The following is a 57671-nucleotide window of genomic DNA, read 5'->3' as shown; positions in this document are numbered from 1 at the left end:
GAGTGTGAACGAAACGTCGACGGACTCTTGGTGCGTGGGCATCGAGTGTCGTGCACGGTCTTTCGCATGACTGAGAGTCCCGACGCCCGCTGGCGTTGTTGGGATCAATCATCGTAGGCGTGCCGCGTCAGCAGCGTAAGTGACTCCTGACATAGGCCAGCGTGTGCACTTCCGGCGAGCGGTTGCCCGGCACCTCCTACTTCGCGACGAAGTGGAGGCGCTTGTTGACGAACTCGCCCATACCGATCGGGCCCATCTCGCGGCCGAAACCGGAGCGCTTGACTCCGCCGAAGGGGATCTCGGCGGCCTCGGCGGCGATGGTGTTGACGTGGGTCATGCCGACCTCGAGGCGGGCGGCGACTCTGTCTGCGCGGGCTTCGTCGGTCGAGAACACCGAGCCGCCGAGTCCGAGGGCGCAGTCATTGGCCAGCTCGAGGGCCTCCTCGTCACTGCTGACCTTGTAGACCGTGGCCACGGGCCCGAAGATCTCCTCGCCGTAGGATTCAGAGTCACGGGGCACGTCGACGAGCACGGTCGGCGAGTAGTAGGCGGCCGGGCCTTCGGAGAGTTCCCCGCCGATGAGCACTCGGGCGCCTTCGGAGACGGCCTTCTTCACCTGCGCGTCGACGGTCTCGGCTGCGGCACGTGAGGACAGTGGCACGTACTCGTTCTCGCCGAGCTTCGCCGGATCCCCCGGAGTGAGCCCGGTGCCGAGGCGGACCAGCTCAGCGACGAAGTCGTCGTAGATGTCGTCCATGACGATGAGCCGCTTGTTCGAGTTGCAGACCTGGCCGGCGTTGTAGACGCGGAACTCCCAGGATTCGCGGGCGACCGTGACGACGTCATCGGCATCGAGGACGACCATCGGGTCGATCCCACCGAGTTCGAGCACGGCCTTCTTGAGATTCTGTCCGGCCTGGGCGCCGATGATCGCACCGGCCCTCTCCGAGCCGGTCAGGGACACACCTTGGACGCGCGGGTCGGCGATGATCGTCGCGATCTGATCGTGATTGGAGAACAGGTGGGCATAGCCGCCTTCAGGGACCCCGGCGGCCAGGAAGATCTCCTCGATGAGCAGCGCCGAGCGCCCACAGATGTCGGCGTGCTTGAGCATGATGGTATTGCCGAGCACGAGGTTCGGGGCGGCGAACCTGGCGACCTGGTAGTAGGGGAAGTTCCAGGGCATGACGCCGAGCAGGGCGCCGATGGGCAGGGCCTCGATGCGGGCGGTGCCGGGGATGGTGCTCGGGATCTGATAGTCGGTGGCCAGGGTGGGGCCGTGGACGCCGTAGTACTCGATGATGTCAGCGGCGAACTCGACCTCGTCGACGGACTCCTCATAGGACTTGCCCATCTCGAGGGAGATCGCCTTGGCGAGTTCGTCCTTGCGCTCGTGGAAGATCTCAGCGGCCCGCCGGACGATCCCGGCGCGCTCCTGGATGTCAGTGTCCTTCCAGGTCAGATAGGCGTCATAGGCGGCAGTGACGGTGGTTTCGATCTCGGCGTCGGTGGCCTCGGTGAAGGTCTCGACGATCTCTCCGGTGGCGGGGTTCTGGACTCGGTAGTTCGACATAGGATGCAGCTCCTTTGATGTTCGGGTGGTGTTGTCTGTGATCGCATGAGGCATCGTCGGAGGCCGCCGATTCGATGCACGGCGGCGCCGTCGACCCTCACCGATGAGGTCGAGGAATCATCGCAGTCAGTTATCACCCATGCCATCGACGGTAACGCCCGAAACGGGCGCGGACAATCATTCCACTCATGATTGTATTACAATAATTCGCCGGTGGTGTGATTTGTCGACACCGGATGACGAGCGGACATGGAGCGCGGCGTCCTACCGCACCACTTCCCGATGGGTGGCGCCGATCCGCCGCGTCCACCCCCGCGCGTCGAGATGTTCGAGCAGGGGAATGACGATCCGCCTCGTCGTGTCCAGCGCCTGCCGCGCCTGACTCGTCGTGAACGGCTGATCGAGTCCCGCGAGCAGACGCATCGCCTGCGCCGGAGTACGCGGAGACACGATGACCCCATCGCCGAGGCGGAGGATCCTCCCTGCCTTCTCGGCGACGGCGAGCTCCCGCACTCCGAGGCCGAGTTCGCGCAGATCGTGGGCTTCGGGGGCGGCGAAGGGATCGGCCGCGAGCCGACGCTCCACCTCGGCGATGCCGGCTTCGGCAGCCCCGAGATCGGCTTGGTGACCGGGCGGGCGGACCATTCCGTCGACCGTCTCGAGTCCGGCGCGGGACAGTACGGTCGCGACGAGGCCGCGGGCGGGCCCGGCTCCGGGCTTCCCGGTCGCGGTTCCGTCGTCAGGCACGGGAGGTTCGGCACGACGGAGAGCCTCGACGACGGCTTTGACCGGCACTCCGGCCGCCAAAGGCTGCGCCTTGAGCAGTCTGCCCACCAGTGTCCGGGCGGTCTCGATCCAGACCTCCAGCGCGGGACTGTGGACGAGCCAGCCCCCGGCGAGCTCCTCGACCTCGGACGGCAGACTCTCCGGCACCTGCAGACCGAACCGGACGAGAACCCGACGCTGCACGGCCCCGCGGCGGGCCACCTCGGCGAGGATGTCCCCGGTCACCGGTCGAGTGGCCAGTTCCTGCCCGCGCCGACGACCCGCGCCGCGACGATTGAGCTCGGGCGGATCGACGTCGAGGACGAAGACTCCGGCGAAGACATTGCGGCTGCCCGGGCTGCGCAGCACGATCCGGTCACCCACCTGCAGCGGCAACGGGCGATCAAGGGTGAGCCGGGCGTGGTCGGCGTCGAAGGGACGGAGGTGGACGGGGATCGCCGCGGTGCCGATGTGGAGCATGAGCTCGTGCGCTCCGTCGTCGAGGGCCACGCCCATGGTTCGACGCACGTCGATGACCTCGACGAGGGGCCAGGCATCAGGGGTGATGAGCGCATCGCCGCGGTGGATGTCCTCGGCGGGGACATCTCGCAGGTTCACGGCCACGCGGGCGTGGGGCACGACCGCCTCGGCGGAGGAGTTTCGGCTCTGCAGTCCGCGCACCCCGGCCGTCTGCGCGATCGCCTCGCCGGAGATCTCCACGGTCTCACCCGCGCGCAGGGTGCCGGCGGCAAGCGTGCCGGTGACGACGGTGCCCGCGCCCCTGATCGTGAACGCACGGTCGACCCACAGCCGCAGTCGCGCATCGAGGTCCGGGGCGGGCGCAGACGCGGTCACCTCATCGAGGGTGTCAACGAGTCCTGCGATGCCCTCGCCGGTGGTCGCCGAAACCGTGACGACGGGAGCATCGGCGAGAAGAGTGTCCCGCAGCTGCGCTCTGACCTGGGCCTCGGTTCCGGCAACGGCGTCGGGAGCGATGTCAGCCCGGGTGATGACGACGAGTCCGTGGGTGATGCCGAGCGCCAAGATCGCATCCCGATGGTCGCTCGACTGGGCCTGCCAGCCCTTGTCCGCGGCGATGACCAGGCAGACGATGGGGGCGGGACCGACCCCGGCGAGCATGTTCGCGAGGAACCTCTCGTGCCCGGGGACGTCGACGAAGGCGAGTTCGCGACCCGAGGGCAGGGTGGTCCAGGCGAAGCCGAGGTCGATCGTCAGCCCGCGCTTCTTCTCCTCGGCCCAGCGGTCCGGTTCCATTCCCGTCAGGGCGGCCACCAGGGTCGATTTGCCGTGGTCGACGTGTCCGGCGGTGGCGACGACGTAGGTCTCGGTCATGATCGCCGAGGTGGGGTGCGGTGGCCGTCCTCCCCATCGGGTGAGCGACCGCGGATCCGGGCGATGGCCTCGGCGATCCGATCGTCATCGCCCTCAGGCACACAGCGCAGGTCGATGAGGCATCGTCCCTGGTGGACGCGGGCGACGATGGCCGGGTCGCCGAGGCGCAGCTGCTCGGCGAAGGCCTCCGGCAGCTCGACGGTCCACCCCGGAAGGGGCACTCCGGGGGCTCCCCCACCGCCGACGTGACCGTCGTGGGCGACGACGGTGCCCGATGTGGATTCCGCCAGTCGCACGGTTCGGGCCTGCAGCCGGTCGAGGTCGATGTGGAGGGCGTCGCGGACGGGATTCTGAGCATGTGCGACCGTGGCCTCGAGGGCGGCGAAGGTGAGCTTGTCGGTGCGCATCGCCCGGGCCAGCGGGTGCGTCGCGATGGCCTGCACGGCTTCGGTCCGGCCGAGGATGAGGCCGGCCTGAGGTCCGCCGAGGAGTTTGTCGCCGCTGACGATGACGACGTCGGCCCCGGCGCGCAGGGCCCCGGCGATATCGGGTTCATCGGGCAGGGCGTCGTCGGGGTCGAAGAGTCCGCTGCCGAGGTCGGCGATGAGCGGCAGTCCGTGTTCGTCCGCGAGGGTGCGCAGACCCGCGATTTCGACGTCAGCGGTGAAGCCTTCGACGCGGAAATTGCTCGTGTGGACCTTGAGCAGGCTCGCGGTGGCCTCACTGATCGCCTCGGCGTAGTCGGCGAGGTGGGTGCGGTTCGTGGTGCCGACCTCGCGGAGTCTCGCGCCGGTGGTCGTCATCAGGTCGGGCAGCCGGAAGCCCGCGCCGATCTCGATGAGTTCGCCGCGGCTGACGATGATCTCCTCCGCATCGGGCGAGCCCGCGGTCGGGCCATCGGCCCGAGGCCCCCGCGCGGTGGAAGGGTCCGCACGATGACCGCGGGGGCTCGAATGATCGGCGCGCAGCGCGGTGACCGCGAGCAGCAGAGCGGCCGCCCCGTTGTTGACGATGAGGGCGTCCTCGGCGGCGGGGCAGGCGCGCAGTAGCGCCTGCTTCGCGCCCATCCCGCGCTTGCTGCGCTTGCCCGTGGCGAGGTCCATCTCCACATCGACATAGCCGGCCGCGTCCGCGACGGCTCGCTGCGCGGCCTCGGACAACGGCGCCCGGCCGAGGTTGGTGTGGACGATGATGCCGGTCGCGTTGAGCACCGGGGTCAGTGAGGAGGCCGAACGGGAACCGAGCCGATCGATGACGGTGGGGGCCACCTCGGCGGGGGTGATCCGACCGTCCCGGGCGGCGGACTGAGCTTCTGCGATGACGGCCTTGATCGTCGACTGACCGAGTCTCTGAGCTGCGGCGACGACCTCGGGCAGAGCGAGGAGGTGATCGGTGCGCGGGATGCTGCGGCGCGGATCCGACTCGGTCAAGGCGTCCGCTCCTTTCACTGCCGTCGAGGTCCGCTCGGGAGAGCGTTCCTAGGGTGCGGTCCATCGACGTCGACGATGGTAGTGGCGGAGGCGGACGGGAATCGAACCCGCCAGACCGAGATGCTCGGTCTCACCGGTTTTGAAGACCGGGGAGCCCACCAGGACTCGGACGCCTCCGTGCAGAATCTTACCGTGTCGGGCGCAGGCCGCTGCCGCATCGGGAGCATCCAACTTTAGAGACGATGATGTTCGCCGAGGCGAAGGTGAGCGTGCAGCCCTCCGCAGTCAGCGTGTCAATGATCGACTAGAGATCTCGGGTGTCTCGGCCGAGTTGATCCAGCCAGGCAACACGGATATGGTCACCCTCGCGTGCGTAGTCGATGAGTTTGTGCAATCCGATGCGGTCGGCGCGGGATTCTCCGCTGAGCTTGTCCTCGAACGTCTGATCGCACAAGGCGATGGTCTCTTACTACCGGCCGGGATTGTCGCTTTCAGAAGGTAAGAGCACAGATTTCAAGAGTCGACTGCACGCTTCTCGGTACGCCGGGTCACCGTTGCGCATTCGATGGTGCCTATTCGCCGTTCTTGGCCAATCCGCCCAGACGTACGCGCATTCTCCGGCTGGCATTGTTGAGTCCGATGATGTCGACGTGCTTGCCATAGTGTTCGTATTTGTCGGTCACGGAATCCAGTGCAGCGATGGTTGAAGCGTCCCAAAGGTGGGATTGGTGCATATCGATGACAATGTGATCAGGGTCCTCGGCATAGTCGAACATGGTGTAGAGGTCATTCGACGAGGCGAAGAACAGTTCACCTTCGACGGTGTAGCGGGCGGTTGGCTGACCTGAGGTCTCTGTGATTTCTTTGTTGACACGAACGAAGTGAGCAACCCGGTTGGCGAAGGCGACCATGGCTACGATCACGCCGAGGATGACTCCTATGGCGAGGTTATGGGTCCACACTGTAGCGATGACGGTGACAAGCATGACTGTGGTCTCGGATTTCGGCATCCTGGCCAGAGTGCTGGGACGGATGGAGTGCCAGTCGAATGTTGCCCAGGAGACGAACATCATGATCGCCACCAACGCTGCCATCGGGATCAGGGCAACGACGTCGCCAAGGGTGACAACGAGGATGAGGAGGAAGACTCCGGCGCAGAATGTTGAGATGCGGGTGCGAGCTCCTGAGGCTTTGACGTTGATCATTGTTTGACCGACCATCGCGCAGCCGCCCATGCCCCCGAAGAAGCCGGTGACAATATTTGCCACGCCTTGTCCCCAGGATTCGCGGGTCTTGTTGGAATGGGTGTCGGTGACGTCGTCGACGAGTTTGGCTGTCATGAGAGATTCGAGAAGACCGACCACTGCCATGGCCAGGGCGTAGGGTGCGATCACCTGCAAGGTTTCGAGGCTCAGTGGCACGTTCGGAAAGAGAAGAGTCGGCAGTGATTCGGGGAGTTGTCCCTTATCGCCGACATTCGGTACATCAAGAGCCAGGACGACGACAAGGACCGTTAAGACGATGATGGCAACAAGCGGTGCAGGCACGATAGAGGTGAACTTGGGGAGGACGAAGACGACGAGCAACCCCAGCAGGCACAAGGGATAGACCAGCCACGGAACACCAATGAGTTCAGGGACCTGGGAGATGAAAATCAGGATTGCCAAAGCGTTGACGAAACCAACCATGACCTGACGCGGAATGAACCGCATCAACCTGGCAGCACCAACAAGGGCCAGGATCACCTGGGAAACCCCAGCCAGGATTACGGCAGCGATGAAGTAGTCGACCCCATGAGAAGCAACGAGTGGCGCGATCACGAGCGCAACGGCACCGGTGGCAGCGGAGATCATCGCGGGTCTGCCTCCAAGGATCGCGGTCGTGACTGCCATGGTGAATGAGGCGAAGAGGCCGACTCGTGGATCCACGCCGGCGATGATCGAGAAGGCAATGGCCTCAGGGATAAGGGCCAGGGCAACGACGAGCCCACCCAGAATCTCGGTTTTGAGCCAGCTAGGACGTTTCAGAGTCCGACGCACGCTTTGGCGTTCGTCGGGAGTCGGATGGTCTTTGTCATGAATGATTTGGGATGTGGACACAGCAGTCTCCTCAGGCGCGTTTTCGGGGGTCCGTGAACCTTCACGTGATGTCAGAGTTCACATTCAACATTAACGTTGCGTTAGAGTTGAGGCAAACCGTGCCGGAGGCAGGATTCATACGGCGTCAATCGAGGGGATCGTTGTGCACATTGGGGAGATGGCAGAGAAATCGGGAATGTCCTCGCGCACTTTGCGTCATTACGAAGAGATCGGCCTCATCCCTGCCACGGGGAGAACCGAAGGAGGGTTCCGCGTCTATACAGATGAGGATTTTCGCCGGTTGATGACGATTCGTCGCATGAAGGCACTGAACTACACCACCGGCGAGATGGGCGAACTCCTGACCCTGCTCGACATCCTCGAAAGCAGCGCACCTAATGCCGAACGCAGTAGTGCACGAGAGCAACTCGTGGCGCTGCTCGATGATGCCGTGGCCAAGCGGGAGAAGCTGGCAAGGCAGGTTGAGCGCGCTGACGAATTTCTTGGAATCTTACGTAACCGTCTCAACTGAGTTCACCGACCCTGGATTCGGCCTCGTGGACGCTGACGGTCAGGGGTGGGCTCCGCATCAAGCCACCCAGGCTGTCTAGTTGCCAATGATCAGTGAGCTGTCAACTGCCTGCTAAGTGTGGTGAGGCGAGTGCTGATGTCCCCAAAGGCCCTCTCGTAGTCTTGCTCGGTTCCGTTCGTGCTCGGATTGGGAACAGACCAATGGATGACGCTGACGTCGCGGAGAGTTTCATGGGCGCGGTCGCAGAGAGTCACGAGCAAGTCCTCCGGCCCGGCTGTGTTTTCGATAGAACGTGGGCGATGTGTGCTGATGTCAAGGCCGTGTCGCGCAGCAATCCTCTGCGCAAGTGGCGACACAGCACGTGCGGGATGTGTACCCGCCGATGTTGCCGGAATAGTGCTACGACGGGACCAGAGGGCTGCGGCCAAAGGCGAGCGTGCCGAGTTGCCCGTACAGATGAAGACGATCCGCTGGGCACAGGGGCCACGATAGTCGCCCAGACGGTCCAAGACCTCCCTGTGAAGGCGAATGTAACTGCGACGACGGTCGCCCTCTGACGGGGACCGAGAGATGAGCCCCTCCCGTTCCAGGACGCCGAGATGGTGAGTGAGCAAGTTCGACGACAGATCGAGCCGAGCAATGAGTTCACTCGGGGATCGGTCGCCAAGCACAAGGAGATCAATGACTTGCAGGCGTGCGGGATCTCCTAAGGCGGCATGGAGCGCAGAACGACGCACGACCGAAGTTCTCTCATCATTCATTGTCTCAATGTTGACTGAAACATCGCATCGAGGTCAAGGTGGTGGCGATGAATGATTCGACGATAGACACACAGTCGGGGCGAACGAACCCCGGGGCAATCACAGAGGTGTTCTGGGCGTTCCTCCGTCTGGGAGTGACATCCTTCGGAGGGCCCGTCGCGCATTTGGGGTATTTCCGTGATGCGTTCGTCGAGCGCCGCCAGTGGTTCAGTGACCGAGCATATGCGGACTTGGTGGCGTTGTGTCAGTTTCTTCCCGGCCCAGCTTCCAGCCAGATTGGCATGGCGATTGGTCTGCAACGGGCCGGTATCGGCGGGCTATTAGCGGCATGGTTCGCCTTCACCATGCCCTCGGCAATCTTTATGGTCGCCTTCGCCATTGGTCTTGCGAGTTTCGGTGATCTAGCCGGCTCGGGATGGCTGTACGGATTGAAAGCAGCAGCGGTGGCAGTCGTGGCGCAGGCAGTGTTCGGGATGGCGAAAAATCTCACGCCGGATGCCAAACGCGCCACGATTGCAGGAGCCGCGATGATCATCGTGCTCCTCGTACCGAACTCGGCCGTGCAAGGCCTCGCGATTGTCATCGGCGGACTCGTTGGCCTGGTGTGGCTCCGCGGTGACGGTGTCGACGACGAGGGCCCGCGCCACGATCTGGGCTTCCGGGTTTCTCGGACTATGGGTGTGGCCGCACTGACAGCGTTCATCGTGCTGTTGGCGTTGCTGCCGATCGTGGCTGCGATGACAGGCGATCCGAGCCTTCGATTGCTGGACGTGTTCTACCGCTCGGGGTCGCTTGTCTTCGGTGGTGGACACGTGGTGCTCCCGCTTTTGAATGCCGAGACGGTCCAAACCGGTCTCGTCGAGCACAACACCTTTCTGGCCGGATATGGTGCCGCGCAAGCAGTCCCGGGACCACTGTTTACCTTCGCTGCATTCCTGGGAGCCTCCACGACGACTGGGCCGACTGGACTGATCGGAGCGGCCATCGCGCTTGTCGCGATTTTTCTGCCTGCAGGCCTGTTGACAATCGGGGCTCTGCCGTTCTGGGAGCGTCTCCGCCACGCTCGTTGGGCTCGCCGGGCGTTGATGGGCATCAATGGTGCCGTCGTCGGCATTCTTGCCGCGGCTCTCTACGACCCGGTATTTGCTCAGGGCATCACTTCACCGACGACCTTGGCGCTGGCGGTCGTGGTGTTTATCGCTCAAACGAAGTGGAACTTACCGGCCTGGGCTGCGGTCATTGGCGCTGGCCTGGTCGGGCTGATCTTCTTGTGAGGAAGACGTCGAAGCTTCCGAGTTCCGGAGTCTGGGCATTCGGGTGGCACGAAGATTGGCGAGCATGCTGTGGCTGAAAGTGCGTTCGCTCCAGATAATATTCCGTTCCGGCCGTGCTCATACTGGGGAGAGAAAGGAGGCGATCCGTTCCAGGGTGTCGAATTTCAGTGAGTAGTATGACCAGACACCTCGCTTCTCCCGGTGGAGGACTCCGACTTCGACGAGGATCTTCAAATGATGGGAGACAGTCGGCTGCCCTAAGCCCACTGGCTCGATGAGGTCGCAGACGCATGCCTCCTTGTCTTCGTGCGCCGAGACCAGAGACACCAGTCGCAACCTGGTCGGATCAGCTATGGCCTTCAATATCCGGCCGAATTCCTGCGCGTCGGCTTGACTGATCGGCTCGGCGGTCAGCGACGTGCAGCAGGTGGCTAGGGCCGGTGTGGGCAGTGTCTGTTCAGTCATCACTCTTCCATTATGCCTATACATTGACACATGTCGATACGAAGCGTTTAGACTCATATCGACAACCATCGATGTTTGAGTGTGAATCACCGACAATCTGGCCTTAGAGGAGATCCATGAGCGCCTCCGCGACAGCCCGCACTACCGAACCGGGCCCCGCAAGACTATCGACTCTCGACCGCTTCTTACCGGTCTGGATCATCGCAGCCATGGGCCTCGGCCTGCTTCTCGGTCGCCTCGTACCGGGCATCGGAGCCGCGTTGGACTCGGTGAAGGTCGCCGATGTGTCGTTGCCAATCGCGGTGGGGTTGCTGGTGATGATGTATCCGGTGCTGGCCAAGGTCCGCTACAACGAAACCGGCCGGGTCCTGGGCGATAAGAAGTTGATGATCACCTCGCTGATCATCAACTGGCTGGCTGCGCCAGCATTCATGTTCGCTCTCGCCTGGATCTTCCTCCCCGATCTGCCCGAATACCGGACCGGACTGATCATCGTCGGCCTCGCCCGCTGCATAGCCATGGTCCTCATCTGGAACGACCTCGCCTGCGGTGACCGCGAAGCCGCCGCCGTCCTCGTCGCGATCAACTCGGTCTTCCAAGTCCTCGCCTTCGGACTCCTCGGCTGGTTCTACCTGCAGTGGCTGCCAAACCTCCTCGGACTGCCGACGACCAGCAGCGAGTTCTCCTTCTGGGCCATCACTCTCAGCGTTCTCGTCTTCCTCGGCATCCCACTGCTGGCAGGTTTCCTCACACGCACCATCGGCGAGAAGACCAAAGGCCGGACCTGGTACGAAGACCAGTTCCTACCCAAGATCGGGCCATTCGCGCTCTGCGGACTGCTGTTTACGATTGTCCTGCTTTTCGCCTTCCAGGGAGATGAGATCACCTCGAACCCTTTGAACGTGGCGCGTATCGCTTTGCCGTTACTGGTCTATTTCTTTGTCGTCTTCGCCCTCGGAATGGTCGTAGGTCGTGGCCTTAAACTCGGGTACGAGAAGACGACCACGCTGGCGTTCACTGCTGCGGGTAACAACTTCGAACTCGCCATTGCCGTGGCCGTTGGGACATACGGTGTGGCTTCCGGGCAGGCGTTGGCTGGTGTCGTCGGTCCACTCATCGAGGTCCCCATCCTCGTCGCACTTGTCTACGTCGCCCTGTGGGCGCGCCGCCGCTTCTTCCCCGAACACGCTAGAAGTCTGGAGCCGCAGAGATGACATCACCAACCCCAACACCTACTGTCCTCTTCGTCTGCGTCCACAACGCAGGCAGATCCCAAATGGCCGCGGGATACCTCCGCGAACTCGGAGTCGATCAGGTCGAGGTTCGCTCCGCTGGCAGCGAACCAGCGCACATGCTCAATCCTGTCGCCATCGAAGCCATGGCAGAAGTAGGCATCGACATCACCGACCAGCAGCCCACAATTCTCACACCGGACACAGTGAAAACCTCGGACGTGGTCATCACCATGGGATGTGGAGATGCCTGCCCGATCTTCCCAGGTAAGCGCTATGAAGACTGGGACCTCGATGACCCAGCCGGACAGGGAATCGAAGCAGTCCGCACCATCCGCGATGACATTCGCAACCGAATCACTACTCTCCTCACAACCCTGTCACTGCCCACCATTACTTCTACGGATGACCATCATGCATGAGAACACACCAGTCACAGACCTGCCCGTCGCCGTCATCGGTGCCGGACCCATCGGCCTGGCCGCCGCCGCTCACCTGAGCACACGCGGGATCGAACCGATAGTCTTCGAGGCCGGGTCAGCTCCGGCAGCCGCCGTTCGCGACTGGGGACACATCGGGCTCTTCTCCCCATGGAAATACAACATCGACGACGCCGCACGCACACTGCTGAAGTCAACAGATTGGCCAGAACCAGATGGTGACTACCTGCCTACCGGAGCAGAACTCGTCACCGACTACCTGGCACCTCTGGCTGAGACCCCTCAGTTGCGCGAGACGATCCATACTCAAGCCCGGGTCATCGCGGTCAGTCGAGTCGGCATGGACCGCACACGCACCCCTGGCCGCGAGAATGGGGCCTTCCTCGTCCGCGTACAAAAGGCCGACGGTCAGATCGAGGATCATCACGTGCGGGCCGTCATCGATGCCTCCGGCACGTGGGAGTCGCCGAACCCTCTCGGACAAGCCGGTCTTCCTGCCATCGGGGAGACAGCTACTAGAGAGGCAGGTCGTGTTACATCGCCGTTGCCGGATGTGCTCGGGCGCGACCGTGACCAGTTTGCTGGGCAGCACGCCCTCGTCGTCGGTTCCGGCCATTCGGCTGCCAACACACTGCTGGCACTGGGAGAGCTGAGCGAGACTGCACCGGGTACCCGCATCACCTGGGCTATTCGCGGCGCTGATCCCTCCACTGTCTACGGCGGCGGTGACCAGGATGGTCTACCGGCTCGCGGGGCCTTGGGTGCCCGCCTGCGCCATCTCGTGGAAACCGGCCGAATCGAGGTCCACACCTCGGTGACCATCACTAAGCTGAACTCCACCGACGGACTCGCCGTCACCGGGACCACACCTGATGGACCGGTCTCCTTCGACGTTGATCGAATAGTCCCGACGACAGGGTTCCGTCCCGATCTCGATTTCTTGAGAGAGATCCGCCTCGATCTCGATCCTGTTGTTGAAGCACCCACCAAGCTGGGCCCGCTCATCGATCCGGAGTATCACAGCTGCGGGACCGTCGCACCCCACGGAGCCAAGCTCTTGGCTCACCCGGAGAAGGACTTCTTCATCGCGGGCATGAAGTCCTATGGACGGGCTCCCACGTTCCTCATGTTCACCGGGTACAAACAAGTCCGGTCTATCGTCGCCGCACTCGCCGGCGATCAGACAGCAGCCGACAGGGTGGAACTCGTCCTACCCGAGACCGGCGTCTGCTCTGCCGATATCGGATCCTCCTGCGACGCACCTGCAACGACCGTTGAGGACGATGCAGGCTGTTGCGTACCAACAGAGCCGGTGACCATCGGCATCCCCACGGGACTGGCCCATGGTCGCTCCGCCGTTCGGGAGGCGGAATGACGACCCCACTGCGTGTGCTGTTCGTCTGTGTGAAGAACGGCGGCAAATCACTGATGGCCGCCGGCCTCATGGGCAGCATCGCCGGCGACACGGTCGACGTGCGTTCGGGAGGAACCAAGTCCGGCAGTGCTCTCATTGACTTGTCGGTGCAGGCGCTGGCCGAGCTGGGCATCGACATCAGTCAGGGCAGGCCGAAACCGGTGACTGAGGCTGATCTGAAAGCCGCCGATATCGTCATCGCCCTTGGCCGTGAAGCAACTGTGAACGTTCCCAAAGGCACGCAAATCGAGAACTGGGATACCGCCGAACCGTCTGAGCGGGGAATCGAGGGCATTGAGCGCATGCGCCTCGTTCGCGAAGACATCAAAAAGCGAGTCGAGAACCTTCACACACAACTAGCGCCATGAGCGACATCCATATTCGCGGGACTATCAGTTCGGACTGGCCCGCGGTCAAGGACATCTACACCATCGGCATCGAGACCGGCCACGCCACATTCGAAACAGCGCCCCCGACCACCCGAGAAGAATCTTCCGGGAAGAGGCGCCTTGATATGTGCCTAGTGGCCATCGATCCAGTTGTTCGCATCCAGGGGTGGGTCGGCAGTGTGAGCTTAATACCGGCGGGATCAGCCATCGCTGCCCAGGTGAATATACTCGTCGTCAGGGTCTTCCAGTCGACGTCGAAACCGAGGATGCGGGCGACCCTGCGGCGGATCTCGCGGCCGTCTGAGCGCATATCGAGATCGTTGATCCACTCGTCAACGGCGGACAGCCATGCTGCCTGTGAGGTCGCCAGCGTGGCCTGCATGTGCAGGAGTGCGCACCCGCGATGAAGCGCGGAGGTCCCTTGGGTGCGGGCGGGCTGACGGACTCCAATCGAGGAGTTCTTAGGCCAATCGGGCCGGCTCTGCGGGGCTGTTGCGCCTTGATGTTAGTCTCACCGTATGACTGCCACCCAGGAACGCCTGACCTCATTGGCTCACGGTGGAGGCTGCGCTTGCAAGATCCCGCCGGGCGAGCTCGAGGACGCGGTCAGGGGCCTGACCGGACAGAGTGCGCCAGAGGTCCTCGTCGGCCTCGATGACGGCGATGACGCTTCGGCGGTCCTCGTTCGCAACGATCTTGCGGTGCTCTCGACCGCAGACTTCTTCACCCCAGTCGTCGACGATGCCTACGACTGGGGCCGCATCGCCGCCGCCAACGCTCTCTCCGACATCTACGCGATGGGCGGGGCGCCGGTCACGGCGATCAACCTCGTCGGCTGGCCCCGGGAGAAGTTGCCGATGGAGCTGCTCACCGAGGTGCTGCGCGGCGGGCTCGACGTCGCCGGACAGGCGAACTGCCCAGTCGCCGGCGGGCACTCGATCGACGACCCCGAACCCAAGTACGGCATGGCCGTCACCGGCATCGCCCACCCCGGTGAGCTCATGCGCAACGACGCCGCCGAGGCGGGCCTGCCGTTGACCCTGACCAAACCCATCGGCGTGGGGATCCTCAACAACCGCCATAAGCAGACCGGCGAGTACTTCGACGAGGCCGTGGCGACAATGGCCGAGCTCAACGCCGAGGCATCGCGGGCCGCCGTGGCTGCGGGCATCAAGGCGGCGACCGATGTCACCGGCTTCGGATTGCTCGGTCACCTGTTCAAGATGGCTCGAGCCTCGGGGGTCGGGGCGGTCATCGACGCGGCCGCGGTGCCCCGCCTCAACGGAGTCGACGAGTCGATCGCCGATGGGTACGTCTCCGGCGGTACCCGGCGCAACCTCGATTGGGTGCGCCCTCACCTGAGCGCGGACGACTCGGTGGCCCAGGACGATCTGTTGTTGCTGGCAGACGCCCAGACCTCGGGCGGACTGCTCGTTGTCGGCGAGCTTCCGGGTTATCCGGTCATCGGCGAGATCGTCGCCGGCTCGGGCGTCCACGTGCGGTAGTTCGATTTCAGAGATCCGTGACCGGCAGCGCAAGGCGCGCGGTTCATCCTATTCGTGATTCGATTCCCGCGAAGATGATGTCGAGGCCGCGCTTGTAGAGCAGCTCGTTCCGCTCTCGGCCCGACGGATGCTGTCTGAGCAGTTCGGACATCGGCGATCCCGCATCCTTTGGCGCGAAGATCGTCGTCGGCGAGAGTGCGTCAAGTGCAGCTCCGAACGCGAATGCATCCAGCACTTCCAAAGTGGTGAGAACTTCACTGTCGGGCAATCCCGACTTCTGCAGACACTCGACGAGAGATTCGTAGAGTCGCATTGTGTCCGATTCGTGAATGGTGACCCCGAGCAGATGGATCATCACCCGCGGGTGGTCCGAATACAACCGCCAAAGAGCATTCACCCCCTCCCGCAGCGAATCTCTCCATGCCTCTCCGATAGAGGGGTTGAATTCGTATTGCCTGCTGAGGACTTCGCGCATCGCCTGGATGATGCCTTCGCGACCATCCACGTGGTGATAGAGCGAGGACAGACTGACTCCGAGCTTTTTGGCCAAGGGTTGAATCTTGAGCTCGTGCCCTGCATCGACCATCTCAATCGCGGCAGACGCGATCTTCTCCGGGCTGAGAAGCGGTGATACCGGTCGAGCCATGAAGCAGTCTCTCTCTCAGACGACGATGTGATCTGGTTGACATTCTCTCTCACTGCATGCACTATTCTAGTTAACCGAAAACTTTTCGTTTAATAGTCGTTCTTCCCCGGGCAGAGAGGCCCCCATGAGTTCTGCACCTGCGCGCCAGCTGTCACCCGTCGACGACCCACGCGTCCCGCTGCGTATGGGCAACGGCAGTGCCGTTTTCCTCGTTTCGCTGGCTGGCCTGATGATGGCCAATCTTGCGCCGCTGATCATGTCGGTCTTCGAGCAGGTCGGGTTCGATGTCGTCGCTTCGGGAAACATCCTCACGTGGGGACTCTTCGCATCGGCTGTGATCGGACTGGCGACATCACGCGCTGCAGCAGGATCACATCGTCGATCTTTGGCCGCGGTCGGACTCATCGTTGCGGTCGTCGGCTTCGGAGCGGCCGCGATTGTCACACACTCCGGCTGGGTCGTAGCGACCTTCATTCTCGGCGCCATCGGTGTCGGTACTGCGATTTCGACTTCGGGAGCCGCTATCGCAGCACTGCGCAACCCCAATCGGGTGAGTGCGACGAGCGGAGTGGTCAATCGTCTGTTGGTCATGGTGGTGCTTGCCGTCATCCCGATGCTCGGTCTTGCGCAGGCGAATGTGTTCGGGGCACTTGCGCTGTTGTCTCTAATAGCTCTCGCCGTCACGATCTGGCTACCCAACACTCCGGAGCTCGCGATCGTTGACGTTGCGGACGAGTCTCCGACGGTACCGACGAATGCACCGCGACGTGTGCTCTTCGCCGGGATTGGAGTGCTCATCGTGTTCCCTCTCTGGGGCACCAGCGAAGACGCAGTGTGGACACTTGCTCCCACCCTCGGCAACGCTGCCGGCCTGAGCGAACAAGGTCTCGGGTTCGCTCTCAGCGCGGCAGCGGGGGTCGGGGCCGGCGCCATGGTGATCGTGACACTGAGCGGTCGCCGGATCGGACGGGCAGTGCCGCTGGCAATCGCCCTCCTCCTCGGCGGGGCGACGAAGATCTGGATCGGTCTGACCGGTGATCCTCAGACGCTGGCTGTGCTCATCGTCGTCGTCAACACCATCTACGCCTTCGCGTTCGTCCTCTTCATCGCCACCGCGGCCGGACTCGACGCGCGGGGCAGATGGTCCGGTCCTCTCATCGGCGCCTACATCGTCGGTTCGAGCTTTGCTCCGATCATCGGCGCGTGGGTCATCGACGGTGCGGGAATTCCGGCCTTTGGAGTGAGCATGGGCATCGTCAGCTTCATTCTCATCATTCCCACGGTACTCATCGCACGGGTCTCCACCGGAGTGGAGGAAACGCTCACCCACCTCGGCGAAGTCGAACCCACGCGCTGATCGATTCGCCGCCGCCCCTCACCCACGCAAAGGACGCCATGACCACAATACTGTCGAATGCCACAGTCTTCACCGGCCACGAGCACGCGCCGATCAACGATGCGGTGGCCTTCGATTCGGGTCGCATCATCGCTGTCGGCGACCGTGCAACCGTGCTCGACATAGCCGAAACGACCACCGCGCCGGAGCACACGGTGGAGGAGATCAACCTCGACGGAGCCCTCGTCACCCCTGGCTTCGTCGAAGCGCACACTCACCTGCTGATGTTGGGCCAGACCATCGACAAGGTGGCACTGCGCGACTGCACCAATCTGGACGAGATTCGTGATCGCCTGAGGAGCAGGCGCGAGGAACAGCCGGAAGCCGACTACATTCTCGGTTCGGGTTGGATGTTCGAAGCCGTCCCCGGCGGCAGACCTACAGCAGCGATGATCGACGAGGCGATCGCCGATCTGCCGGTACTCCTCGATTCCAACGACGTCCATTCGTCGTGGGTGAACACGGCCGCATTGACTGCGATGGGCATCGACGCACAGACGCCCGACCCTCCTGGCGGCAAGATCGTTCGAGACAACAACGGCGAGGCCACCGGCTTCCTCCTCGAGAACGCTGCGGTCGAGTACGCGTGGTCGTATCTCGAGACCATCACGACCGATCACGACCGGGATCGATTTCTTGACAACGCCTTCGATGTCTACCTGCGGAACGGAGTCACCGCAGCAACCGATATGGCAGTGGGCGAGGCAGAAGCGGCCACGTTCGTTCGACGGCTCAACCGTGACAGTCGCCTGCCGTTTCCTGTCGTCGGCTATTGGCTGCTTCGCCCCACCGGCGATCCGCAGAGAGACCTCGAGTCAGTCGCCCGAGCGGCGCAGATACGCGATCAGATCGCCGCCATTCCTGGATCCGAATGGTTTCGCATCGTCGGCGTCAAGTTCATACTCGATGGTGTGATCGACGCCTGCACGGCGGCCATGCGGGAGCCATACTCTGATGGATCGCACGCCGATCCGATATGGTCGTTCGGTTCAGCTGCGCCCGTTGCAATTGCGGCGGATGCTCATGGTCTGGACCTCGCCATGCATGCGATCGGTGACCATGCCAGCGAGATCGCACTCGATCTCGTCGCCGCATGCATACGAGCCAACGGACCGAAAGTTCGCGCACCACGCATCGAACACCTCGAGTCGGTGACCGATGAGACTATCGGTCGGATGGCGGCACTCGGAGTTGTCGCCTCGATGCAGCCTGTGCACTGCGATCCGGCGATCATGGCCAACTGGATGACGATGCTCGGCGGTGAACGTGCGGAGTCCGGCTTTCCCTGGCACAAGTTCCGCGCGGCCGGCGTGCACATGGCCCTGGGGACCGATGCCCCGACCGCGCCTCATTTGGCCTCCCACAACCTGTTCATCGCCCTGACCACCCGATCAGCACTCAAGCCGGGGACCGAGGTCTATCATCTCGAACGAGCCTTCACGCCTGCCCGAGCCTTGAGTTCACTCACGCTCGCTGCTGCTCGTGCAGGAGGGTTCGACGATGGCATCGGCGAGATCATACCCGGCGGGAGAGCAAACTTGATGGTGCTGGACGCCGATCCGTTCTCCGACGGCAGCGACGCTCTGCTGAAAGCACACGTCAAGGCCGTGGCCATCGACGATTCGTTCCGATGGCTGGATGCGTCATCACACGACAAGTCATGAGCGTGTGAGGAGATCTCGGAAACCACGGTGAACGACTACACTCCGGTGGTGATCGAGTCGTCGGTGATGCCGGCCGCGCGCCTGGCCTCGAGGCGAGCGCGCTGCGGTTCGACGACGTGCCGGGGATCCTTCGTCGAGTCGATGCCGGCCTCGAGCATCCCGAGCCGGGTATACGCCGAGGCGGCTGCCAGTGCCGCACCGGAGACGACCGACACGGCTCGCAGCACAGCTCGGGTCTTCCAGCTGCGCCGGCCGGATCCGAGTCCCGAACCAGCACCGAGTCCCGAGCCGGACCCTGCACCACCGTCCAGCTTCTTCGCGAATACCCTGGCCCCCACCTCGACGGCGGCGGCACCGACGGCACCGGCGATGAGCAGCGTCTCGGCCCGTTGCAGCTTGTGCCCCGGTTCGCCCTCCTCCATCGGATCCACCTCGGCGGGGTGCATTCGCTTCTTCATCCGATCCATCGCAATGACATCACCGGCGGCCCCCATGAGCGCGAGCAGGCGGGCCGGCCCGGTCTCCCGCACGGGCGCCAGGGCCATGGCGGCACCGCCCGCGGCCAGGGACGCCGAGGACACGAACACGTACGGCAGGCCGTTGCGTCCGGCGGCATTCCAGGTCGGCACCGCCGTGTCGCCGAGCAGCACGGCTGTGTAGGCGGCCAGGGGTGTCGCGAACAGCGCGGATTCGAGGGCCGCGGGGGTCTCCATTGCATGGAGGAGTCGGCGCAGCGGTCCCAAGGGCAGCAGCTTCTCCCCGGTCACCCGGTCGAGTTCGATCGCGAAGGTCACCCCCGCTCCGACGCCGAAGCCCGAGAGGATCCAGGTGCCCAGGCTCATCGGCGAGGACACCTTGACCACGCGCATCATATTGATGAACCGCTCGGGTCGTCCGAGGTCGGCGACGAGCGCTGCTCCGCCGACTCCGGTCGCGGTGATCGCCGTCATCCGGCTGGCGATCCGCAGCCCCGGACGGTCGGTGAATTGAGCGCCGAATCCCAGCAGGGTCGACCCGCCGGCCAGTCCGCCGAGGAACAGGTAGAGCGCGATCTCGTGACCCCACGGCGGAGCCTTGACGATGGGCCGGCCGTAGTAGGACGTGAACTCGACGTCCTCGACCATCGGCATCTCACGATTGCCGTCGGAACCGCGGTTCTTCCAGCCCTGACCGCGTCTACCGCCGCCCGAGCCGCCCTGACCGCCGGGTCCACCCTGGCCGTCGCGACCGTCACCGGGCCCGCGACCGCCTCGGCGACGTTTCCGGCGTCCGCCTTCGGGCTCGGGTGGGCGGTAGGAATCGAATTCGGATGTGCTCAACGTCGGCTCCCGAGGAACGCCAGCCCCGCGGCCGCGACCATACCCAGTGCGGCGACACCTGCGGAAGCGAACATGCCGGGCAGGTCCTTCGTCGCCACCCGCGGATCCGGCGGCAGACCGTAGACCTCGGGCTCGTCGAGGAGGAGGAAGACCGATCCGGTCCCGCCGACCCCGTCGTTGGGGTTCGCTCCGTAGAGGCGGGCCTCGGTCAGGCCCTTGGCGTGGAGGTCGGCGACCCGGGCATGAGCCTGGGAGACCATGTCATCCCGGTCGCCGAACTTGATCGACTGGGTCGGGCAGGTCTGCGCGCAGGCCGGTTCCTGACCCTCGACGAGGCGGTCGTAGCAGAGCGTGCACTTGTTCGCCGTGTTCTTGTTCGGCACATCCATGTCCGCGGCCTTGCGATCGTCACGATCGGTCGGCGTGTTGATGGTGCCGTCGTCGCGGCGTTCGATGACGCCGAAGGGGCAGCCGGCCACGCAGGTGCCGCAGCCGTTGCAGACGTCGTTCTGCACCACGACCGTGTCGAACTCGGTGCGGAACAGGGCACCCGTGGGGCACACATCGAGGCAGCCCGCGTGCGTGCAGTGCTTGCACACGTCCGAGGACATCAGCCAGCGGAAGTCCGCGGTGTCCGGTGGGGTGGTGTCGAGCGCGGCGATGTTCTCCGGGTCGCTGGGCTCCAGGGCGCCGGGGGCCAGCAGGTCGATGCCCAGCGGCGGCGTCGAGGGCAGGCCGTTCGCGTCGCCGGCAGCCCCCGAGGATCCGGACGCGGCCGCCCCGAGGGCACCGTCGAGCGGTTGGGCACCGGCCGATTCATCGGTCCGGGGACGGATGCTCGGCATGCCGAGGTTGACGAGCTTGCGCCCGGATTCCCGGGCCTTCTCGATCCGCTCCGAATCCTGTTCGATGAAGGCGACGTGGCGCCAGGTGTTCGCGCCGAGGCTGCCCGTATTGTCGTAGGAGGAGCCGAGGAGTTCGAAGGTCCCGTCCTGCGGGTTGCGGTTCCATTCCTTGCACGCGACCTCGCAGGCCTTGCAGCCGATGCAGATCGAGGTATCGGTGAAGAATCCCTTGCGATGGTGCGTCGTGTCATGCCAGTGACCATCGGCGATGGCGCCCCCGTCAAGTGTCGGTGCCGACATCAGTCCTCCTCACCTTCGCTGCTGTTCCCATTGTCCACCAGAGGGCCGTCGCCCTCGCCGAGGCGGCCCGTCTCGGCCGCGTCCGCGTCCTCTCCGATGTAGCCTCCGTCCGGATCTCCGTCGGTGGGGTCCCCGTCGACGGCGCGGTTGGCATCGGCCGTCTCGGTCGGCTCATCGCGCGCCTCGGCGGGTTTCCGATTCGTCTCGGCGGGTCGCAGGTCGACGCGTCCCGAACGATCATCGGCGCTCGCGGTTCCGCCGGAACCATCTGCCGCACCGTCGGTGGAACCGGTCCCACCGGAACCGTCGGTGGTGCTGTCAGCTCCGTCGCCCGCCTCGGCGCCGAGAGTCTTACCCGGGCTGACACCCACGGCCGAATCCCCACCTCGGTGCGGGTGGCCGCCCTGGTGCGCCGGGGAATCGGCGGCCGCGGAGCGTTCCACGTTCTCTGCGCTGGCGGTGATGAGCTGGTTGCCTGACTCCGGGCTCAGCCCGGCCTCTCGCTGGTACTTCTCGACGAAGTCGACGAGCTCGGGACCGCGCGGACGCCTGCCAGGCATGATCGTGCCGGCCACGTACTTGCTGTTCTGGATGAACACGTTCGGATCCATCGTCACGCCGAGGAGGTCGTTGGCCGAATCCCCTTCGACCACGGCCGCAGTTCCCCCGACGCCCCAGTGGTAGGGCAGACCGATCTGGTGGACGGTCTTGCCGCCGATGGTCAGCGGATTCATCCGGCGGGTGACGAGCACGCGGGCCTCGATCGCGGCCCGCGGAGAGACCAAGGTGGCCCATCCGTAGGGCTCGAGTCCCACCTCGGCGGCGAGCTCCGGGGAGATCTCGCAGAACATCTCCGGCTGCAGCTCGGACAGATACGGCAGCCACCGGGACATGCCGCCGGCGGTGTGGTGTTCGGTCAGTCGATAGGTCGTGAACACATAGGGGTAGACCTCGGATCCGGGGAAGCCGGCACCGGGTGCCGAGAGATTGTCCTCACGGCGCATGACCCTGCGGGTGGGGCTGTTCTGCTGATCGTAGAGCGGGTTGGCCACGGTCGATTCCTGCGGCTCATAGTGCGTGGGCAGCGGCCCGTCGACCATGCCGCTGGGTGCGAAGAGCCAGCCCTTGCCATCGGCCTGCATGATGAACGGATCGTCTCCGTCGAGGTTCGCGGTCCCGCCGTAGGCCTTGTCCGAGCGCGCCTGGGGCGCCCGGTCCACGGGGAAGTCGGGCACGTCCTTGCCCGTCCACTTTCCGGCCTCGGCATCCCACCAGACGAACTTCTTCCTCTCCGACCAGGGTGTCCCGTCCGGGGCCGCCGAGGCGCGGTTGTAGAGGATGCGGCGGTTCGCCGGCCAGGCCCACGCCCATTCGGCGGCGGTCTCGTCCTGTTCGGAGCGCGGTTTGCGGCGGGCGGCCATGTTCTCACCGCCGGCGTAGATGCCGGCGTAGATCCAGCAGCCTCCGGCCGTGGTGCCGTCATCGGTCATCTGGTTGAAGTTATCGAGCGGCTGCCCGTCCTTCTCACCGCCGACGTAGTAGCCGTTGATCTCGGCGAGCACGGATTCGGGTTCGACCTCACCCTCCTCGTCGACCGGGTAGTCCCAGGTCAGGTCCAGCAGCGGACGATCACGGGGGTCCTCAGAGTCCTTGAGCTTCTCGCGCACCCGCTGGCCGAGTTCGAAGAAGAAGTCGAGTTCGCTCTGCGCATCGCCGGGCGGGTTGACGGCCTTGTGCCGCCACTGCACGAGGCGCTGCGTCTGCGTGAAGGTGCCGGCCTTCTCCGTGTGGTTGGCGGCGGGCATGAAGAACATCTCGGTCTCGATGTCCTCGGTCTTGAGCTCGCCGGTGGCGATCTCCGGGCCGTCCTTCCACCAGGTGGCGGATTCGATGAGGCTGAAGTCGCGGACGACCATCCACTTGAGGTGGCTCATCGCCATCCGCTGCATGCGGCCGTTCGCCGATCCCACGGCCGGGTTCTGCCCGAGCAGGAAATATCCGTCGACGCCGTCGTTGAGCATCCGCACCTGCGTCTGATACGTGCCGTGGGCGCCGTTGATGCGCGGCACGTAGTGATAAGCGAAGTCGTTCTCCGGCGTCGCAGCGTCACCCCACCAGGCCTTGAGCAGGTTGACCGCGTAGCTGCGCCCATTGGACCAGAAGCCCTTGTGCGTCTCAGGGGTGCCGACGGAGGCGACGTAGTCGTCGAAGCGGTCGTGGGCTCCGGCGCTGGGCATCGGCAGGTAGCCGGGCAGCAGGTTGAACAGGGTCGGAATGTCGGTCGAGCCCTGAATCGTGGCGTGTCCGCGCAGCGCCATGATGCCACCTCCGGGGCGTCCCATGTTGCCCAGCAGGAGCTGGAGGATCGAGGCGGTGCGGATGAATTGCGCGCCGAGGCTGTGCTGCGTCCACCCGACCGCGTAGGCGAAGCAGGTGGTGCGTTCGCGACCCGAGTTCTGCGTGATCGATTCGACGAGGTAGTCGAAGTCGGCGGGTTTGATGCCGCAGTTGTCGGCGACCATCTCCGGGGTGTAGCGGGCGTAGTGGCGCTTGAGGATCTGGAACACGGTCCGGGGGTCCTCGAGACTCGGGTCGGTGACCGGGGCGCCCGCTTCGTCGGTCTGGTAGGACCAGGTCGAATTGTCGTAGGAGTTCGTCTCCGGATCGTATCCGGAGAACAGTCCGCCCAGGTCCTCGGTGTCCTGGTAGTTGTCACTGATGAGGTTCGTCGCGTTCGTGTAGGCGCGGACGTACTCGTCGAAGTAGGTGCCATCATGCAGGACCCGGTTGATGAGCGCACCGAGCAGCACGATGTCGGAGCCCGCCCGAATCGGGACGTGCTTATCGGCGATCGCGGTGGTGCGCGTGAAACGAGGATCGACGTGGATGATGCGGGCACCTCGGGCCTTGGCCTCGCTCACCCATTGGAAGCCCACTGGGTGGCACTCGGCCATATTGGAGCCCTGGATGATGATGCAGTCCGCATTCGCCATATCCTGGACGGGTTGTGTGGCGCCGCCTCGCCCGAACGAGGTTCCCAAACTGGGAACCGTGGCGGAGTGTCAAATACGCGCCTGGTTCTCGATCTGAATCGCGCCCGCCGCCGTGTAGAGCTTCTTCGCGAGGTAGTTCTCCTCGTTGTCGATCGTCGCCCCGCCGAGGCTGGCGATCCCCATCGTGCGACGCAGCGGGTGACCTTTGTCGTCGAAGTCCTCCCAATGATTGCGGCGGGCTTCGATGAAGCGGTCAGCGATCATGTCGATCGCGGTATTCAGATCGAGCTTCTGCCAGTCCTTGGCTTTCGGAGCTCGATAGAGAACATCGGTGACGCGGCCTTTCGAGTTGACGAGCTGTTCACTCGCCGCCCCCTTGGGGCAGAGTCGTCCGCGCGAGATCGGGGAGTCCGGGTCGCCTTCGATCTGGACGACCTTGTCGTCCTTGACGAAGACCTTCTGTCCGCAGCCGACGGCGCAGTACGGGCAGACGGATTGGACGACCTTGTCGGCCGTGGAGGTGCGCGCAGTGGTGTCCCGGGTCTTTTGGGACGTGACCGATTCGCCGCGGCCCGAAGTGTCGGACGTGCGGAACTGCCGGAGTACCGGCCACTCGAGGAAGCTGAACCGAGCCATGGCACAACAATAGCCCTTATCGGGCCGGCCGGGACAGCAAGGACAGCCTCAATCGAGTGGTGTCTCCTCAGGTGAGGATCGGTGTCCCCATTCGCCGAGGCGGTACTCGCCGAGGCGGTCCCTGCGTGTCCCTGCGTGCCCTGGTTCAGCGGTCAGATGCGGTGGGCGAGCAGGATGCTGTCCTCGAGAGTTCGGCCGGTTCCCCGTCCGGTGAGGTGACCTCGCGGGTGCGCAGCTCGCCGAGCTCGATCTCCCAGCGATGCGGGCTGGCCCCGATGAGCAGCGCATAGTCGCCGTTCGGGGTGACCGGCTCGTGGTGGTGGTCGAGACCGTGGGCGAGCTGTTCGTTGTGCGCGGCAGCCCAGGGCGGCATGGCCGCATGGGAGATGAGCAGCAGTCGACCGCCGGGAGCCACATGCGCGGCGGCCTTGGTCAGCAGCTCCTCCCGAGTATCGGGCAACCGGGTGTGGAGGAAGCATCCGACGACGAGGTCGAAGCCGCCTCGGCGAGCGTCATCGACGGCCGGTTCCCAAGTGGAGACGTCGGCGACGGCGAAGTCTGCGGCGATCCCGCGATCCTCGGCCGCCTTCCGGGCGCGGTCGATGGCGGTGGTCGAGAGGTCGATGCCGGTGGCGTCCCAGCCGTGTTCGGCCATCCAGACGACGTCGGCGCCCTCACCGCAGCCGACGTCGAGGACTCGGCCCGGTTCGAGGCCGGTCACCGTGTCGACGAGGGCCGCGTTCGGATTGCCGGACCAGATGGAGTCCTCGGTTCCGGCATAGCGCTCCTCCCAGGCGGCGACGGAGTCGGGGACTCCGGTATCGGCCGCCTGCTGCTCTGCGCTCACCTCTCGGTTCCGGGTTCCTCGGAGGCAGGGATCCCGTCGGGGACGGTGTTGGCCGAGGCCGCCTCGGCGTCGACTCCTTCGTCCTGCTTGGCCAGTTCGGCACGGACCTCGTCCATGTCGAGGCCTTTCACGGCGGTGATGACCTGCTCGAGCTGGGGAGCGGCCAGGGCTCCGGGCTGAGCGAAGACGACGATGCCCTCGCGGAATGCGACGAGCGTGGGAATGGAGGAGATGGCGAAGAGACCGGCGAGCTGCTGCTGCGCCTCTGTGTCGATCTTGCCGAAGACGATGTCGGGATTGGCTTCGGAAGCCTGTTCGAAGACCGGAGCGAACTGCTTGCAGGGACCGCACCAATCGGCCCAGAAATCGAGGAGGATGATCGAGTTGTCGTTGATGGTCGACTCGAAGTTGTCTTGCGTGATTTCGATCGTAGACATGCGCCCCAGTCTAGGAGCCGATGATGAATGCTCTCTGGACGGGGGCGACTTCGCCGTCACAATCAGGTTCGTTCGGATTCGCTCGGGCCGCCTCAGGCCCGATCAGGCCGCACCGATTTCACCTGGGCTCATTCGGGCGCTGGCAGCCGGGTCGATCCGGCGGCGATGTGCGTGCCGAGCACGGCGGTGATGGCTCCGGCGAGGACGAGGGAGGCGAGGACGACGAGTTGGAATTCGGCGGCCTCCAGAGGTGAGGCACCGCCGAACAGCGCGCCCACGAAGGCGCCGGGAAGCGTGACGAGTCCGGTGTTCTTCGTCTGGTCGAGATTGGGCAGCAGGGCCTCCCGGATCGAGTCCTGTCGCAGCCGCTGCACGGACTGCCGAGGTCGGGCGCCCAGGGACAGCCAGGCTTCGACCTCCCCGGCACCGGTGCGCAGGTTCGCTGCGAACCGGCGCATCGACAGGGTCGAGACTGTCATGCAGGTGCCAATGACGATGCCGGCGACCGCGATGACTCGCTCGAATTCGCGGTCGACGAGTCCCATGGCCAAGACGATTCCCAGCGTGACGAGGGCGCCGACGATGACGCCTGCGACCGCGCCGACCGGACCGCGCGGCAGATCGCGGGCACGCCGCAGCGAGGTCACCGAGGCGGTGGTGAGCATGAGGGCGATGAACGCGGCCACACTCCACCAGGCGTTGAGCGCGCCCTGCAGGAGAAGCGCGACGAGGGCGAGCTGGACGATCGCACGGATGATCGCGACGACGGGCAGCCAGCCCAGCCCCACCTCGGCGAGGCGGAGGATGACGACCGCTGCGCCGACGAGCACGCCGATGCCCAGCAGCAGGGGTGCAAGCTCGGCGATCGTCACGGTGTCAGTCTAGAGCGGGCCCGCGTCGGTCCGGAGCTGGCCCACGTGAGTATGGAGCGGGCCCGCGCTCACCCAGATCTGGCCGACGATCCTTTCAGCCGAGCAGATCGGCGATCGGGCGATCCTCGTTCAGGGCCGTGAACACGGCGTCCGCCGCGGCGGATTTGACCACGCGGTTCGCATTCTCCGGAGCCGGGGCCCACGGCATGATTCCGAAGGTGATGTCCTCCTTCGGCACCGAGGACACGGTCGCGGCCAGCGAGGCCAAGGAGCCGACCGAATCGAGATCGTCGTCGACGCGCAGAGCCGAGGTCACAGCATCGAGGAACCCGTAGAGCCGATCGGGTCGCGAGAGCACCTGGGAGCTCTTCGCCCGGTCGATGATCGACTCCATCACCATCTGCTGATTGCCCATCCGGGAGATGTCGCTGCCGTCGCCGACGGCGTGCCGGGTTCTCGCCAAAGCCAGGGCATCGGTGCCGTCGAGCGTCTGCTCACCCGCCGGCAGATCGAGCTTCGCCTTCGTGTCGTGGAGCGGTTCGTCGAGGTCGACGGTGATGCCGTCGAGGGCGTCGACGATGGTGGCGAAGCCGTCGAAATTGACCTCGATGAAGTGGTCGACGCGCACGCCGGTGAGCGCCTCGGCCGCCGAGACGGAGCAGGCGGGGCCTGCATTGAGAGCCGAGTTGATCATTCCGTGCACCGCCGCCGAGGCGCCCGATCCGGTGTCCGCGCAGGCCGGGATGTCCAGCGTGGTGTCCCGGGGAATCTGCACAGCATCGATGCGGGAGGAGTCGGCGGAGACGTGGGCGAGGATCATCGCGTCGCTGCGGGCACCTTCGGCACTGCCGTAGCCGTTGGTGTCGAGTTCGCGGGTGTCCGAGCCGAGGATGAGCACGTTCGTCTCATCGGTGAGCTTCTCGGGAACCGAGTTGTCGTCGCCGGCCCGCAGCTGCGAGGAGGAGATGTTGCTCGACAGGTTGTGGACGACGGCGACGATGGTGACCGGAACCGCGATGACGAGGACCGCGAGGATGCCGACGACGGCGCGGCGGCGACGGTACTTGCGGGCGAGGCGTCGCCTGCGCCTGGGGCCGGGTTCAGGGCGCGGACCGGCCTCGAAGTGCGAGTCGCGGTGTGGTCCTGGGTCGTGGCGTGAGCCGGGGTCGGCGAACTCCAAATCTCTTCTCTCCAATGCCGGCAACAGATTGCATACAATCCTAAACATGATTTCTTCGAACTCGGTGGCATCAGGGCCCCGAAGTCTCTGTTAGGCTGGACACTGTTCGGCCACGAGATCGTGTCGAACGTGTGACACCGGCAGCGTAGGTAGATTCGCTTGGTGTCGTGCTGTTGCCGATTCGGCGCGTGTCTACCGTCCGCGCCTCTCATACTTTCTCTTGACCTTTCAATCCCCCTCTCTTGACGACTCTCATCCAGCACTTGCCAGTGCTATCGACACCGACCGATTCCCGAATCCGCCTGAGACAGCTGTCCGCCGAGTCAGCTTCTGTCGGCAACCAGGACACGATAGATCAGCGACAGATCAGATCAGCGCAAATGACGGAACAACGGTGACACCCACAGATTTCCGCCGGACCTGAGCAGAATGCTCGGACCATCCGACGGGGAAGCCGGATCCTCAACCGGATCCGACCACCAAGACCGCCCCGGCGGTCACCAGTTAAAAAATAAGGATACAAAGATTATGGCTACAGGTACCGTGAAATGGTTCAACTCGGAAAAGGGTTTCGGATTCATCCAGCCTGACGATGGTTCTGCTGATGTGTTCACGCACTTCTCCGCAATTGACGCCACCGGCTACCGCGAGCTCACCGAGGGTCAGAACGTCGAGTTCGACTCGGAGATGGGTTCCAAGGGCCTCCAGGCCACCAGCGTTCGCCCCCTCTGAGACTCAGGTGAGTCTCGTTCCTGAGACTTTTTGAGAATCACCGGCGGCTCCCCGCGTCCGACGCGGTCACGATCGAACTTTCGATCATGACCGATGATCGGGCCGGGGAGTCGTCGTTTTCTCGTTTCACCGCCGTCGACCGTTGACACGGCAAGGCGGCTTTCGTAATGTCAAAGGCATGCAGAGACGAGTGATGAGGTTGAGCGCGACGACGCGGTGGATCCTCGCCCTGCTGCTCCTCGCCGTCGCCTGCTTCGTCCTGGCCCCCTTGCCGCCGTTCCACGACTTCGCGGCCCTGCTCTGGGGCCTCGCTCTCGCGTCCCTCGTCGCGGCCCTGATCGTTGCCGTCCGCCGAGATCGCCGCAACAAGTAGGGTCACCGGCCCGACCGGTCACCCGCCCGGCTGATCGTCCGCGAGCAGGTCCGCGGCCAGCTTCCACGGAAAAGCGATGCACCGGCGTCGCAGCGGCACGACCTCCATCTCTGCCAGTCCCTTCAGATCCTTGGCCGAGGTTGCCTGGCCACCGGCAGCGCGGGCGTTGAGCAGCGCCGACGCCTCCTCGCTCACGGCCCTGCCCCGTAGACGCGCATCGGCGAGTTCCGCGAGCAGCGCCGCGGCATCGTGCCGCGACCACCCATCGATCACCTCGGCGAGGATGTCCCCGGCAGCGGTCGAGAGGGCACAGCCGGCGGTCGCCCCTCGCAGGAACACGCGACCGCCCTCACGGTCGACAGCCTCACGTGAGTCGCCACCGACGTCCCTGCCCACATCGCCACTCCTACCGCTATCGTCGACACCTCCGCCATCGCCGTCTTCGTCTCCAGGGTTGCCGGCCGAGGCGGAACCCTCGTCGACGAGGTGCAGCGCCAGCTCGACCCGGTCACCGCAGGTGAGATTCGTCCTCGTCTCGCCTCCGACCTCCCGCGCACCGTGCGGAATCGCTCCGGCGAGGGCCCATGGATTCCGAGCGCGGTCCTCGACGACGGCGAGCAGGTCATCGCGGTTCATGCTCTCCTCCGACTCCGCGTTCGAACTTCACAATGCACACTCGAACTTCACTATGCGGAAAGAATCTGTTGCCTGGCGAAAATGTGTGATTTAGAATACACGTATTGCCTATGGCGAGTTCAAGGTCGAACTTGGGCTATCTACCGGGCGCTACAGGAAGGACAGGTAGCCCCGTGTTGGATCGCCTCACAGATTATTCGTCATGCCTCGACGCCCCCGATCGGTGGGCCATCGCCACCGTCATCGCCGTCTCCGGCTCCGTACCCCGCCCCATCGGCACCTCCATGGCCGTCCGCGATGACGCCCTGACCATCGGCTCGATCTCCGGCGGCTGCGTCGAATCCGCGATCGTCGACGCCGCTCTCACCTGCATCGACGTGGCCGAGCCGGAGATCTGCGACTTCGGCTTCGGCGACGACTCGGGTTTGTCCGTCGGCCTCATGTGCGGCGGTGACATCCGCGTCCTCATCGAACCGCTCATCCACGTTGCCTCCGCTCTCGGCTCGCTCCTCGATGCGGGGTCGCAAGCCGTCGATTCGGGCACCCTCATCCGCGAGCTGCCTGCCGAAGCGGCGGACTCGACGATCGGCGAGCGCTCCCGGCTGACCCCTCTCGCCTTGGCCGAAGGCACCTGTCTGCCCGCCGACACTCGACTGTTCGGCGAGGGCTCAGTCGGTGAGTCGGATCGTCCGACCGAACTCGGACTGCCCGACGACTTCCGCGCCGAGGTGGGACGCGCCGCCTCTGTCGTCGAAGGGCTCATCCGCCGCGGCGGCTGCGGGATCGCCGAGGTGCGGGACGAGTCGAGCCCCGAGTGCCCGATCGTGCGCCGGCTCTTCGTCGAATCCCGCCGTCCCCAGGCGCGGATCGTCATCTACGGCGCCAACGACTTCTCGACCGCCATCGCCCAGGCCACTGCCCTTCTCGATCTGCGGGTCACGGTCTGCGATGCGCGACCGATCTTCGCGACCCGGGACCGCCACCCCGGTGCCGATGAGGTCATCGTCGACCTGCCGGGGGAGCACTTCGCCCGAGAATGTGCCGCCGGACGCGTCGACTCCCGGACCGCCGTCATCATGCTCACCCACGATCCGCGATTCGATCTGCCCGTCCTCGACCGGGCACTGCGGATGGACCTCGCCTATGTCGGTGCGATGGGCTCGAGGACCACTCACGAGAGGCGAGCGCAGGAGCTGCTCCACGGCGGACTGCCCTGGGAGGACTTCGCCGCCCTGCACTCGCCCATCGGCCTCGACATCGGGGCGAGAACCCCGCAGGAGGTCGCCGTCGCCGTGCTCGCCGAACTCATCGCCTGCACCCACGGCCGGACAGACCGGACGGGGATCGCGCAGCTGCGTGACACCTCGGGGCCCGTGCACGGCGAGCGCCCTCGCCCCTCACACGCACGCACCTCCCGATCGACCGGTTCCGAGGCTGCCGCGGGGCCCACCTCGACCACGGCACCCACGACTGCTTGCACGGCGACCTCCGCTCACCGACAGGGGGAGCACTCATGGACATGACCTGTGTCGACGAAGTGCTCAGCTGCGCGGATCCCGATTCCTGGCGCCCCGGTGACAGCTGGCTGGCCGGGGGCACCGTGCTCTTCTCCTATGGCACCGACATCACCCGCGGCGCGCCGACGAGACTGCTCGACATCACCGAAGCAGGGTGGGAACCGACCCGGTGGAACACCATCGACGGCCGCGTCGGGGAACTCGAGATCGCCGCGACCTGCCGGATCGCCGAGATCTACGGTTTCGCCTCAGCGGGGAATCTCCCACAGCCGAGTTCCGCAGTTCCGAATTCAGAACTGCCCGGTCTCGATCTCTTCGCTCCGTGCTGCGACTCCTTCGTCGCCTCGTGGAAGATCTGGAACGCCTCGACCATCGGCGGCAACGTCGCCACAGCCCTGCCGGCCGGGCCGATGATCTCCCTGCTCGCAGGCCTCGATGCCACCGCTCTGCTGCTGGGCCCGAGCGGCTCACGTCGGAGCCTGCCCGTCGCCGATCTCGTGCTCGGCGAAGCGCGAACGGCGCTGTGCGAGGGTGAGCTCATCCGCAGCTTCCACCTCGACATCGCGGCCCTGAGACAGCCCTGCGCCTTCCGGCGGATCTCGCTGACCGAACGCGGCCGCTCGGCGGCGCTGCTCATCGGCCGACTCCTCGACGACGGCCGAATCCGCCTGACGCTCACGGCTTCGACGAAACGCCCCCACATCGTCGAGCTCGGGGACGACGCCAACCATCCGGCCACCTCGGCGGGGCTCCACGCGGCAATCGACGCCGCGGTCGAGGGGAACTGGCACGACGACATCCACGGCAGCCCGCGGTGGCGGGAGGCGATGACGCATCGCCTCGGCGAGGAGATCCTGGGCGAACTCCTCGCCGCTCAGACGATTCCGGCCCGCACCGGAGACATCTCGATGACGAGGAGGCCAGCGTGAGAAGAGAGGAGCCCGGCGTGAGAAGCGAGGAGGCCAGCGTGAGAAACGAGGACACGAACACCGAAGCCGCCGACAGCGGAACTGCCGAGAGCAGCCGAACCGTCGAGAGCCGCCGAACCGCCACCGTCGACGGTCGCCCGGTTCCGGTCGACCCCGAACCCGGCCAATGCCTGCGCACCTGGCTGCGCGAAAAGGGATCCCGCGGAGTGAAGAAGGGCTGCGACGGCGGTGACTGCGGAGCGTGCACCGTGATCGTCGATGACGAAGCCGTCCACAGCTGCATCTACCCGGCCCACCGCGCCGCGGGCAAAACGGTGACCACGATCGAGGGACTCGGCACTCCCGAGCACATGCACCCGGTGCAGGAGAACTTCCTCGACGCCGGCGGATTCCAGTGCGGATTCTGCACCGCGGGGATGATCTGCACGGTCGCCTCGATGACGGAGGAGGACAAGAAGGACCTCCCCCGCTCGCTCAAGGGCAATGTCTGCCGCTGCACCGGCTACCGCTCGATCGAGGATGCGATCGCCGGGCACCGAAACATCGATCCCGGCAACCGCGGCGTCGGGTCGAGCACCGGGGCCCTGGCCGGTCCCGGCGTGGTCACCGGCACGGTCCGCTACACCATGGACATGGACCCGGACGAGCTGCCCGTCCCGCTTCTGCATGCCGCTCTCGTCCACTCCACCCGCGCCCACGCCCGCATCCGCGGCATTGACACGAGTCGGGCTCTGGCCGAACCCGGTGTCGTCACCGTGCTCACCCATGAGGATGCCCCGAGCAAGCGCTTCTCCACCGCCCAGCACGAGCTCGTCGGCGATGACCCGAAGGACACCCTGGTCTTCGACGATGTGGTCCGCTACTACGGGCAGCGAGTCGCGGTCGTCGTCGCCGAATCGCAGCGGGCCGCCGAACGCGGGGTCCGCCTCGTCGAGGTCGACTACGAGGACCTGCCGGCCGTCTTCGACGTCGAGACCGCCGATTCCCCGTGCGCCCCGGTCATCCACCCCGAGGCGGTCGATGTCGGACAGGACGGCACCGGGGAGCACGGCACCGGACAGAACGGCGAAGACTCGGGCATCGCGCATCCGCAGGACAACGTCCTCGCCGAGGTGCACCACCACCGCGGCGATGTCGAGGCCGCCCTGGCGGACTCCGCGGCCACCCACGAGGCGACCTACCGCACCCAGCGGCTCTCGCACATGGCGCTCGAGACCCACGGGTGCATCAGCTGGATCGACGAGGACGGCCGCTATGTCATCCGCAGCAGTACGCAGGTTCCCTTCCTGGTCAGAAGGGCATTGAGCAGTCTGTACGACCTGGATCCCGATCGGGTGCGGGTCTACTGCGAAAGGGTCGGCGGCGGGTTCGGCGGCAAGCAGGAGGTCCTCTGCGAGGATGTCGCACTGCTGGCGACCATGGCCACCGGATCCCCGGTCAAGCTCGAACTGACACGTAAGGAGATCTTCACCGCCACCACGGTCCGCCACCCCTTCCGCATGCGGGTCCGCGTCGGAGCCGACCGGGACGGGAAGCTCACGGCCCTGGCCGTGGATGTCCGGTCGAACACCGGAGCCTACGGCAATCACGGGCCCGGGGTGCTCTTCCACGGGGTGGGCGAATCGATTGCGGTCTACAACGCCCCGAACAAACGCGTCGACGCCATGGTCCTCTACACGAACACCCTGCCTTCGGGGGCGTTCCGCGGCTACGGGCTGAGCCAGATGATCTTCGCCGTCGAATCGGCCATCAGCACCGTGGGACGCAAGCTCGGCATCGACGAGTTGGAGATGCGACGGATCAACATCGTCGGTCCGAACGACCCGATGCTCGGCCCCCACGACGAACCCGAGGAGGATCTCCTCATCGGCAGCTACGGTCTCGACCAGTGCATCGATCTCGTCAATCACGCCATGGAGCGGGGTGAGCAGCGGTGGAAGGAGCACATCGCCGCCGGGCACGGTGAGGAACTGGGCGAAGAGTGGCGTGTCGGCACCGGGCACGGCATCGCCATGATCGCGACCGCGCCCCCGCGCGGGCATATCGCCCACGCCGATATCGAGCTCGCCGAGAACGGCACCTTCGAGCTGCGGGTCGGTACGGCGGAGTTCGGGAACGGGACCTCCACCGTCCATGCCCAGTTGGCCGCGACCCTGCTCAAGACCACGACCGATCGGATCACCTTGAAGCAGTCCGATTCCGATGTCGTCACCCATGACACCGGGGCCTTCGGGTCGACGGGCACGACGATCGCCGGCCGCGCCAACGAGGCGGCCGTGAAGGATCTCATCACCGTCCTCCAGAAGCTCGCCGCCCCGCGACTCGGTGTCAGCGCCGAGGAGGTCGTCATCGCCGGGGATCAGGCCGTCGTTGCCGGCTCGGCCGAGCTGTGCGGCGAGTTCGCCGCGATCGTCGGGCCCATCCGATGTGAGCGCTCGATCCCGCTGGAGACCCTGCGCGCCGAGCACATCGCCCGCACCGGTCAGCCGCCGACGGGGCACGGATACTGGGGCGGGACTCCACGGTCGGTGGCGTTCAACGTGCACGGCTTCCGGGTCGCCGTGAACATGTCCACCGGTGAGCTGCGGATCCTGCAGTCGGTCCACGCCGCCGACGCCGGGGTGGTGATGAACCCGAATCAGTGCCGCGGACAGATCGAAGGCGGGGTGGCCCAGGCGATCGGCGCGGCCATGTACGAGCAGGTCATCATCGATGAGAGCAACGGGAAACCCGTCACCGACATCCTCCGCCAGTACAAGGCCCCGAACTTCGCGGACCTGCCCCGCACCGAGGTATATTTCGCCGAGACCTCCGATGAGCTCGGTCCGCAGGGGGCGAAGTCGATGAGCGAATCCCCGTTCAATCCCGTCGCCCCCGCCCTGGCGAATGCGGTGCGGGATGCGACCGGCGTCGATTTCACCTCCACGCCTCTGACCAGGGACACGATCTGGGCAGGGCTCGTCGAAGCGGGGGTGGACTCGGCCGGGTCGGCATCGTCCGGATCGGGTGGCGACGCCGTCGGGTCGGATGATGACGCCGTCGGGTCGGGAGACGGCGGGACGATCTCCATATGACGTCGATCGCGCTCATCCTCGCCGCCGGCAGCGGTCGACGGCTCGGCCTCGGCCCGAAGGCGCTGCTGCCGTGGGACGATTCGGTGCTCGTCGTCCGTGCCGTCCGGGCCGCCGTCGCCGCGGGGCTGCGTCCCGTCGTCACCGCCGGTCCGAGATTCGCTGAGATCGAACGCCACCTCGCCGAGGCGGTGCCACCCGATTCGGACGACCCGGCCGAACCATCGGCTTCCCCGCCACCGCCGGCGTCGCACTGTCCGCCCGCCCCGACGGTCGGGCTTGTCCCCGTGCCCGATGCAGCGACCGGGATGTCGGCGTCCTGGCGGGCCGGGATCTCAGCGATCGATGCCCTGACCGGGACCACCTCGGCGACGGCCGTCGCGGTCATGCTCGTCGACCAACCCGGGGTCGGCGCCGAGGTGCTCGGGCGATTGGTCGCCGACTTCGATCCTGCTCGGGTGGCCCGGGCCGCCTGGGCCGGACGCCCGGGGCACCCCGTGGTGATGTCGTTGGCAAACGCGCGAGCCGCCGCCGCTGAAGCCACCGGCGACGAGGCGGCTCGGACGTGGATGCGGGGGAACCGGCACCTCGTCGATCAGGTCGAATGCGGGGATCTCGGGGACGGATCCGACATTGACACGATCGCGGACCTGAGGTCCTGGAGTCATTGATCTGAGGTCCTGGAGAAGCTGACCTAACGTCACTGACCCAACGTCACGGCGCCGAGGTCACTGACCCGAAATCACTGGGCCGTGAGCATCTCCCGGAACTCCTCGACTCCGCTGAGTTCGATATCGTCGCGGCGGCGGCGTTGCCAGGCCTGGCGGGTCAGGCGCCATCTCTGCAGCTGTGCGGGGTCACCTCGGCGGGTGTCCCATTCCACTCCGTTGGGTTCGTAACCGAGGGATTCGGACACCCGGTTCGAGCCGATGTTGTCCGTGAACGCATCGGATGCGGCCTCCCGCGCGTCGAGGCCGGCGAAGGCCAGGTGCAGCATGGCGCTGCGCATCTCGGTGCCGAGACCGCGGCCGCGCACATCGGTCGAGAGCCAGGAGAAGGAGAGGACGGTGGCGCAGGTGTCGAACTTCTCCGCGATGAGGTCCTGCATCCCGACCGCGCGGCCATCGACGAGCACGGCGAAGCCGAGACGGAATTCGGACGGCGTGAACCGACCGCGCGCCCGCCAGACTCCCTGCAGCCAGCTGTTCACGCGGGTCTCCGGATCGGATTCGTAGAAGGACATCGGGTCGTCGTCAGGGGCGGGCTCGGCGAAGGCTTTGCCTCCGCGGACCAGTGGGACAAGCCGTTCGAGCATGTCATCGTCGGCGCCGACGAGCTCGAGTCGCGGTGTCCTCACGCGGATCTGCAGCGGCGCATAGTCCAACATGCCTCCAACCTAAGCGCGCTCGGGCGTTTCCACAATGGGTGCGCACCACGCAGCGACTCCCGCTGCGTGACGAACGCCGTGCCGCGAGCGCCGTGCGACTCCGCTGTGCGGCGAGCGCCGTGCGCATCGCCGGCGAAGTGTCTGTAGCGTAGGAGTCCGAATCAGAATCCAGCCGAAGGTGGTGCCGCAATGCCGCAGACCGAAATTCCGCAACCCACGACCGTCGTCTTCGACCTCGGCAATGTCCTCATCGGCTGGGATCAGGCCCTGCCCCTGGCCGATCGGATGAGCCGGGAGGAGTGGAATGCCTTCGCCGCCGAGGCCGATTTCGCGGCCCTGAACTCCGCATCCGATTCCGGCGTCCCCGTCGCCGAGGTGGTCGCCCGGGCCGCGGAGACCGATCCTCGGCACGGCGAGATCGTCTCCCTGTACTACGAGAACTTCGCGAAGTCCCTGACCGGTCCGATCGACGGCATGGCCGAGGTCGTCGCCGAACTCAAGGAGTCCGGCACGAGGCTGCTCGGACTCTCGAACTGGGCGGCCGAGACCTTCCACCATGCACCCGCGGCGGCGCCGGCGATCAGCGAACTCGAGGACGTGGTCGTCTCGGGTCGGGAGAAGCTCATCAAACCCGATCCGGCGATCTTCCACGTCCTCGCCGATCGCTTCGGACTCGATCCCGCCCGCACCGTCTTCGTCGACGACCTGCCTGCGAACATCGAGGCCGCGAACCGACTCGGATTTCTAGGCCTCGTGTTCACCGATGCGGAGTCACTGCGCCAGGATCTCGTCCGGCTCGGGCTGCTCGACGATTGATAGCGTAGGACCCATCCGCGCCTGGAGTTCCCACCCGCGGTCGAACCAGAGGAGGACCATTGACGACAGCAGCATTCCTGGAGCGCTTCGACTCGCAATCGGACTGGCAGCGTGAGCTCTACAAGGACTTCCATCGCCACCCGGAGGTCAGCCTCGACGAGAACGCAACGGTACAGCGGATCGCCTCGGAGTTGGAGAACATGAACCTGAGTGTCCAGCACATCTCCGAGACCGGACTCGTCGCCGTGATCGAGAACGGGCCCGGATCGACGGTGCTGGCCCGTGCGGACATCGACGCCCTACCCGTCTCCGAGGACACCGGCCTCGACTATGCCTCCACGATCGAGGGCGTCATGCATGCCTGCGGGCACGATATGCACATCACCGCCCTCCTCGGCGCCGTCCGGCTGCTCAATGAGAACCGCGACGCCTGGTCGGGCACCTACATCGCCCTGTTCCAGCCGGCCGAGGAGAACGCCGCCGGGGCACGCGCGATGATCGACGACGGCCTGACTGCGAAGGTGCCGAAACCCGATATCGCCTTCGCCCAGCACGTGATGCCCCAGCCCGCCGGTCAGATCCAAACCGCGTCCGGACCGGTGCTCTCGGCCGGGGATTCGGTCAGGATCACCGTGTTCGGCCGCGGCGCCCATGGGTCGATGCCGCACCTGTCGGTGGATCCGGTGGTGCTCGCCGCGACGATCGTGCTGCGTCTGCAGACCATCGTCTCCCGCGAGACCGAACCGGGTGAGTTCGCGGTGGTCACGGTCGGGGCGTCGAACTCGGGAACGAAGTCGAACATCATCCCGGATCGAGCCCAGCTTCTGCTCAACCTGCGCACCTACGACACCGCCGTCCGGGAGCGGATCATCGCCTCCATCGAACGGATCGTGCGCGGCGAGTGTGCGGCCGCCGGATCCCCACGAGACCCGAGTTTCGAGTACTACGATCAGTTCCCGCTGACCGACAACCCGCCCGAGTCCACTGACACCGTGACCGCTGCGTTCACCGACTGCTTCGGCGCCGAGGTGGTCCGGCAGGCCAGCCCGGCGACCGCCTCGGAGGACTTCAGTGAGATCCCGGACGCCTTCGGCGTTCCCTATGTCTACTGGTTCGTCGGCTCGGCCGATCCCGAGAAGTATCGGGCGGCCGAGGAGGCGGGAACCGTGCTCACGGACATCCCCGCCAACCATTCCCCGCAGTTCGCCCCGGTGATCGATCCGACCCTCGAACTTGCGACCAAGGCCCAGGTCGTCGCCGCCCTGTCGTATCTGGGGCGCACCTGATCGGTGGGAGCCTGATCGGTGTAAGCGAGGTGCCGAGGTCATGACCGAATCCCCGGACGAGTGGACGCTCGAACCCCCGGACGAACGAGCGCTCGAATCCCCCTACGAGCGTGCGCTCGGAGCGCGGAGATCGCGACTTCACCCGGTGCTGCAGAGGTACTTCGCAGCCGTTCCCGCCGGATCGGTCGGAATCGGCGAGGGCGTGTTCGAGTGCTTCGGGACCCGCCATCGGTGGCTGTGGCCGGCGTTGGCGGTTCTGGGTCGCGCTCATGTGATCGCTCCCGGCATGCATCGACAGGTTCCGTTCCGGGTCGAGAACCGGACCGTCGATGGAGAGCAGACCGCCACGAGGACCCTTGATCTGGGCGGACGCAGCTGGTCGATGCGCGATGCCGTCCATCTGGGGCGCGGCGGTCGCGTCGTCGATGTGCTCGGTCGGCCTGCTCTCGTCGAGGCGAGCTTCGACGTGGCGGTGACGAAGGATCACCTGAGCCTGAGCAGCGCCGAGGTGATCCTGCGGCTCGGACGTCTCCGTCTTCCCGTTCCCGGCCCGCTTCGTCCCGGCATCAGGTTGAGCGAGCACTTCGATGACGGCGAAGAGCGGCAGCGCATCGAGCTCACCGTGGACATGCCGGTACTCGGGCGGGTCTATGAGTACCGCGGCTGGTTCACCTATGAGATCAGGCCGGAGGCAGGGACATCCGATCACGGTCATAGGTAATCGTGGAGTAGCCGTGCGGGATGGGAGTTCCCGTCTCGTCGACCCCGACGAAGACGAGCTGGTCGATGCTCAGAATGGACTTGCGGGTGATCATATTGCGCACCCGCGCCCGCATCGTCAGCGAAGTTCGACCGAATCGGGTGGCGACGAGACCCATTTCGATGAGGTCGCCTTCCCGTGCCGAGGCCTCGAATTCGATCTCGGAGATCAGCTTGGTCACGACGCGGGGGTTGCCGAGTTGGATGATCGCGTAGATCGCGGCCTCCTCGTCGATCCACCTCAGCAGGCTGCCGCCGAAGAGGGAGCCGTTGGCGTTGAGATCCTCGGGCCGCACCCATTTGCGCGTATAGAAGTTCATCCCATCGCCGAGGCGACCGGCACTCTGTGGTTTCGCGGGCTTCTCATGGTGTTCGCTTCCCAGCGTCAGTTCAGGCATGAGCTCAGCGTAGCCAGGGGATGTTTCGCCCTCGTTTCCGTCGAGTTCCGCCGATATTGCGGATCATCCCGGGTATCGGGGAACCACCTCGGCGTCGGACGAACCGCGGTCCCACCTCGGCGTCGGCACGGACTCGGCGCTGCTCGTCGGCTAGCGACGCCCTTCGAAATCGTCTTTCATCGTCGTCAGGGTCTTACGGATGTTCAGCCGCTGGAAGTCAGCGAAGGACCGGCCTTTGGTGACGATGCGGTCGAAGACCCAGGCTGCCCAACCCGGCCATGCCTGTCGGTCGTCGTGCCAGGTCTCGGTGACCCTGGTTGATCCGCCCAGGTCCTCGAAGTCATACGACCAGCTGGCATTGGCGCCCTCGAGCGACGGCGAGCGCGGTCCGATCTTGCGCACGGTGAACGCGAAGCGCCGGCCCGGAGTCGAATCGGTGACCACGCATTCGGTCACCCAGGTGGCTCGGCCGCGCCGATTGGTGCCGTCGAACACCTCGCCGACCTGCAGAGGTCGGCCGATCGCCGTCGTGCCTGCGCCGGTGTTCTCGGGACTCCACCGGGGCATCTGCGTCGGGTCGGCGACCTGGGACCAGATCACCTCGGCGTCGGCCTTGATCTCGATGCTGTCGCTGACCTGCATGGTCCGTGCCATCGTCGTCCCTTCGATCGGTGTGAGCCCTGTGCCTCGCCTGGCCGTCCGCCGACTCGATGCCGACCCAACACGCTGCGGGCCCGGAGTTAGGCTGGGCGTGTGACCACCATTCAAACACGCCGCCTGCGCCTGCGGGAGCTCGGGGCCGACGACCTCGATGAGATGGCGGCCATGCTGGGCGATCCGACGGTGATGATGCACTACCCCGCACCCAAGACCCGCGCCGAGGCGGCCGCGTGGATCGAATGGAATCTGGCCAACTATGCCGAACATGGCTTCGGGCTGTGGGCCGTGGAGACGCACGAGCGCGAGTTCATCGGCGACTGCGGACTCACCTGGCAGAGGGTCAACGGTGCTCCTCATCTTGAGCTCGGCTACCACGTGAAGTCCTCGGCTCAGGGACAGGGCTATGCCACCGAGGCGGCTCTGGCCTGCCGCGATCACGCCCGTTCACACGGTCTTGGGAAGCAGCTCGTCTCGGTCATCCACCGCGAGAACACGCCGTCCCAGCGGGTGGCCGAGAAGGTCGGCATGCGCCTTGATACGTCCCTGCGGCACGAGTCACCCGTCCACATCGTCTTCGCCATGGATCTCGGCAGCGACGACGTCAGCGTTTGCGGAATCGGCTGAGGAATTGACCAAGGAATCGGCTCACTTCTGATCCTCCGCCGTGGTTCCCGAGGTTCCTCCTCTGCCCAACAGCGCTTCCTGGTGGGCGACCGCCTCTTCCCGCAGCGCCTGGACGACGGCCGCGACAGCGGGGCGGCGCAGGGAGTCGGGGCGCAGCACCAGCCAGTACGGGAGTCTTTCGGAGAGCTCGGCGGGGAACAGTCGCACGAGGTCGGGGTGGAGGTCGGCCATGAAGCACGGGAGGAATCCGATTCCGGCGCCCGCCCGCGTGGCCTCCACGTGGACGAAGACGTTCGTCGAGGTCAGACCGTCCTTCATGCCCGGTACCAGGCGGCGGGGCGCATCGAGGTCGTCGACCTGGAGCATCGAATCGACGAAGTACACGAGCTGATGTTCGATGAGTTCGTCGACCGTGGCCGGGGTGCCGTTGGCGGCGAGGTAGTCTCGCGAGGCGTACATGCCCAGTTCGTACTCGGCGAGTCTGAACGCTTCGGCGCGGTGGACTTGGGGTTCGCCGACGACGACTTCGATGTCGAGTCCCGAACGCTGCTGGAGAGCGCGGCGGGTGACCGTGACGATCTCCACGCTCAGGCCCGAGTGAGTCCTGCGCAGCTTGGACACGGCCGGGGAGGCGACATAGGCGCTGAACCCGTCGGTCGCCGTCATCCGCACCACTCCCGTCACCGAGTCGGGTGCCTGCCCAGAATCACCGAGGCCGCGCACGGCGCTTTCGACCTGTTCGGCCACTCGGACCGCCTCGGCGCCCAGGTCGGTCAGCTCCCATCCTTCGGCCGAACGGGAGAGCACACGTCCGCCCAGGGCCTTCTCGAGCGCGGCGATGCGCCGCGAGATCGTCGTGTGATTGACCCCGAGGGTGTGCGCGGCGATGGCGAACTTGGCGGAGCGGGAGACGGTGAGCAGCACCAGCAGGTCGTTGGGCGTGGTGTCCATGTCAGCAATGGTACGCAGGCCGGATGGGAAGTTAGTCTCGGTGTATGGATGAAACCGCTGCCAGGGACGAGGTCATCGCCTTTCGGCTCGCATCACATCACCTCGACGGCCGACTGGGTGAGCGGGACCTCCTCAGGGCCGCCGGCGCGTGCGGGATCCAGAACAGCCCGCCGGGTTCCGGTCTGACCGCCCTGTACGCCCGAGTGGAGGGAATGTCCCGCGAAAGGCTCGACTCGGCCGTGGCCGAAGACAGGACCCTCCTGCAGAGCTGGTGCATGCGCGGTGCGCCCTTCTATTTCCCCACCTCGGACCTGGATCTCTTCACCACAGGTGTGCTCCCGGGAACCGAGAAGTCGTTGCGTCACTTCGTCCTCGGCGTCGAGCAGTCCGTTGACGATCTCGGTGTGGAGCTCGGTGAACTCGTCAACTCGGCGGAGGAGGCGATCGACGGGATCCTCCGCGGTCAACGAATGACCATCACCGAACTCGGCGAGGAGCTCGCCCGCGCGATGGCGGACTCGCTGACCGTCGGGCAGCGGAAGATCTGGGTAAAGGAGGGGCCGTACGCAAAGGGCCAGAGCCTCGGCGAGGGAGTCGTGCACTTCTGCATTCGGATTCTCACGCTGCGCCAGATTCTCTGCTTCGCTCCCCGGGACGGGAACACGGCACCGTTCGTGCTCGTCGATGAGTGGTTGGACCGGCCGAAGAAATCGCGCCAAACAGACCTCGACCCATCGACGATCGACGCCGCCCGTGCGGACCTGCTTCGTCGCTACCTGCACTGCTATGGGCCTTCGACACGGGCGGATTTCGCTGCCTGGCTCGGGATTCGCTCCACCGAGGCTGCGGCCTGGTGGGACCTGCTCGAGGGTGAGTTGACCGAGATCCGATTCGGGCGGAAGACGTGGATGCTCACCGAGGATGTCGATGCTCTGCATTCCGTGCAGATGCCGCGGGGAGTCCGTCTGTTGCCGCCCCGAGACCCGTATACGCAGATGAGGGACCGGGAGACGATCGTCGACAAAGTTCATCACTCCACGGTGTGGAAGACCGTCGGCGAACCCGGAGCGGTGCTCGTCGACGGGAGGATCGCCGGAACCTGGCGAGGGCGGAAGAAAAACTCGAACTTCACCGTCACGTTCTCACTGTTCGACACGGTGCACACGAAAGAGAAGAAGGCCTTGACCGCCGAGGCGGAGGCGATCGGTGCCCTGCGCCAGGCGCGACGAGTCGACGTGGAGTTCGACGACTGATCCCCTGCCCTGAGAATACTCAGCGAGTGCCCTCACCCCAGTAACTCAGCCGCAGCGGCACGCCTCCTCATCGGCGCAGGAGCACGACTCGGCTTCGCGCTCTCCCGTGAGCACGGCGACCGGAGCCGCGCAGCAGGCATCGCCCCGCCAGGCTTCGAGGCCTTCCCGCACCGCGAAGACCGCGATGACCAAGGCCGCGAGGGAATCTGCCCATGCCCAACCGAGCAGGCTATTGAGCAGCAGCCCGACGAGCAGGGCGGCACTGAGGTAGGTGCAGATGAGGGTCTGTTTAGAGTCCGCCACCGCCGAGGCGGATCCGAGTTCGCGTCCGGTGCGCCGTTCGAACCAGCTGAGGAAAGGCATGACGAGCAGGCTGAGGGCTGCGATGACGATGCCGACGGTGGAGTGTTCGGGATCCCGCAGGCCGGTGAGAGACAGCACGGCGTCAAGGCCGACGTATGCGGCGAGAGCGAAGAAGGACACGGCGATCACCCGCAGGGCCGTCTTCTCTCGGAGTTCCGGGTTCGGGGCCGCGAACTGCCAGGCCACGGCCGCGGCGGAGAGGACCTCGACGATCGAATCGAGACCGAAGCCGATGAGGGCCGCCGAGGAGGCTGCTCCTCCCGCGGCGATCGCGACCACGGCTTCGATGACGTTCCAGGTGATCGTGATCGCGACGATGATCCGGATCCGTCGTCGCAGAGTCGCCGCCCGCGCCGAGCTCGGCAATGGCCGGACCGCCTTCGAGGTCGGGTTCACGTCGGTCGCCGTCATCGGGTCACCGAGTTCTCGCAGCACCCTTCGACCGCGCAGTCCGGGTCGAGGCACTCGACGTTCTCATCGACGGCCAAGGTCACCTCTACGAGGGCATTGAGTGCCGCTGCCAGGTGGGGGTCGGCGATCTCATAGCGGGTCTGTCGTCCTTCGGGTTCAGCGACGATGATGCCGCATCCGCGCAGGCAGGCCAGATGGTTCGAAACATTCGTCCTGGTCAGCTCCAGGTCTCTGGCCAGTTGGGCCGGGTAGCCGGGTTCGTCGAGGAGGGAGAGGAGGATACGCGATCGGGTGGAATCGGCCATGGCGCGACCGAGTCGATTCATAGCATCGAGCCTCGAAGCGATAGTCAGCATACACTGACCATACAGTGTTCACTGAACTATGAGAAGGCTGGTCCGAGTTCGGGGTTCGAAGCTGAGGACGGGGTGGAAGTCGCCTCGGGGCTACCGCACCCGCTGGGGTTCCCGCGATCTCAGTGCCGCCACCAGGACGCACACGCCGAAGGCTCCGATGCTCAGCACCGAACCGACGATGAGAATGCCGATATCGGCAGGCAGGTCCACCTGGTCGGCGGGCTCGGTGGGGGCATTTCCCGCGGGGTCGATCATCACCGTGATCGTGTCGCCCTCATCGATGTCGTCGAAGCCGTCTTTGCCGCGGTAGATCATCGGCTGGTCGACCGGCGTTCCGTCGGTCTTCTCCAGGGTGTACTCGTGCGTGTAGACGTCTCGGCTCGGATCGGTGGAGTCATGGACGGTTTCGTGCTCGACGGTGTGGTCGACGACGACGACTTCGGTGAGCTCGCCGACCTTGGCCAGAGCGAGGTCTTCGGCGAGCATGATCGTCCCGATGCCGGCGATCGCGACGGCGGGCCCGACTAACCACAGCGGCCATCTGCGGCCCATCGCCTTGTACACGCCGATGAGAGCCACGATGAACGCGCAGCAGGCGATGATGATGCCCGCCAAGAGCAGAGACGGCCACAGGTAAGTCACGGCGAATGCCACCGCGAAGCCGATGAACACCACCGCCACCATGATCAGCAGCGTCAGCAGACTGCGCGCTTTGCTCGGTGGCATGGATGCTCCCATCGGTCGACGACTCTTGAACCTTAGTGCGGCATGTTGACGAACCGGGACTTCGCGCCCTGGAACGCCACGGAGATGTCGGCCGTCGGACCGGCACGGTGCTTGGCGACGATGATGTCGGCTTCGCCGGCGCGTTCGTGCTCCTTGTCGTACATGTCCTCACGGTGGATGAGGAGGACCATGTCAGCGTCCTGCTCGATCGATCCGGATTCGCGCAGGTCCGAGATCATCGGCCTCTTGTCCGTCCTCTGCTCGCTGCCTCGGTTGAGCTGCGAGAGCGCGATGACCGGGACTTCGAGCTCTTTGGCCAGCAGCTTGAGCGAACGCGAGAACTCGGAGACCTCCTGCTGACGCGACTCGACGCGCTTGCCCGAGCTCATCAGCTGCAGGTAGTCGACGCAGACCATCTTGAGATCATGCTGCTGCTTGAGCCGACGGCACTTCGCACGGATCTCGGTCAGCGCCATGTTCGGGGAGTCGTCGACGAACAGCGGGGCGTCATTGATCCGGGACTCCGTCGCGGCCAAGGTGGTCCAGTCATGGGGGCTGAGTTCGCCTCGTCGCAGGTTCTGCAGGGGAATCTCCGATTCCGCCGAGAGCAAGCGCATGACGAGCTCGTTCTTGCCCATCTCCAAGGAGAAGAACACGGCCGCCTGGCCGTGATGGATCGCCGCCGAACGCATGAAGTCCAGGGCCAGGGTCGACTTGCCGACTCCGGGGCGGGCGGCGATGACGATCATCGTGCCCGGGTGCAGACCGTTGGTGAGCAGGTCGAATTCGGTGAATCCGGTCGGCACGCCGGCGGTCTGTCCGTCGGTGTCGCCGTTGCGCTCGATCTCCTGGGCCACCTCGCCGAGGATGTCGGAGAGGATGACGTAGTCCTCGGTGGTGTGGCGCTCGGTCACCTTGTAGATCTCGGACTGCGCGAGGTTGACGACGTCGTCGGTGTCGCCCTCGGCGTCGTAGCCCATCTGCACGATGCGGGTGCCGGCCTCGACGAGGCGGCGCAGCACCGCCTGCTCGCTGACGATCGCGGCGTAGTAGCCGGCGTTGGCGGCCGTGGGCACCGAGGAGATGAGGGTGTGCAGGTAGGCGGCTCCGCCGACGCGGGAGAGGTCGCCGGTCTTCGTCAGATAGTTCGCCACCGTCACCGAATCGGCGGGCTCACCCTTCGAATAGAGGTCGAGGACCGCCTCGTAGATGGTCTCGTGAGCGGGCTTGTAGAAGTCGTCGCCGCTCATCGTCTCGACGCAGTCGGCGATCGCGTCCTTTGACAGCAGCATCGCACCGAGCACGCTCTGCTCCGCCTCGACATCCTGCGGCGGAGTCCTCAGGCCGTCATACCCCTGGTCGTTGCTCACTCGTCTTCCTCTTCCTCAAGCTGGTCGGCCCCTCGACTGCGGCCCGGGCAGGTGCCCGGCGGCGGCGCCCTCCAACTGTACCCGGCCTCGGAGCGTGCCTTCGATGGCCCCCCGAGCGCCATGCTAGGACGCGCCCATGACATGACCGAGGAGTTCCTCGGCCATCGGATCCGGCCCCTCGCCGAGGCGGTCCGCTCCGTCCCAGGTCAGCCGGTTTCGGTCGGTGTCGGTGGGGCCAGGGACCGTTCGATGCCGTCGAGCACGACCTCGAGCTTCCCGAGGAACCAGTCGAGGGGTTCGGCCGAGATCGACCCCCGGATCGCCTCGGCGATGGCTTCGCGCTCCTCCTCTGCCGGCTCCGGGGGTACTTCGGCCGGACGCACCGAGGCGGTGGGACGGACCAGCTCGCGCAGACTCTCCCGTCCCTTGTTGGAGGAGGGGACGATCGCATCGATGTGCTCGACCCCACGTCGGTTGTCGGCGACGAGGTCAAAGACGAGGTCGCAGGCCAGCACCGCGTTGGTCGCGGTGAAGCCGTGCCGCAGCAGCACCGCGCTTACGGTGCCCATGTACTCCATGGCTGTGGCCGGGACGGTGCCGCTGGAGACTTCGGTCGCGGATCCGGGATGGGCTTCGAAGACGTTCCAGGCCGCGAGCGCGGTCGATCGCAGCATCTGCCGCCAGGTGCCATCGAGGCTCGGCCATTCCATGCTCTCGAGCACGCGCTCGAGACCGATCCTGATCAGTTCCTCGCGGTCGGGAGCGTGCCGGAACAGGGTCGTCTCTCCGACGCCGAGGTGCTGGCGAACGGCGGCGAAGGTCAGGTCGGGGAATCCCACCTCGAGCACCGCCTCGGCGATCTGCTCCCGCGTCACCCGCGGCGGCCGTCCGCGTCTGCCCGCTGCCGGACTCACTCTCGGCCCACCTCGGCGCGCGCGGCCGGGCGGATCCTCACGCTCGGCACATGGTCCGGGCCCTCAGCGGCCGACGGTTTCAGCTCCATACCTCGACCATAACCTCTGCTCCGCCCGCGTGCGGACTCCTAGTCTCCGAGGGTGGCCTGTCCCGCGCCTGTGCCTTCCGCCGCTCGGGCGAGCCTGTCGGCGTCGACCGCGGCCACATCGGGCAGGCGACGGAAGCGGGAGTGGGCGAAGACGAAGACGGCGACGAGGCCGAGGACGACCGCGCCGACGATGACCGGCAGCGGCGGCCACAGGCCGTAGAGCGCGGTGCTCGCGGTGGGTGCGACGACGAAGGTCAGGCCGTTGGTGGCGCCGATGAGTCCGGCCAGGCCGCCCTGTTCCTCGCGGCTCATCAGCAGGGTCGGCCCGGCCGTGTATCCGGGCATTCCGATGCCCATGCCGAGGCCGATGAGGAGGATTCCGGCCACGATGGACCACAGTCCCAGATCCGGGATGAGGATGAGGAAGCCGAGCAGGGCGATGACGGCACCGACGCGAAGCAGGGTCGGCGGGGTCCATCCGCTGCGGGGGACGATGATGCTCTGGGCCACGACCATCCCGATTCCTGCCGCCAGGAGGACTCCGCCGGTGGCCAGTCCCGTGGTCTCGGCGTCGAGGGCGAGCCGATCCTGGATGATGAAGCCGCAGATCACCTGGATGAAGCCCAGGGAGGTCAGGAGGCCGAAACCGGCGAGCAGGAACGGCCAGACGCGGGTGTCGGCCGGGCGGATGCGGGCCGGGTCGGCGATGAGTTCGTGGCGGGGTTCGCGGCGGGGGACGAACAGGACGAGGACGAGCCCGACTCCGAGCAGGATCGGCACGACGACGAGCGGGGTGAGCAGGCCGAATCCGGCGAGTGCACCGCCGACGACGGCACCGGCGACCATCGCGATGCCCTGGACCGCGCCGACTCCGGCCATGCCTTTGACCCGGGCCGCCTCGTCGACGGTGACATCGGCGATATAGGCCTGGGCGGTCGGCGGGATCGCAGCGATCGCGGAGCCGAAGCCGATGCCGCGCAGCAGCAGGAACAGGGTGAACAGCGCGGATCCGCCGAGCACCGCGGTCATTCCCAGCTGCGAAACGAACGCGAAGGCGGCTGTGGCGATCGTGGCGATGCTCAGGGCCGTGATGAGCACGGTCCGCCTGCCCCAGGACTGGGAACGGCGGCCCCAGAATTGGCTTGTGAGCACCACCATGATCGCTGCGGTGCTGATCGTCACCCCGATCTGCCACTCCGCCAGACCGACTTCCCTGGCCAAGGGCGCGATGATCGGGTTGAGTGTCATCTGCGCGAGATAGGCGAGGAAGACGATCGTGAGAAGGACCTTCACCTGCGGGCGGGCCCGGGGTGCAGGGCGGGTGAAGCGTGCTGATCATCGGTCACGGGGGCGGGTGTGGCTTGCGGATCATCGGTCATGATCACGTCCTGTCGGTGGGGCGGCGACGCCGAGCGGCTGAGGGTGGGGTCGACACGTTCTCTGCCGACTAAGCTCACCCTAACCTATTTATGGGAGTTAGCAACCATAAATATTTCCTCAGCCCCGCCCGAGACCGAGCCGGACGGCCCACCCGACCCTCGCCTCACTCCCGCGAACGTCCCGCGGTGGCGACAGAGACGAGGATCGGCTTGGCCACCTGCAGGCCGAGGCGGATGATGCCGACGCCGATGACCACGCTGGCGAGGATCGTGAGGAAGGTGACCGGTTTGAGCACCAGCGCCGCACCGGCCAGCGGGAGGACGAGGAACAGCCCCAGACCACCGGCGAGCAGCGACACCCAGATGACGGGTCCCAGTACGGCGCGAACCATGGCGCGGTGCATTGTGGCCGGGTCCATGCCCGCGGCGTAGAGGTCCTGGAATGTGTCGGCACGATCATAGACATCGGCAACCTGGTTGATCATGGCGGAGACCGCGATGAGCAGGATCGAGATGCCGATGACGAGGAGGACTCCCGTGAAGATGTCCTGGAACAGGATGATGTCGGCGGTTTGCATTCCGGCGTTCGGGTCATCGGCGGCTTCCATTCCCAACAGCATCAGCGAGATGCCGCTGCCGCCGACCGCAGCGACGAAGGCGGTCATGGCCAGACCGGAGACCCGGCGCCAGAACCGCTTCGGCTCGTCCGAGACCAGCCGGGCCGCGATGAGACGCTCGGGAGTCTTCGCCCGATTGCCGCTGAGATGAGCGAACCATCTGATGAGAAGCCCGCCGAGGAGGTCGACGACGATGAGGCCGAGAACGAAGACCCCGATGGACAGAGCGATCAGCACTCCCAACCCGAAGCTGCCGCCCTTCGCGAGGGCGACGAGGAAGGGCAGGATGATGATCGCGACCACGGTGAGGATGACGCGGACGATCGGGAACTTCCGCTCCAGCGCCTTCGTCCGCACACCCAGGGGTGAGATCGCGACCTTGCGCAGTCCGATGAGCGCCGAGGCGATGCAGACGAGGATGAGGAAGACGATGACCCCGGCGACGAGCAGCGGGGGCATGAGCAGGTTCTCATAGCCGATGGGCGAGCCGAGGAAGTGGATATAGCTGACCGGCCAGGCCAGTCCCAGGTATCCGATCACACCGAGGATGATGCCGCAGATCGCGGGCACCAGGGGTTCGGCCACGGCGATGCCGACGATGGATGATCGTTTCGCGCCGAGGAGGGACATCGTCGACAGCCGTTCGTCCTGGCGTCGCGCGGACAGGGTCGCCGAGGCGGAGGCGAGTGTGCTCGCCGGAATGACCAGGAGGATTGTCGCGAAGGTCGCGAGGATCTTGTAGGTCGCGTCGAGTCCCTGCGCGGCCGGGTCGGTCGACGGGGGAATCTGGAAGAACATCCAGGCGCCGGCGGCGACCGTGAGGAACAGGGTGGTGCAGGCGAAGAAGGCGCCGGCCACGAGCAGCGCGTTCGAGGATGTCAGCGTCTTGCGACCCAGGACGAGAGGGGCGGCGCGGAGGGCAGTGGACACAAGGGCTCCTTTGAGCGGGACGTGCGGTGTGTTCGTTCGGGCGAGGTCGAGTGCGCTGCTACGCAGTCGGGCAGCGCTCAGCGGGTGTTCTCCGCCGACCGGTAGACGGTCGGCTGGTCCCGGGCCGGGTCGTGCACGGCCGACTGATTCGCCGTGTCGGAGACGATGCGTCCGTCGGCGAGGCGGACGATGCGTGAACAGCGGGCCGCCACGGTTTCGTCGTGGGTGACGACGACCAAGGTCGAGCCGCGCCCGACGGTCGAGTGGAGGAGTTCGGTGAGCACCTCGGCGGAGGTTCTGGAGTCAAGGGCGCCGGTCGGTTCGTCGGCGAAGGTGACCACGGGCTGGGTGACCTGGGCGCGGGCGATGGCGACGCGTTGGGCCTGGCCGCCGGAGAGCTGGCCGATTCGCTTGCCCAGGTGCTCGGCGAGTCCGAGTCGGTGCAGCCAGGCGTGCGCGTGCTTGGTGGCCTCGACTCGTGTCATGCCGCCGAGCATTGCGGCCAGGCTGACATTGTCTTCGGCGGTGAGTTCGGGCAGGAGCAGGCCCTGCTGGAACACGAAGCCGAAGACCTCCCGGCGCAGAGCGGTCCGTCCGGAATCCTTGAGGGAGGTGATCTCGGCTGCGGCGGTGCGATCGGTGGGCTGGAGCCGGATGACTCCCTCGTCTGGTCGGATGATTCCGGCCAGGCAGTGCAGCAGGGTGGTCTTGCCGGATCCCGAGGGGCCCATGATTGCCAGGGACTCGCCGAGTCCGATGCTCAGATCGACGCCGGCGAGCGCATAGGTCTGGTTGTAGTGCTTGGTCACGTGTGAGGCCGCGATGATGGCGGGAAGCTGAGAATTTGTCATGTCTCCAGGCTTTCGCACCTGAACCTGCGCGACCATGAAGCCGTCCCATCACTCGGTCGCGGAAAACCCGACTCTCGGTTCGGGGAACCCGGCATGCAGGACAGAACATCTCGATGCATTGTGACCTCGATGGTCGCAGAGTTCCGTGATCGCGCCGTCGGCCGAGTCAAGGAACTACCCACTCTCTCCTGGTCGGCTCCCTCAGCTCTGGTCTCTCATCAACTCGTCACGAATGTCGACCTTGAGAACCTTGCCGACCTTGGATCTGGGCAGATTTCCCCAGGTTTCGATGCGCTTCGGGGTCTTCACGCTCCCGATCCGCGCCTTCACATGTGCCCGCAGCTCATCGCTGCTCGCCTCACCACCTCGGCGAAGCTGGACGACGGCGGACACCATCTCACCCCAGTGTTCGTCCGGCAGTCCGATGACGGCGCAGTCCTGAACGGCGGGATGGGACAGCAGAGCCTGCTCGACCTCGGTGGAGTACACATTGAAGCCCCCGGTGATGATCATGTCTTTGGCCCGATCGACGACGTAGAGGTAGTGCTCCTCGTCGAGATAGCCGATGTCTCCCGTATGATGCCATCCGAATCGAGTGGCCTCCTCGGTGGCCGCGGAATTGCGGTAGTAGCCGTCCATCACGAGTGACCCGCGCACGACGATCTCTCCACGTTCACCCCGCGGCAGCAGCTTCCCGTCGGGGTCCATGATCTCGACCGTGCACAGTGGAGTGGGCTTGCCTGCGGAGGACAACCGCTGTTTTGCCACACGCCCGTCCGGCAGGAAGTGGTCGTCAGGTGCCAAGGTCGAAATCATCATCGGTGCCTCGGTCTGCCCGAACAGCTGCGCCATGACCGGACCGATCTTCTCCAGTGCTTCCTCCAATCGTGCGGGCGACATGGGGGCAGCCCCGTACCACAGGCATTCCAGCGAGCTCATATCTGTGGATTCGAGTCCCGCCTCGGCGAGGATCATATAGACGATCGTCGGTGGAAGGAAAGAATGGGTGATCCGGTGCTTCTCCACATTGGCGAGGAACAGACCGACGTCTGCACTGCGCATGATGACGATCTCCCCTCCGAGAGACAGTATCGGGAAGCAGAGGACGCCGGCAGCGTGCGTGAGCGGCGCCATCGCCAGATAGATCGGTCTCTTCGTGAACGGGTAGGACATCAGGGTCAGTGCAGTCATCGTCTCGAGATTCCGATTCGACAGCATCACGCCCTTCGGCTTACCGGTGGTCCCCCCGGTTCCGACGACCATCGCCAGGTCACCCACCGGTGCGCCGGTCGCCTGCGTCGATTGACCGCCGACGAGGAATTCGTCCCACCCGAGACCGCTGTCCGGCTGCGCATCGAGGCAGATCCACGTATGAACCTTCGGCAGATCCTCGCGAATGCGTCCCACCAGTTCCGTGTAGGCATTCGAATAGATCACGGTGGCACATTCCGAGAGATCCAGCAGTTCACGATTCTCGTGAGCCTCGTTGCGTGGGTTGATCGGACACCAGACCGCTCCGATCCGGCTGATGCCGAAGACACAGGTGAATGCGATCGGATCATTGCCCGAAATGATCGCCACCTTGTCTCCCGGCCCGACGCCTCTGGCCGCGAGTCCTGCGCCGATCCGATCGGACAGGCTGCGCACCTGCTCATAGCTGAGCGTCTCCCCATCGGTGGTCAGACACGGTGCGGTCGGGTCGATGGATGCGCCTTTGTCAAGGAAATCGGAGAGTCGCATGTTCGTCGTCCTTTTCGTGGAGGTCCGGTCCCACCTCAGCCGTTGACCGTGAGCACGGGTTCGGCGACCAGCCCGAATTCCCGGAGGACCCCGAGCAGCTGTTCATGGCCGAAGGCCTGACACCCCGAAGCGAAGCCCACCCGCCGAGGCGGTTGCTGGAGCAGGTGATAAGCGCCGTATGCCTGGAGCAGACCAGTCTGCTGGTAGTTGCTGTTTCCGTGGATGACGCAGTGTGCCCGCCCCAGCGGTCCGCTGGCGTGGACGGAGTCGAGTGACTTGTTCACCAGCGGATTCTCCCGCGGCGGCATTTCACTCATGACCTGTGCAGCGGTCTCGGTCAGCACCTTGTCGCGTTCGGCTTCGGACATGTCTTTGGTCTGTTCCAGAGCATTGGCCACGATCACCGGGACGCCGCGCATCAAGGGCGTATTGAACACACCGCCCTGAGCCTTCACATTGGCGACACGAGGGTCGTTCTTGAACCACACCGGATGGCTGGTGCCGCCCCACGGCAGAGACTGAGCGAGTTCGTGCTGACCTGGAACGACGAGGGGCACAAGTCCTTCGTTCGGGTCGAATTCTGTGTACTGATTGCGTTCGAGGTAGTAGGCCTTCGAGGTCGCGGCGTTGACAAGAATCGTCTGTGTCGACGCGATCGTCGGACTCCCGCCCCAGAACACTGCGATATCGAGGGTGTCGAGGCCGGGTGTCTCGAGGCACAGGTTCGCAGCGATCTCACCGATCGTATACATCTGCGCCAGTCCCGGCGAGAGCAGGAGCCCCTTCTCTGCGAACTGCTGTCCGTACTGCTCGGCGCAGGTGATCAGCCAATCCTGCTCCCCAGAGGTGTCGGAGTAGTGGGCTCCGGCGGCAAGTGCTGCCTCGACGGCTGTGGGCCCGTATTTGCTGAATGGTCCGACGGTGTTGATAACCACCTCGGCGCCGGTGAAGAGTTCGGTCAGCGCTCCGAGCTCGTCGGCCACTTCGCTCACTTCATAGTCTGCGGTTTCGATGCCGGGGACATTGGATCTCATCGAATCCTTGAGGCGCTGTTCATTTCGTCCCGCTGCGAGAAATGGGACTCCGTATTGGCGCAGATACTCGCAGATGATTCGTCCCGTGTATCCGCTTGCTCCATAGACGACTACGGGTTTGGACTGTTCGGACATCGGTGTCTCCTTCTTCATTTCTGCTGTGTATGGACTCTTCGGCCTCGTGCGGGTTCACATACCCATTCCGCCATCGACCTGCAGTGCGACGCCGTTGACGAAACGGGACTGATCGGAGGCCAAGAACATCAGCCCCTCGGTGATGTCCTTCTCTTCGGCCAGCCGCCCGGACGGGGTCAGCTCCACGACTGCCTGGACTGCGGCTTCCGGGCTGTCGAACAGTCCGATCTCCGCAACATCACCGGCGAGAGCGGCGCCCATCGCATTGGGAACCAGCCCGGGCAGGAGGCAGTTCACGCGAACTCCGTAGCCGAGCTTTCCGCTTTCCATCGCCGCGACTCTGGTCAAGCGGTCGATCGCCGATTTGGTCGCCGAATAGACCGCGATCCCGGGAAAGGAGATTCTGGCCGCCACCGAGGCGACATTGATGATCGTCCCGCCCTCGCCTGCCGATCCGCCGGGTCGCATCGCGCGCAGACCGTGTTTGAGGCCGAGGATCGTCCCGAGGACATTGACGTCGAGAAGCTTTCTTGCCTCGTGGGCGTCGATATCGGTGAGCAGGCTGGTGATCTCCACCCCGGCGTTGTTGATGAGGATGTCCAGGCCGCCGAGTGCGCTGACCGTCGAATCGATGGCTTCCTGCCACGAGGTGTCGTCGGCCACGTCGTGCTTGACGAAGTGATGGCCCTCTCCCAGGTCTGCAGCAACCTCGGCGCCTCTGTCTTGGAGATCGGCGATCGCCACCTGCGCTCCGGCCGCGGCCAATGCGCGTGCATACGATTCGCCGAGTCCCTGCGCCCCACCGGTTACCAGTGCTCGACGCCCCTTCAGGTCATAGATTGACATTCTGGCTCCTTTGCCATGACTTCCATCCTGGATGACCAGCGTCACATTTTTTCTTGACAGCTGTCAAGACCAAGTGTCCAGACCATTTGATAAGAACGTGCGCGACGGCTACGATCGACAGGTGGCACAAACCCGGACTCCGGCGAATTCTGCCCGCAGCAGAAGAGGCGCCGGCAGCTACGACGAACGCCGAATCAAGCTCGCAGAATCGGCTCTGCGAACACTCGGCGAATTGGGTTATGCCCGAACGAGTCTGCGAGAGATCGCCGCCAACTCGGAGTTCAGCCACGGTGTCGTCCACTACTACTTTCGCGACAAGACCGAACTCATCGTCTTCTGCGTCAAGCACTACAAGACGCAATGCATGCACCGCTACGACTCGGTGGTCGAGGACTCCAGCACGGCGGAGGGACTCTTGACGGGGTTCGCCGAGAAACTCGTGCAGACACTGACCGAAGAACCCTCGATGCACAGGCTCTGGTACGACCTCCGCTCGCAGAGCATGTTCCAGGAGGAGCTCCGGGAGGATGTGTATGACATCGACAGGGGACTCGAGGACATGATCTGGCGAGTCGTGACCCGATACGCCGATCTCAGTGGGGGCCGACCACTCGTCGAGTCTCGTGCCGCCTACACGATGTTCGACGGCATCTTCGAAAGCGCTCTGCGCGACTTCATCGCCGACCGCGCGGGTGCAATCGAGTGGATCAAGGAGCAGGTGGCCACCTTGCTGCCGGCCTTCTGCTCGCCTCCGTCGGTTCCCGAGTCGAAGTGAGCGACGGAGCCTGCCTTCCGGATTCTGTCAGGGCAGCAGCACGATGACCGTATGGATGAGCAGTCCGACGAGTGCGCCGATGACGGTGCCGTTGATGCGGATGTACTGCAGGTCCCGGCCGACATAGAGTTCGATCCGATCCGAGGCCTCCTTGGCGTCCCACCGTTCGATGGTGTCGGAGATGACGCTGGCGATCTCGGGGCCGAAGCTCTCGGCCAGGTCTCCGGCGGTCGTCGCAATCTGGTCGTCGATCCTCGTCGCGAACTCCGTATCGGTCTGCAGGCGCTGGGCGAATTCGCCGATCAGCTCGGAGATCCGGCCGCGGACCTCGCCGTCGGTGTCGATGATGGCCTGGCGCAGCAGCTGCTTGAGTGAGGTCCAGATCTCGAGCACCGAACCGACGACGCCGTCCTGGGTGAGGAGGTCGTTGATGATGACCTCCGCCCTCTGGGAGAGCGAGGACTCCGAGTCGAGGTCGTCGGAGAGGTCGACGAGCCAGGCGTCGAGGGCCTGGCGAGCCTTGTGGTATTCGTTGTCGCGGACGTCGGCGACCCAGCCGAGGACTTCGCGCTGCAGGCGGTTGGCCAGCTGCTCGTTGACGAAGTCGGGCACCCAGGACGGTGCTCGGTTGTGGACGATCTCGTCGATGACCTGCGGATTGTCGCCCAGCCAGGTGTAGGCCTCGGCGACGATGAGGTCGACGAGTTTGTGGTGGGCGCCGTCGAGCACGATCTGACGCAGCAGCTGGGCAAGCACGGGAGTCTTACGCGTGGCGACGAGTCTGGGAATGATGACGTTCCTGGTCAGCGCCTCGACCGAATCGTCGTTGATGCGGGCCAGGACATATTCGAGACCGCCGGCGGCACGGTCGACGACGATGTCCCGGTTGCCCGGCTTGCTCAGCCACTCGCCGGCCCGGTGCGAGACCTGAGCGGACCGGATCTTCGTCGACACTGCCTCGGCGTGAAGGAAGTTCGCGGCGACGAACGCGGACAGGCTCGCCCCCAGGGTGTCCTTCTTGCGGGGGATGATCGCGGTGTGCGGGATCGGCAGGCCAAGGGGGTGCCGGAAGAGCGCGGTGACGGCGAACCAGTCGGCGATCGCGCCGATCATCGCCGCCTCGGAAGCGCGGGAGACGAAGCCCCACACCCCGGTGTTGTCGGTGAAGAGGTGGGTGGAGAGGAAGATGAGCGTCGCGAGGATGAGCAGAGACAGCGCGAGAGTGCGCATCCGGCGCAGGCCGCGTGCCCGTTCCTGATCCTCCGGCGTGAGTTCGGCCGGGCCGCCGAATTGCGGCACATTCGGTGCTTTGTCGATCGACATCATTCCCCCTTCTCCTCTTACCGACTCTAGCGAAGCCGACCGCCGGGGCGGGCATCCCCGGGCTGTGCCGCGGC

Annotated in this window: 53 protein-coding genes, 1 tRNA gene and 1 pseudogene; 21 read left to right on the top strand and 34 right to left on the bottom strand. The window is 65.3% G+C overall.

Going from position 1 to position 57671, the window contains the following annotated elements; all coding sequences use genetic code 11:
- Positions 1-196: 196 nt before the first annotated feature.
- From ACH82I_RS11740 to ACH82I_RS11715, 6 genes are all read right to left on the bottom strand, one after another.
- A complete protein-coding gene (locus ACH82I_RS11740; RefSeq protein WP_413332772.1) occupies positions 197-1573 on the bottom strand; it encodes an NAD-dependent succinate-semialdehyde dehydrogenase in 1377 nt (458 codons plus the stop codon).
- Between the two features lie 264 nt (positions 1574-1837).
- Positions 1838-3691 carry a selenocysteine-specific translation elongation factor gene (gene selB, locus ACH82I_RS11735; RefSeq protein WP_230745827.1) on the bottom strand — a complete coding sequence of 618 codons (1854 nt, stop codon included), beginning with the start codon at positions 3689-3691 and terminating at the stop codon, positions 1838-1840.
- Positions 3688-5121, bottom strand: a complete 1434-nt coding sequence (selA, locus tag ACH82I_RS11730) for an L-seryl-tRNA(Sec) selenium transferase (protein ID WP_413332770.1) — start codon at positions 5119-5121, stop codon at positions 3688-3690. The genes selB and selA overlap by 4 nt, the downstream gene beginning before the upstream one ends.
- 82 nt (positions 5122-5203) lie before the next feature.
- Positions 5204-5298: transfer RNA gene (locus tag ACH82I_RS11725), tRNA-Sec, on the bottom strand.
- Between the two features lie 127 nt (positions 5299-5425).
- Positions 5426-5575 (bottom strand): recombinase family protein, encoded by a 150-nt coding sequence (locus ACH82I_RS11720; RefSeq protein ID WP_350309906.1) that lies wholly within the window; start codon positions 5573-5575, stop codon positions 5426-5428.
- A gap of 118 nt (positions 5576-5693) precedes the next feature.
- Entirely contained in the window at positions 5694-7220 is a 1527-nt protein-coding gene (locus ACH82I_RS11715; RefSeq protein ID WP_230745824.1) for a SulP family inorganic anion transporter, read from the bottom strand.
- 157 nt (positions 7221-7377) lie between these two features.
- Between ACH82I_RS11715 and ACH82I_RS11710 the strand changes: the two genes are divergently transcribed.
- A complete protein-coding gene (locus tag ACH82I_RS11710; RefSeq protein WP_230745823.1) occupies positions 7378-7731 on the top strand; it encodes a MerR family DNA-binding transcriptional regulator in 354 nt (117 codons plus the stop codon).
- A gap of 89 nt (positions 7732-7820) precedes the next feature.
- Here the strand turns inward: ACH82I_RS11710 and ACH82I_RS11705 are convergent, their stop codons facing one another.
- Positions 7821-8492, bottom strand: a complete 672-nt coding sequence (locus ACH82I_RS11705) for an ArsR family transcriptional regulator (RefSeq protein WP_230745822.1) — start codon at positions 8490-8492, stop codon at positions 7821-7823.
- A 47-nt stretch (positions 8493-8539) separates the two neighbouring features.
- On the opposite strand from ACH82I_RS11705, the gene chrA reads away from it, so the two are divergent.
- Positions 8540-9766, top strand: coding sequence for a chromate efflux transporter (gene chrA / locus ACH82I_RS11700; protein ID WP_230745821.1), 1227 nt, complete (start codon positions 8540-8542; stop codon positions 9764-9766).
- Between the two features lie 117 nt (positions 9767-9883).
- Here the strand turns inward: chrA and ACH82I_RS11695 are convergent, their stop codons facing one another.
- On the bottom strand, positions 9884-10231 hold the full coding sequence (locus ACH82I_RS11695; protein ID WP_230745820.1) for an ArsR/SmtB family transcription factor: 348 nt from the start codon (positions 10229-10231) through the stop codon (positions 9884-9886).
- Positions 10232-10347: 116 nt separating this feature from the next.
- On the opposite strand from ACH82I_RS11695, the gene arsB reads away from it, so the two are divergent.
- From arsB to ACH82I_RS11675, 4 genes are read left to right on the top strand one after another with little or no spacing between them, the layout of a single operon-like run.
- Positions 10348-11445 (top strand): ACR3 family arsenite efflux transporter, encoded by a 1098-nt coding sequence (arsB, locus tag ACH82I_RS11690; RefSeq protein WP_230745819.1) that lies wholly within the window; start codon positions 10348-10350, stop codon positions 11443-11445.
- Positions 11442-11885 carry an arsenate reductase ArsC gene (locus ACH82I_RS11685; protein WP_230745818.1) on the top strand — a complete coding sequence of 148 codons (444 nt, stop codon included), beginning with the start codon at positions 11442-11444 and terminating at the stop codon, positions 11883-11885. Before arsB ends, ACH82I_RS11685 begins: the two co-directional genes overlap by 4 nt.
- Positions 11878-13278, top strand: a complete 1401-nt coding sequence (locus ACH82I_RS11680; protein ID WP_413332766.1) for an FAD-dependent oxidoreductase — start codon at positions 11878-11880, stop codon at positions 13276-13278. Before ACH82I_RS11685 ends, ACH82I_RS11680 begins: the two co-directional genes overlap by 8 nt.
- Positions 13275-13685 carry a low molecular weight phosphatase family protein gene (locus ACH82I_RS11675; RefSeq protein ID WP_230745816.1) on the top strand — a complete coding sequence of 137 codons (411 nt, stop codon included), beginning with the start codon at positions 13275-13277 and terminating at the stop codon, positions 13683-13685. The genes ACH82I_RS11680 and ACH82I_RS11675 overlap by 4 nt, the downstream gene beginning before the upstream one ends.
- Positions 13686-13740: 55 nt before the next feature.
- Here the strand turns inward: ACH82I_RS11675 and ACH82I_RS11670 are convergent, their stop codons facing one another.
- The gene (locus ACH82I_RS11670) at positions 13741-14088 is read right to left on the bottom strand and encodes a hypothetical protein (RefSeq protein WP_230745814.1); all 348 of its coding nucleotides are present in this window, start codon (positions 14086-14088) and stop codon (positions 13741-13743) included.
- 136 nt (positions 14089-14224) lie between these two features.
- On the opposite strand from ACH82I_RS11670, the gene selD reads away from it, so the two are divergent.
- A complete protein-coding gene (gene selD / locus ACH82I_RS11665; protein WP_230745812.1) occupies positions 14225-15211 on the top strand; it encodes a selenide, water dikinase SelD in 987 nt (328 codons plus the stop codon).
- Positions 15212-15254: 43 nt separating this feature from the next.
- Here selD and ACH82I_RS11660 read toward each other — a convergent pair whose 3' ends face one another.
- On the bottom strand, positions 15255-15857 hold the full coding sequence (locus tag ACH82I_RS11660; RefSeq protein ID WP_230745810.1) for a TetR/AcrR family transcriptional regulator: 603 nt from the start codon (positions 15855-15857) through the stop codon (positions 15255-15257).
- 124 nt (positions 15858-15981) lie between these two features.
- On the opposite strand from ACH82I_RS11660, the gene ACH82I_RS11655 reads away from it, so the two are divergent.
- The gene (locus ACH82I_RS11655; protein WP_230745808.1) at positions 15982-17214 is read left to right on the top strand and encodes an MFS transporter; all 1233 of its coding nucleotides are present in this window, start codon (positions 15982-15984) and stop codon (positions 17212-17214) included.
- Between the two features lie 38 nt (positions 17215-17252).
- The gene (locus ACH82I_RS11650) at positions 17253-18917 is read left to right on the top strand and encodes an amidohydrolase (protein WP_413332763.1); all 1665 of its coding nucleotides are present in this window, start codon (positions 17253-17255) and stop codon (positions 18915-18917) included.
- 35 nt (positions 18918-18952) lie between these two features.
- Here ACH82I_RS11650 and nrfD read toward each other — a convergent pair whose 3' ends face one another.
- From nrfD to ACH82I_RS11615, 7 genes and pseudogenes are all read right to left on the bottom strand, one after another.
- Positions 18953-20236: an NrfD/PsrC family molybdoenzyme membrane anchor subunit gene (gene nrfD / locus ACH82I_RS11645; protein WP_413332761.1), complete on the bottom strand. Its 1284-nt coding sequence runs from the start codon at positions 20234-20236 to the stop codon at positions 18953-18955.
- The gene (locus ACH82I_RS11640) at positions 20233-21381 is read right to left on the bottom strand and encodes a 4Fe-4S dicluster domain-containing protein (RefSeq protein ID WP_413332759.1); all 1149 of its coding nucleotides are present in this window, start codon (positions 21379-21381) and stop codon (positions 20233-20235) included. Before ACH82I_RS11640 ends, nrfD begins: the two co-directional genes overlap by 4 nt.
- A gap of 449 nt (positions 21382-21830) precedes the next feature.
- A pseudogene (gene fdnG, locus ACH82I_RS11635) lies at positions 21831-25010 on the bottom strand (formate dehydrogenase-N subunit alpha); the annotation flags it as partial.
- Between the two features lie 145 nt (positions 25011-25155).
- Positions 25156-25857: a class I SAM-dependent methyltransferase gene (locus ACH82I_RS11630; RefSeq protein WP_413332757.1), complete on the bottom strand. Its 702-nt coding sequence runs from the start codon at positions 25855-25857 to the stop codon at positions 25156-25158.
- Entirely contained in the window at positions 25854-26294 is a 441-nt protein-coding gene (gene trxA / locus ACH82I_RS11625) for a thioredoxin (protein WP_230745800.1), read from the bottom strand. The genes ACH82I_RS11630 and trxA overlap by 4 nt, the downstream gene beginning before the upstream one ends.
- A 128-nt stretch (positions 26295-26422) precedes the next feature.
- On the bottom strand, positions 26423-27166 hold the full coding sequence (locus ACH82I_RS11620) for an ABC transporter permease (protein WP_413332754.1): 744 nt from the start codon (positions 27164-27166) through the stop codon (positions 26423-26425).
- A gap of 94 nt (positions 27167-27260) precedes the next feature.
- Positions 27261-28346 (bottom strand): LCP family protein, encoded by a 1086-nt coding sequence (locus tag ACH82I_RS11615; protein WP_413332752.1) that lies wholly within the window; start codon positions 28344-28346, stop codon positions 27261-27263.
- 528 nt (positions 28347-28874) lie between these two features.
- Between ACH82I_RS11615 and ACH82I_RS11610 the strand changes: the two genes are divergently transcribed.
- Entirely contained in the window at positions 28875-29078 is a 204-nt protein-coding gene (locus ACH82I_RS11610; protein WP_230745797.1) for a cold-shock protein, read from the top strand.
- Between the two features lie 178 nt (positions 29079-29256).
- Positions 29257-29451, top strand: coding sequence for a hypothetical protein (locus tag ACH82I_RS11605; RefSeq protein WP_413332750.1), 195 nt, complete (start codon positions 29257-29259; stop codon positions 29449-29451).
- Positions 29452-29469: 18 nt separating this feature from the next.
- On the opposite strand, the gene ACH82I_RS11600 is transcribed toward ACH82I_RS11605, so the two are convergent.
- Positions 29470-30087 carry a hypothetical protein gene (locus ACH82I_RS11600; protein WP_413332746.1) on the bottom strand — a complete coding sequence of 206 codons (618 nt, stop codon included), beginning with the start codon at positions 30085-30087 and terminating at the stop codon, positions 29470-29472.
- Between the two features lie 176 nt (positions 30088-30263).
- Between ACH82I_RS11600 and ACH82I_RS11595 the strand changes: the two genes are divergently transcribed.
- Genes ACH82I_RS11595 through ACH82I_RS11580 form a run of 4 tightly spaced genes read left to right on the top strand, consistent with a single transcriptional unit; the run spans position 30264 to position 36275 of the window.
- Positions 30264-31610 carry an XdhC family protein gene (locus ACH82I_RS11595; protein WP_413332744.1) on the top strand — a complete coding sequence of 449 codons (1347 nt, stop codon included), beginning with the start codon at positions 30264-30266 and terminating at the stop codon, positions 31608-31610.
- Positions 31601-32533, top strand: coding sequence for an FAD binding domain-containing protein (locus tag ACH82I_RS11590; protein WP_413332742.1), 933 nt, complete (start codon positions 31601-31603; stop codon positions 32531-32533). Before ACH82I_RS11595 ends, ACH82I_RS11590 begins: the two co-directional genes overlap by 10 nt.
- Before the next feature lie 38 nt (positions 32534-32571).
- Entirely contained in the window at positions 32572-35607 is a 3036-nt protein-coding gene (locus ACH82I_RS11585) for a molybdopterin-dependent oxidoreductase (RefSeq protein WP_413332740.1), read from the top strand.
- Positions 35604-36275, top strand: a complete 672-nt coding sequence (locus tag ACH82I_RS11580; RefSeq protein WP_413332738.1) for a nucleotidyltransferase family protein — start codon at positions 35604-35606, stop codon at positions 36273-36275. Before ACH82I_RS11585 ends, ACH82I_RS11580 begins: the two co-directional genes overlap by 4 nt.
- 71 nt (positions 36276-36346) lie before the next feature.
- Here ACH82I_RS11580 and ACH82I_RS11575 read toward each other — a convergent pair whose 3' ends face one another.
- Positions 36347-36991, bottom strand: a complete 645-nt coding sequence (locus ACH82I_RS11575; RefSeq protein ID WP_413332736.1) for a GNAT family N-acetyltransferase — start codon at positions 36989-36991, stop codon at positions 36347-36349.
- 189 nt (positions 36992-37180) lie between these two features.
- On the opposite strand from ACH82I_RS11575, the gene ACH82I_RS11570 reads away from it, so the two are divergent.
- The 3 genes from ACH82I_RS11570 to ACH82I_RS11560 are packed head-to-tail and all read left to right on the top strand — an operon-like array spanning position 37181 to position 39814.
- Entirely contained in the window at positions 37181-37807 is a 627-nt protein-coding gene (locus ACH82I_RS11570; RefSeq protein WP_230745786.1) for an HAD family hydrolase, read from the top strand.
- Between the two features lie 59 nt (positions 37808-37866).
- On the top strand, positions 37867-39093 hold the full coding sequence (locus ACH82I_RS11565) for an amidohydrolase (protein WP_230745784.1): 1227 nt from the start codon (positions 37867-37869) through the stop codon (positions 39091-39093).
- A gap of 40 nt (positions 39094-39133) precedes the next feature.
- On the top strand, positions 39134-39814 hold the full coding sequence (locus tag ACH82I_RS11560) for a DUF4166 domain-containing protein (protein WP_413332733.1): 681 nt from the start codon (positions 39134-39136) through the stop codon (positions 39812-39814).
- On the opposite strand, the gene ACH82I_RS11555 is transcribed toward ACH82I_RS11560, so the two are convergent.
- Together ACH82I_RS11555 and ACH82I_RS11550 are read right to left on the bottom strand one after the other, a co-directional pair.
- Positions 39774-40172: an acyl-CoA thioesterase gene (locus ACH82I_RS11555; protein ID WP_230745870.1), complete on the bottom strand. Its 399-nt coding sequence runs from the start codon at positions 40170-40172 to the stop codon at positions 39774-39776. The genes ACH82I_RS11560 and ACH82I_RS11555 overlap by 41 nt on opposite strands.
- A gap of 228 nt (positions 40173-40400) precedes the next feature.
- Positions 40401-40904, bottom strand: coding sequence for an SRPBCC family protein (locus tag ACH82I_RS11550; protein ID WP_413332730.1), 504 nt, complete (start codon positions 40902-40904; stop codon positions 40401-40403).
- Between the two features lie 99 nt (positions 40905-41003).
- Here ACH82I_RS11550 and ACH82I_RS11545 point away from each other — a divergent pair, with 99 nt between their 5' ends.
- On the top strand, positions 41004-41534 hold the full coding sequence (locus ACH82I_RS11545; RefSeq protein WP_413332728.1) for a GNAT family N-acetyltransferase: 531 nt from the start codon (positions 41004-41006) through the stop codon (positions 41532-41534).
- 21 nt (positions 41535-41555) lie between these two features.
- Here ACH82I_RS11545 and ACH82I_RS11540 read toward each other — a convergent pair whose 3' ends face one another.
- Entirely contained in the window at positions 41556-42485 is a 930-nt protein-coding gene (locus tag ACH82I_RS11540; protein WP_230745777.1) for a LysR family transcriptional regulator, read from the bottom strand.
- Between the two features lie 44 nt (positions 42486-42529).
- On the opposite strand from ACH82I_RS11540, the gene ACH82I_RS11535 reads away from it, so the two are divergent.
- On the top strand, positions 42530-43738 hold the full coding sequence (locus ACH82I_RS11535) for a winged helix DNA-binding domain-containing protein (RefSeq protein ID WP_413332725.1): 1209 nt from the start codon (positions 42530-42532) through the stop codon (positions 43736-43738).
- Positions 43739-43783: 45 nt separating this feature from the next.
- Here ACH82I_RS11535 and ACH82I_RS11530 read toward each other — a convergent pair whose 3' ends face one another.
- The 11 genes from ACH82I_RS11530 to ACH82I_RS11480 all read right to left on the bottom strand — a co-directional run bounded on the left by ACH82I_RS11530 (position 43784) and on the right by ACH82I_RS11480 (position 55499).
- Positions 43784-44512 (bottom strand): cation transporter, encoded by a 729-nt coding sequence (locus tag ACH82I_RS11530; protein ID WP_413332723.1) that lies wholly within the window; start codon positions 44510-44512, stop codon positions 43784-43786.
- Positions 44509-44868 (bottom strand): Cd(II)/Pb(II)-sensing metalloregulatory transcriptional regulator CmtR, encoded by a 360-nt coding sequence (gene cmtR, locus ACH82I_RS11525; protein ID WP_230745772.1) that lies wholly within the window; start codon positions 44866-44868, stop codon positions 44509-44511. Before cmtR ends, ACH82I_RS11530 begins: the two co-directional genes overlap by 4 nt.
- A 90-nt stretch (positions 44869-44958) precedes the next feature.
- A complete protein-coding gene (locus ACH82I_RS11520; RefSeq protein WP_413332721.1) occupies positions 44959-45594 on the bottom strand; it encodes a hypothetical protein in 636 nt (211 codons plus the stop codon).
- A gap of 32 nt (positions 45595-45626) precedes the next feature.
- Positions 45627-46964, bottom strand: coding sequence for a replicative DNA helicase (dnaB, locus tag ACH82I_RS11515; protein ID WP_413332719.1), 1338 nt, complete (start codon positions 46962-46964; stop codon positions 45627-45629).
- Positions 46965-47170: 206 nt separating this feature from the next.
- On the bottom strand, positions 47171-47878 hold the full coding sequence (locus ACH82I_RS11510) for a TetR/AcrR family transcriptional regulator (RefSeq protein WP_230745769.1): 708 nt from the start codon (positions 47876-47878) through the stop codon (positions 47171-47173).
- 128 nt (positions 47879-48006) lie between these two features.
- Positions 48007-49260, bottom strand: a complete 1254-nt coding sequence (locus tag ACH82I_RS11505; RefSeq protein ID WP_413332716.1) for an MFS transporter — start codon at positions 49258-49260, stop codon at positions 48007-48009.
- A gap of 250 nt (positions 49261-49510) precedes the next feature.
- The gene (locus ACH82I_RS11500) at positions 49511-50893 is read right to left on the bottom strand and encodes an FtsX-like permease family protein (RefSeq protein WP_413332714.1); all 1383 of its coding nucleotides are present in this window, start codon (positions 50891-50893) and stop codon (positions 49511-49513) included.
- A gap of 77 nt (positions 50894-50970) precedes the next feature.
- Positions 50971-51744, bottom strand: coding sequence for an ABC transporter ATP-binding protein (locus tag ACH82I_RS11495; RefSeq protein WP_413332712.1), 774 nt, complete (start codon positions 51742-51744; stop codon positions 50971-50973).
- A 201-nt stretch (positions 51745-51945) separates the two neighbouring features.
- On the bottom strand, positions 51946-53484 hold the full coding sequence (locus ACH82I_RS11490; protein ID WP_413332710.1) for an acyl-CoA synthetase: 1539 nt from the start codon (positions 53482-53484) through the stop codon (positions 51946-51948).
- 35 nt (positions 53485-53519) lie between these two features.
- A complete protein-coding gene (locus ACH82I_RS11485; protein WP_413332708.1) occupies positions 53520-54671 on the bottom strand; it encodes a DUF5938 domain-containing protein in 1152 nt (383 codons plus the stop codon).
- 36 nt (positions 54672-54707) lie between these two features.
- Complete coding sequence (locus ACH82I_RS11480) at positions 54708-55499, bottom strand: SDR family NAD(P)-dependent oxidoreductase (protein WP_413332707.1); 792 nt, start codon at positions 55497-55499, stop codon at positions 54708-54710.
- Positions 55500-55620: 121 nt separating this feature from the next.
- Between ACH82I_RS11480 and ACH82I_RS11475 the strand changes: the two genes are divergently transcribed.
- On the top strand, positions 55621-56274 hold the full coding sequence (locus tag ACH82I_RS11475; RefSeq protein ID WP_413332705.1) for a TetR/AcrR family transcriptional regulator: 654 nt from the start codon (positions 55621-55623) through the stop codon (positions 56272-56274).
- Between the two features lie 27 nt (positions 56275-56301).
- On the opposite strand, the gene ACH82I_RS11470 is transcribed toward ACH82I_RS11475, so the two are convergent.
- The gene (locus tag ACH82I_RS11470) at positions 56302-57597 is read right to left on the bottom strand and encodes a DUF445 domain-containing protein (protein WP_413336757.1); all 1296 of its coding nucleotides are present in this window, start codon (positions 57595-57597) and stop codon (positions 56302-56304) included.
- Between the last annotated feature and the right edge of the window lie 74 nt (positions 57598-57671).

The organism is Brevibacterium sp. GP-SGM9, from assembly GCF_047300845.1.
Taxonomy (GTDB): Bacteria; Actinomycetota; Actinomycetes; order Actinomycetales; family Brevibacteriaceae; genus Brevibacterium.
Note: the sequence above shows the minus strand (reverse complement) of the source record. Positions and strands in the feature narration are given on the sequence as shown.

Coding starts and splice junctions, on each gene's coding strand:
- ACH82I_RS11610 (WP_230745797.1), top strand. CDS start 28,875: ATGGCTACAGGTACCGTGAAATGGTTCAACTCGGAAAAGGGTTTCGGA.
- ACH82I_RS11650 (WP_413332763.1), top strand. CDS start 17,253: ATGACCACAATACTGTCGAATGCCACAGTCTTCACCGGCCACGAGCAC.
- chrA (WP_230745821.1), top strand. CDS start 8,540: ATGAATGATTCGACGATAGACACACAGTCGGGGCGAACGAACCCCGGG.
- ACH82I_RS11705 (WP_230745822.1), bottom strand. CDS start 8,492: ATGAATGATGAGAGAACTTCGGTCGTGCGTCGTTCTGCGCTCCATGCC.
- ACH82I_RS11555 (WP_230745870.1), bottom strand. CDS start 40,172: ATGAACTTCTATACGCGCAAATGGGTGCGGCCCGAGGATCTCAACGCC.
- ACH82I_RS11600 (WP_413332746.1), bottom strand. CDS start 30,087: ATGAACCGCGATGACCTGCTCGCCGTCGTCGAGGACCGCGCTCGGAAT.
- ACH82I_RS11535 (WP_413332725.1), top strand. CDS start 42,530: ATGGATGAAACCGCTGCCAGGGACGAGGTCATCGCCTTTCGGCTCGCA.
- ACH82I_RS11480 (WP_413332707.1), bottom strand. CDS start 55,499: ATGTCAATCTATGACCTGAAGGGGCGTCGAGCACTGGTAACCGGTGGG.
- ACH82I_RS11660 (WP_230745810.1), bottom strand. CDS start 15,857: ATGGCTCGACCGGTATCACCGCTTCTCAGCCCGGAGAAGATCGCGTCT.
- ACH82I_RS11485 (WP_413332708.1), bottom strand. CDS start 54,671: ATGAAGAAGGAGACACCGATGTCCGAACAGTCCAAACCCGTAGTCGTC.
- ACH82I_RS11580 (WP_413332738.1), top strand. CDS start 35,604: ATGACGTCGATCGCGCTCATCCTCGCCGCCGGCAGCGGTCGACGGCTC.
- ACH82I_RS11560 (WP_413332733.1), top strand. CDS start 39,134: ATGACCGAATCCCCGGACGAGTGGACGCTCGAACCCCCGGACGAACGA.
- ACH82I_RS11710 (WP_230745823.1), top strand. CDS start 7,378: ATGGCAGAGAAATCGGGAATGTCCTCGCGCACTTTGCGTCATTACGAA.
- ACH82I_RS11590 (WP_413332742.1), top strand. CDS start 31,601: ATGGACATGACCTGTGTCGACGAAGTGCTCAGCTGCGCGGATCCCGAT.
- ACH82I_RS11520 (WP_413332721.1), bottom strand. CDS start 45,594: ATGCCACCGAGCAAAGCGCGCAGTCTGCTGACGCTGCTGATCATGGTG.
- ACH82I_RS11655 (WP_230745808.1), top strand. CDS start 15,982: ATGAGTTCTGCACCTGCGCGCCAGCTGTCACCCGTCGACGACCCACGC.
- selB (WP_230745827.1), bottom strand. CDS start 3,691: ATGACCGAGACCTACGTCGTCGCCACCGCCGGACACGTCGACCACGGC.
- ACH82I_RS11470 (WP_413336757.1), bottom strand. CDS start 57,597: ATGTCGATCGACAAAGCACCGAATGTGCCGCAATTCGGCGGCCCGGCC.
- ACH82I_RS11550 (WP_413332730.1), bottom strand. CDS start 40,904: ATGGCACGGACCATGCAGGTCAGCGACAGCATCGAGATCAAGGCCGAC.
- ACH82I_RS11575 (WP_413332736.1), bottom strand. CDS start 36,991: ATGTTGGACTATGCGCCGCTGCAGATCCGCGTGAGGACACCGCGACTC.
- ACH82I_RS11495 (WP_413332712.1), bottom strand. CDS start 51,744: ATGACAAATTCTCAGCTTCCCGCCATCATCGCGGCCTCACACGTGACC.
- ACH82I_RS11695 (WP_230745820.1), bottom strand. CDS start 10,231: ATGACTGAACAGACACTGCCCACACCGGCCCTAGCCACCTGCTGCACG.
- trxA (WP_230745800.1), bottom strand. CDS start 26,294: ATGTCTACGATCGAAATCACGCAAGACAACTTCGAGTCGACCATCAAC.
- ACH82I_RS11530 (WP_413332723.1), bottom strand. CDS start 44,512: ATGACGGCGACCGACGTGAACCCGACCTCGAAGGCGGTCCGGCCATTG.
- ACH82I_RS11540 (WP_230745777.1), bottom strand. CDS start 42,485: ATGGACACCACGCCCAACGACCTGCTGGTGCTGCTCACCGTCTCCCGC.
- cmtR (WP_230745772.1), bottom strand. CDS start 44,868: ATGCTGACTATCGCTTCGAGGCTCGATGCTATGAATCGACTCGGTCGC.
- ACH82I_RS11570 (WP_230745786.1), top strand. CDS start 37,181: ATGCCGCAGACCGAAATTCCGCAACCCACGACCGTCGTCTTCGACCTC.
- ACH82I_RS11605 (WP_413332750.1), top strand. CDS start 29,257: ATGCAGAGACGAGTGATGAGGTTGAGCGCGACGACGCGGTGGATCCTC.
- ACH82I_RS11740 (WP_413332772.1), bottom strand. CDS start 1,573: ATGTCGAACTACCGAGTCCAGAACCCCGCCACCGGAGAGATCGTCGAG.
- arsB (WP_230745819.1), top strand. CDS start 10,348: ATGAGCGCCTCCGCGACAGCCCGCACTACCGAACCGGGCCCCGCAAGA.
- ACH82I_RS11490 (WP_413332710.1), bottom strand. CDS start 53,484: ATGCGACTCTCCGATTTCCTTGACAAAGGCGCATCCATCGACCCGACC.
- ACH82I_RS11675 (WP_230745816.1), top strand. CDS start 13,275: ATGACGACCCCACTGCGTGTGCTGTTCGTCTGTGTGAAGAACGGCGGC.
- ACH82I_RS11640 (WP_413332759.1), bottom strand. CDS start 21,381: ATGTCGGCACCGACACTTGACGGGGGCGCCATCGCCGATGGTCACTGG.
- ACH82I_RS11685 (WP_230745818.1), top strand. CDS start 11,442: ATGACATCACCAACCCCAACACCTACTGTCCTCTTCGTCTGCGTCCAC.
- ACH82I_RS11670 (WP_230745814.1), bottom strand. CDS start 14,088: ATGCAGGCCACGCTGGCGACCTCACAGGCAGCATGGCTGTCCGCCGTT.
- selD (WP_230745812.1), top strand. CDS start 14,225: ATGACTGCCACCCAGGAACGCCTGACCTCATTGGCTCACGGTGGAGGC.
- ACH82I_RS11680 (WP_413332766.1), top strand. CDS start 11,878: ATGCATGAGAACACACCAGTCACAGACCTGCCCGTCGCCGTCATCGGT.